Annotated in this window: 53 protein-coding genes and 1 pseudogene (2 of these 54 running past the window's edge); 24 read left to right on the forward strand and 30 right to left on the reverse strand. The window is 63.0% G+C overall.

What is annotated here, in order from left to right:
* On the reverse strand, positions 1 to 870 hold the 5' portion of the coding sequence (locus tag BSP239C_RS08670; RefSeq protein ID WP_101571913.1) for an MDR family MFS transporter. Its footprint begins 582 nt before the window's first position; only the first 870 of its 1452 coding nucleotides appear in the window; the start codon lies at positions 868 to 870; the stop codon falls past the left edge of the window.
* Positions 871 to 973: 103 nt separating this feature from the next.
* On the opposite strand from BSP239C_RS08670, the gene BSP239C_RS08675 reads away from it, so the two are divergent.
* A complete protein-coding gene (locus tag BSP239C_RS08675) occupies positions 974 to 1591 on the forward strand; it encodes a TetR/AcrR family transcriptional regulator (RefSeq protein WP_219618868.1) in 618 nt (205 codons plus the stop codon).
* A gap of 13 nt (positions 1592 to 1604) precedes the next feature.
* On the opposite strand, the gene BSP239C_RS08680 is transcribed toward BSP239C_RS08675, so the two are convergent.
* The 14 genes and pseudogenes from BSP239C_RS08680 to BSP239C_RS08740 all read right to left on the reverse strand — a co-directional run bounded on the left by BSP239C_RS08680 (position 1605) and on the right by BSP239C_RS08740 (position 16758).
* Positions 1605 to 2360: an amino acid ABC transporter ATP-binding protein gene (locus BSP239C_RS08680; RefSeq protein ID WP_308298060.1), complete on the reverse strand. Its 756-nt coding sequence runs from the start codon at positions 2358 to 2360 to the stop codon at positions 1605 to 1607.
* Positions 2357 to 3151 (reverse strand): amino acid ABC transporter permease, encoded by a 795-nt coding sequence (locus BSP239C_RS08685; RefSeq protein WP_101572059.1) that lies wholly within the window; start codon positions 3149 to 3151, stop codon positions 2357 to 2359. The genes BSP239C_RS08680 and BSP239C_RS08685 overlap by 4 nt, the downstream gene beginning before the upstream one ends.
* A gap of 291 nt (positions 3152 to 3442) precedes the next feature.
* Positions 3443 to 4699 (reverse strand): DDE-type integrase/transposase/recombinase, encoded by a 1257-nt coding sequence (locus BSP239C_RS21090; RefSeq protein WP_180958959.1) that lies wholly within the window; start codon positions 4697 to 4699, stop codon positions 3443 to 3445.
* An 85-nt stretch (positions 4700 to 4784) separates the two neighbouring features.
* On the reverse strand, positions 4785 to 5672 hold the full coding sequence (locus BSP239C_RS08695; RefSeq protein ID WP_257930138.1) for an ABC transporter substrate-binding protein: 888 nt from the start codon (positions 5670 to 5672) through the stop codon (positions 4785 to 4787).
* A 187-nt stretch (positions 5673 to 5859) separates the two neighbouring features.
* Positions 5860 to 7299, reverse strand: coding sequence for an MFS transporter (locus tag BSP239C_RS08700; protein WP_101571917.1), 1440 nt, complete (start codon positions 7297 to 7299; stop codon positions 5860 to 5862).
* 235 nt (positions 7300 to 7534) lie between these two features.
* Positions 7535 to 8737, reverse strand: a complete 1203-nt coding sequence (locus BSP239C_RS08705; protein ID WP_101571919.1) for an MFS transporter — start codon at positions 8735 to 8737, stop codon at positions 7535 to 7537.
* 186 nt (positions 8738 to 8923) lie between these two features.
* On the reverse strand, positions 8924 to 9337 hold the full coding sequence (gene pcaC, locus BSP239C_RS21095; protein ID WP_226841885.1) for a 4-carboxymuconolactone decarboxylase: 414 nt from the start codon (positions 9335 to 9337) through the stop codon (positions 8924 to 8926).
* A 96-nt stretch (positions 9338 to 9433) separates the two neighbouring features.
* Positions 9434 to 10225, reverse strand: a pseudogene (locus BSP239C_RS21100) (alpha/beta fold hydrolase); the annotation flags it as partial.
* A gap of 6 nt (positions 10226 to 10231) precedes the next feature.
* Complete coding sequence (locus BSP239C_RS08715; RefSeq protein WP_101571922.1) at positions 10232 to 11635, reverse strand: lyase family protein; 1404 nt, start codon at positions 11633 to 11635, stop codon at positions 10232 to 10234.
* A gap of 55 nt (positions 11636 to 11690) precedes the next feature.
* Positions 11691 to 12263, reverse strand: a complete 573-nt coding sequence (pcaG, locus tag BSP239C_RS08720) for a protocatechuate 3,4-dioxygenase subunit alpha (protein ID WP_101571924.1) — start codon at positions 12261 to 12263, stop codon at positions 11691 to 11693.
* Positions 12256 to 13056: a protocatechuate 3,4-dioxygenase subunit beta gene (gene pcaH / locus BSP239C_RS08725; protein ID WP_101571926.1), complete on the reverse strand. Its 801-nt coding sequence runs from the start codon at positions 13054 to 13056 to the stop codon at positions 12256 to 12258. Before pcaH ends, pcaG begins: the two co-directional genes overlap by 8 nt.
* A gap of 66 nt (positions 13057 to 13122) precedes the next feature.
* On the reverse strand, positions 13123 to 14307 hold the full coding sequence (locus BSP239C_RS08730; RefSeq protein WP_101571928.1) for a 4-hydroxybenzoate 3-monooxygenase: 1185 nt from the start codon (positions 14305 to 14307) through the stop codon (positions 13123 to 13125).
* Between the two features lie 159 nt (positions 14308 to 14466).
* The gene (locus BSP239C_RS08735) at positions 14467 to 15309 is read right to left on the reverse strand and encodes a phosphosulfolactate synthase (RefSeq protein ID WP_101571930.1); all 843 of its coding nucleotides are present in this window, start codon (positions 15307 to 15309) and stop codon (positions 14467 to 14469) included.
* 45 nt (positions 15310 to 15354) lie between these two features.
* On the reverse strand, positions 15355 to 16758 hold the full coding sequence (locus BSP239C_RS08740; RefSeq protein ID WP_101571932.1) for an MmgE/PrpD family protein: 1404 nt from the start codon (positions 16756 to 16758) through the stop codon (positions 15355 to 15357).
* Between the two features lie 196 nt (positions 16759 to 16954).
* Between BSP239C_RS08740 and BSP239C_RS08745 the strand changes: the two genes are divergently transcribed.
* The 6 genes from BSP239C_RS08745 to BSP239C_RS08770 all read left to right on the forward strand — a co-directional run bounded on the left by BSP239C_RS08745 (position 16955) and on the right by BSP239C_RS08770 (position 21724).
* A complete protein-coding gene (locus BSP239C_RS08745) occupies positions 16955 to 18010 on the forward strand; it encodes a YeeE/YedE family protein (protein WP_101571935.1) in 1056 nt (351 codons plus the stop codon).
* Positions 18007 to 18231 (forward strand): sulfurtransferase TusA family protein, encoded by a 225-nt coding sequence (locus BSP239C_RS08750; protein ID WP_101571937.1) that lies wholly within the window; start codon positions 18007 to 18009, stop codon positions 18229 to 18231. Before BSP239C_RS08745 ends, BSP239C_RS08750 begins: the two co-directional genes overlap by 4 nt.
* A 274-nt stretch (positions 18232 to 18505) precedes the next feature.
* Positions 18506 to 19111 carry a SipW-dependent-type signal peptide-containing protein gene (locus BSP239C_RS08755; protein ID WP_101571940.1) on the forward strand — a complete coding sequence of 202 codons (606 nt, stop codon included), beginning with the start codon at positions 18506 to 18508 and terminating at the stop codon, positions 19109 to 19111.
* 65 nt (positions 19112 to 19176) lie between these two features.
* Positions 19177 to 19845 (forward strand): SipW-dependent-type signal peptide-containing protein, encoded by a 669-nt coding sequence (locus BSP239C_RS08760; RefSeq protein ID WP_180958960.1) that lies wholly within the window; start codon positions 19177 to 19179, stop codon positions 19843 to 19845.
* Positions 19842 to 21212 carry a signal peptidase I gene (locus BSP239C_RS08765; RefSeq protein WP_101571944.1) on the forward strand — a complete coding sequence of 457 codons (1371 nt, stop codon included), beginning with the start codon at positions 19842 to 19844 and terminating at the stop codon, positions 21210 to 21212. The genes BSP239C_RS08760 and BSP239C_RS08765 overlap by 4 nt, the downstream gene beginning before the upstream one ends.
* A 71-nt stretch (positions 21213 to 21283) precedes the next feature.
* Positions 21284 to 21724, forward strand: coding sequence for a SipW-dependent-type signal peptide-containing protein (locus BSP239C_RS08770; RefSeq protein ID WP_180958961.1), 441 nt, complete (start codon positions 21284 to 21286; stop codon positions 21722 to 21724).
* 34 nt (positions 21725 to 21758) lie between these two features.
* On the opposite strand, the gene BSP239C_RS08775 is transcribed toward BSP239C_RS08770, so the two are convergent.
* Positions 21759 to 22637 (reverse strand): class II glutamine amidotransferase, encoded by an 879-nt coding sequence (locus BSP239C_RS08775; protein ID WP_101571948.1) that lies wholly within the window; start codon positions 22635 to 22637, stop codon positions 21759 to 21761.
* 230 nt (positions 22638 to 22867) lie between these two features.
* Here BSP239C_RS08775 and BSP239C_RS08780 point away from each other — a divergent pair, with 230 nt between their 5' ends.
* From BSP239C_RS08780 to BSP239C_RS08795, 4 genes are read left to right on the forward strand one after another with little or no spacing between them, the layout of a single operon-like run.
* Positions 22868 to 23401, forward strand: a complete 534-nt coding sequence (locus tag BSP239C_RS08780) for an O-acetyl-ADP-ribose deacetylase (protein WP_101571950.1) — start codon at positions 22868 to 22870, stop codon at positions 23399 to 23401.
* 12 nt (positions 23402 to 23413) lie between these two features.
* Positions 23414 to 23794: a VOC family protein gene (locus BSP239C_RS08785; protein ID WP_101571952.1), complete on the forward strand. Its 381-nt coding sequence runs from the start codon at positions 23414 to 23416 to the stop codon at positions 23792 to 23794.
* Between the two features lie 8 nt (positions 23795 to 23802).
* Positions 23803 to 24345 carry a thiamine pyrophosphate-binding protein gene (locus tag BSP239C_RS08790; RefSeq protein ID WP_101571954.1) on the forward strand — a complete coding sequence of 181 codons (543 nt, stop codon included), beginning with the start codon at positions 23803 to 23805 and terminating at the stop codon, positions 24343 to 24345.
* Position 24346: 1 nt separating this feature from the next.
* Positions 24347 to 24940, forward strand: a complete 594-nt coding sequence (locus tag BSP239C_RS08795; RefSeq protein WP_101572066.1) for a thiamine pyrophosphate-dependent enzyme — start codon at positions 24347 to 24349, stop codon at positions 24938 to 24940.
* Positions 24941 to 25032: 92 nt separating this feature from the next.
* On the opposite strand, the gene BSP239C_RS08800 is transcribed toward BSP239C_RS08795, so the two are convergent.
* Positions 25033 to 25821: a nucleotidyl transferase AbiEii/AbiGii toxin family protein gene (locus BSP239C_RS08800; RefSeq protein ID WP_101571956.1), complete on the reverse strand. Its 789-nt coding sequence runs from the start codon at positions 25819 to 25821 to the stop codon at positions 25033 to 25035.
* Entirely contained in the window at positions 25818 to 26537 is a 720-nt protein-coding gene (locus BSP239C_RS08805) for a type IV toxin-antitoxin system AbiEi family antitoxin (protein ID WP_180958962.1), read from the reverse strand. The genes BSP239C_RS08800 and BSP239C_RS08805 overlap by 4 nt, the downstream gene beginning before the upstream one ends.
* A 581-nt stretch (positions 26538 to 27118) precedes the next feature.
* On the opposite strand from BSP239C_RS08805, the gene BSP239C_RS08810 reads away from it, so the two are divergent.
* Positions 27119 to 27682: a dihydrofolate reductase family protein gene (locus BSP239C_RS08810; RefSeq protein WP_101571960.1), complete on the forward strand. Its 564-nt coding sequence runs from the start codon at positions 27119 to 27121 to the stop codon at positions 27680 to 27682.
* Between the two features lie 25 nt (positions 27683 to 27707).
* Here BSP239C_RS08810 and BSP239C_RS08815 read toward each other — a convergent pair whose 3' ends face one another.
* Positions 27708 to 28448 (reverse strand): GTP pyrophosphokinase family protein, encoded by a 741-nt coding sequence (locus tag BSP239C_RS08815; protein ID WP_226831248.1) that lies wholly within the window; start codon positions 28446 to 28448, stop codon positions 27708 to 27710.
* Positions 28449 to 28542: 94 nt separating this feature from the next.
* Between BSP239C_RS08815 and BSP239C_RS08820 the strand changes: the two genes are divergently transcribed.
* Complete coding sequence (locus BSP239C_RS08820) at positions 28543 to 28806, forward strand: DUF2277 domain-containing protein (RefSeq protein ID WP_101572070.1); 264 nt, start codon at positions 28543 to 28545, stop codon at positions 28804 to 28806.
* 12 nt (positions 28807 to 28818) lie between these two features.
* Here the strand turns inward: BSP239C_RS08820 and BSP239C_RS08825 are convergent, their stop codons facing one another.
* The gene (locus BSP239C_RS08825; protein ID WP_101571962.1) at positions 28819 to 29592 is read right to left on the reverse strand and encodes an IclR family transcriptional regulator; all 774 of its coding nucleotides are present in this window, start codon (positions 29590 to 29592) and stop codon (positions 28819 to 28821) included.
* Between BSP239C_RS08825 and BSP239C_RS08830 the strand changes: the two genes are divergently transcribed.
* From BSP239C_RS08830 to BSP239C_RS08845, 4 genes are read left to right on the forward strand one after another with little or no spacing between them, the layout of a single operon-like run.
* On the forward strand, positions 29591 to 29791 hold the full coding sequence (locus tag BSP239C_RS08830) for a hypothetical protein (RefSeq protein ID WP_101571964.1): 201 nt from the start codon (positions 29591 to 29593) through the stop codon (positions 29789 to 29791). The genes BSP239C_RS08825 and BSP239C_RS08830 overlap by 2 nt on opposite strands.
* 58 nt (positions 29792 to 29849) lie before the next feature.
* Positions 29850 to 31313, forward strand: coding sequence for a benzaldehyde dehydrogenase (locus tag BSP239C_RS08835; RefSeq protein WP_101571967.1), 1464 nt, complete (start codon positions 29850 to 29852; stop codon positions 31311 to 31313).
* A 56-nt stretch (positions 31314 to 31369) separates the two neighbouring features.
* On the forward strand, positions 31370 to 32650 hold the full coding sequence (locus tag BSP239C_RS08840) for an aromatic acid/H+ symport family MFS transporter (protein WP_101571969.1): 1281 nt from the start codon (positions 31370 to 31372) through the stop codon (positions 32648 to 32650).
* Positions 32647 to 33819, forward strand: coding sequence for a PrpF domain-containing protein (locus tag BSP239C_RS08845; protein ID WP_101571971.1), 1173 nt, complete (start codon positions 32647 to 32649; stop codon positions 33817 to 33819). Before BSP239C_RS08840 ends, BSP239C_RS08845 begins: the two co-directional genes overlap by 4 nt.
* Positions 33820 to 33929: 110 nt before the next feature.
* Here the strand turns inward: BSP239C_RS08845 and BSP239C_RS08850 are convergent, their stop codons facing one another.
* A complete protein-coding gene (locus BSP239C_RS08850) occupies positions 33930 to 36770 on the reverse strand; it encodes an ExeM/NucH family extracellular endonuclease (protein WP_101571972.1) in 2841 nt (946 codons plus the stop codon).
* Between the two features lie 260 nt (positions 36771 to 37030).
* On the opposite strand from BSP239C_RS08850, the gene BSP239C_RS08855 reads away from it, so the two are divergent.
* Positions 37031 to 38212 (forward strand): FAD-binding domain, encoded by a 1182-nt coding sequence (locus BSP239C_RS08855; RefSeq protein WP_101571975.1) that lies wholly within the window; start codon positions 37031 to 37033, stop codon positions 38210 to 38212.
* 59 nt (positions 38213 to 38271) lie between these two features.
* Here BSP239C_RS08855 and BSP239C_RS08860 read toward each other — a convergent pair whose 3' ends face one another.
* From BSP239C_RS08860 to BSP239C_RS08885, 6 genes are read right to left on the reverse strand one after another with little or no spacing between them, the layout of a single operon-like run.
* Complete coding sequence (locus BSP239C_RS08860; protein WP_096160317.1) at positions 38272 to 39186, reverse strand: endonuclease/exonuclease/phosphatase family protein; 915 nt, start codon at positions 39184 to 39186, stop codon at positions 38272 to 38274.
* A gap of 9 nt (positions 39187 to 39195) precedes the next feature.
* Positions 39196 to 39876: an HAD family phosphatase gene (locus BSP239C_RS08865; protein WP_101571977.1), complete on the reverse strand. Its 681-nt coding sequence runs from the start codon at positions 39874 to 39876 to the stop codon at positions 39196 to 39198.
* A complete protein-coding gene (locus BSP239C_RS08870; RefSeq protein ID WP_101571979.1) occupies positions 39873 to 40970 on the reverse strand; it encodes an ABC transporter ATP-binding protein in 1098 nt (365 codons plus the stop codon). Before BSP239C_RS08870 ends, BSP239C_RS08865 begins: the two co-directional genes overlap by 4 nt.
* The gene (locus BSP239C_RS08875; protein ID WP_096160314.1) at positions 40967 to 41887 is read right to left on the reverse strand and encodes an ABC transporter permease; all 921 of its coding nucleotides are present in this window, start codon (positions 41885 to 41887) and stop codon (positions 40967 to 40969) included. Before BSP239C_RS08875 ends, BSP239C_RS08870 begins: the two co-directional genes overlap by 4 nt.
* Complete coding sequence (locus BSP239C_RS08880; protein WP_101571981.1) at positions 41872 to 42801, reverse strand: ABC transporter permease subunit; 930 nt, start codon at positions 42799 to 42801, stop codon at positions 41872 to 41874. Before BSP239C_RS08880 ends, BSP239C_RS08875 begins: the two co-directional genes overlap by 16 nt.
* A complete protein-coding gene (locus BSP239C_RS08885) occupies positions 42798 to 43937 on the reverse strand; it encodes an ABC transporter substrate-binding protein (RefSeq protein ID WP_101571983.1) in 1140 nt (379 codons plus the stop codon). The genes BSP239C_RS08880 and BSP239C_RS08885 overlap by 4 nt, the downstream gene beginning before the upstream one ends.
* 340 nt (positions 43938 to 44277) lie before the next feature.
* On the opposite strand from BSP239C_RS08885, the gene BSP239C_RS08890 reads away from it, so the two are divergent.
* Positions 44278 to 45069, forward strand: coding sequence for a GntR family transcriptional regulator (locus BSP239C_RS08890; protein WP_145997423.1), 792 nt, complete (start codon positions 44278 to 44280; stop codon positions 45067 to 45069).
* 112 nt (positions 45070 to 45181) lie between these two features.
* Here the strand turns inward: BSP239C_RS08890 and BSP239C_RS08895 are convergent, their stop codons facing one another.
* Positions 45182 to 48616: a bifunctional proline dehydrogenase/L-glutamate gamma-semialdehyde dehydrogenase gene (locus tag BSP239C_RS08895; protein ID WP_101571988.1), complete on the reverse strand. Its 3435-nt coding sequence runs from the start codon at positions 48614 to 48616 to the stop codon at positions 45182 to 45184.
* A gap of 184 nt (positions 48617 to 48800) precedes the next feature.
* Here BSP239C_RS08895 and BSP239C_RS08900 point away from each other — a divergent pair, with 184 nt between their 5' ends.
* From BSP239C_RS08900 to BSP239C_RS08920, 5 genes are all read left to right on the forward strand, one after another.
* Positions 48801 to 50375, forward strand: coding sequence for a transposase (locus tag BSP239C_RS08900; RefSeq protein ID WP_101571990.1), 1575 nt, complete (start codon positions 48801 to 48803; stop codon positions 50373 to 50375).
* A gap of 94 nt (positions 50376 to 50469) precedes the next feature.
* Positions 50470 to 51081 (forward strand): uridine kinase, encoded by a 612-nt coding sequence (gene udk / locus BSP239C_RS08905; protein WP_257930139.1) that lies wholly within the window; start codon positions 50470 to 50472, stop codon positions 51079 to 51081.
* Between the two features lie 112 nt (positions 51082 to 51193).
* The gene (locus tag BSP239C_RS08910; RefSeq protein ID WP_101571994.1) at positions 51194 to 52879 is read left to right on the forward strand and encodes a DUF222 domain-containing protein; all 1686 of its coding nucleotides are present in this window, start codon (positions 51194 to 51196) and stop codon (positions 52877 to 52879) included.
* A 62-nt stretch (positions 52880 to 52941) separates the two neighbouring features.
* Positions 52942 to 53544, forward strand: coding sequence for a hypothetical protein (locus BSP239C_RS08915; protein ID WP_101571995.1), 603 nt, complete (start codon positions 52942 to 52944; stop codon positions 53542 to 53544).
* Positions 53541 to 54608 carry a hypothetical protein gene (locus BSP239C_RS08920; RefSeq protein WP_101571998.1) on the forward strand — a complete coding sequence of 356 codons (1068 nt, stop codon included), beginning with the start codon at positions 53541 to 53543 and terminating at the stop codon, positions 54606 to 54608. The genes BSP239C_RS08915 and BSP239C_RS08920 overlap by 4 nt, the downstream gene beginning before the upstream one ends.
* A gap of 50 nt (positions 54609 to 54658) precedes the next feature.
* Here the strand turns inward: BSP239C_RS08920 and BSP239C_RS08925 are convergent, their stop codons facing one another.
* Positions 54659 to 56605, reverse strand: a complete 1947-nt coding sequence (locus tag BSP239C_RS08925) for an FAD-binding monooxygenase (protein WP_101572001.1) — start codon at positions 56603 to 56605, stop codon at positions 54659 to 54661.
* Positions 56606 to 56684: 79 nt separating this feature from the next.
* Positions 56685 to 56942, reverse strand: partial view of an MFS transporter gene (locus BSP239C_RS08930; RefSeq protein ID WP_180958963.1) — the end only. The gene runs 1083 nt beyond the window's last position; 258 of the gene's 1341 nt are visible here — the last part of the coding sequence; its start codon lies off the right edge, out of view; it ends in the stop codon at positions 56685 to 56687.

Consider the following 56942-nt stretch of genomic DNA (forward strand, 5'->3'; position numbering starts at 1 on the left):
TGTCGACGAGGCTGTGAACATCGACCGGACCCGCATCAGCCGCACGTTCACGAGTGGGTCTGCGCTGCGGAGCGCCCAGATGATGAAGCCGACCAGCAGGAGAATTCCGGCACTGAGCGGGATGAGAACACCGGGATGGTCAAGACCTCCGTGCTGTGCGGTCTGCGAGAAGCCCAGCAGAATGCCGACCACGGCCGGGGACAGCAGGCTCAAGCCCACCCAGTCGAGTCGTGGTCGTTTCTGGTCTGCGGCGGGTGGATCCGATTGAAGATATTTCCACGCCATCACCAGGGCGACGATGACGATCGGGGCATTGACGAGGAACAGCCACCGCCAGCTGAGCCAGTTGAGAATGACGCCGCCGACGACCGGTCCCAGAATGGGGCCCAGAGCTGCGGGCATGCTGATGGTGGCGATGAGATTGGGGCTCGGCCGGTGGCCGACGGCTCTGATGGCCAGAGTCTGCATGAGTGGCATGATGAGGCCGCCGCCAAGTCCCTGCATGGCGCGGAAGGCGATGAGGCTCGCATCATTCCAGGACAGTGCGCAGAGGACTGAAGCGGTTCCGAAGATCAACAGCGCCAGCATCCATGCGCGTTTGCCTCCTATTCTCCGTTCCAGCCAGCCGGTCATGGGAACGGCCACGCCCAGTGCGAGCAGGTAGGCGGTGGTGACCCATTGGATGGTTGCAGTGGTGGAGTGCAGGTCGACGGTCAGGGTGTGGATGGCGAGAGTGACCATCGTGGAGTCGAGGATGGCGGCGATCGCGCCGATCACCAAGGTGGTGATGGCGAGTTTCGCTGCTCGGGGGAGCGGAGGCGCTGCGGCGTTCGCTTCGGCAGCGGGTGATCCGGTCTGGGAGGTGGACATGATGGGCAGGACCTTAAGTTAGAGAGGTTTTCCTATCTAAAGATAAACCCATCTAATAAGAGATGCAATCCTTCCTTGAGGATTTGTGTCGTACGATGCTGAGGTGAGCGAATCCTCGATGCCCAGCCCCGCCCGCACCCGTCGACGAGGTGCGGAGCTTGAGAGCGCATTGCTGCAGGCAGCATGGGACGAACTCTCGGACGTCGGCTATGCGGGATTCACCATGGAGTCGGTGGCGACGCGTGCCCGTACCGGTATCGCCGTGCTGTACCGACGCTGGTCGAACAAGGACGACCTGGCTCTCGCCGCATTTGAGCACTACCGAGAGGCCCACCCGATCACGGTGCCGGACAGCGGCAGTCTGCGCGGTGACCTGATCGGACTGTTGGAGAGAATGGGGCGTCAGCGCGCCGGCTTCTTCTCGATCGCCTTCGGTGGTGCATTCTCCGGCCTGCTCAATTCGACAGGACTGTCATTGACGCAGTTCCGGGACAGGATCCTGGGCGCGCAGAGAACCGAGAACCTGATCATGATCTATCAGCGTGCGCATGACCGCGGAGAGATCGATCTGAATAAGATTTCGGGCACGGTCCTGGACATGCCCGTCGACCTGGTGCGACACGACATTCTCATGGATCCGAATCCAGTGGAGAGGACACGCATCGAAGCGATCGTCGACGAAGTCCTGCTGCCGCTCGTCCTGCCGACCGGGCGTGGTTGATTCGCCGACGAATCTACCCCAGCTGTCCGGGATTGAGGACGCGAGAGAGGAAGTCCCTCGTCCGCTGCTCCTGCGGATTGCCGATGACCTCCTTGGCTGGACCAGCCTCGACGACGACTCCTCCGTCCATGAAGATGACCCGGTCGGCGACCTGCCTGGCGAACTCCATCTCGTGGGTGACGACGACCATGGTCATTCCTGCCTCGGCGAGTTTGCGCATGACCTGGAGAACGTCACCGACGGTCTCCGGGTCGAGCGCCGAGGTCGGCTCGTCGATGAGCATGACGTCGGGATCCATGCTCAGCGCTCGAGCGATCGCCACGCGCTGCTGCTGCCCGCCGGAGAGTGAGCCGGGCTTGGCCTCGATCTTCTCAGACAGTCCCACCTTGGCCAGGTTCGCCTCGGCGACCTTGTCGGCCTCGGCTTTCGGCCGCTTGAGCACCTTCGTCTGGGCGACCGTGAGGTTCTCACGCACGGTGAGGTGGGCGAAGAGGTTGAAGGATTGGAACACCATGCCGATGCGGGTGCGGGCGGCATCGATGTCGAGGTCGAGATCGGTCATGTCCATGCCGTCGACGACGATGGACCCGCCGGTCGGGGTCTCGAGCGTGTTGATGCAGCGCAGCATCGTGGACTTACCCGAGCCCGAGGGGCCGACGACGCAGACGACCTCGCCCTTGCCGACATCGAGGTTGATGTCGGTGAGAACCTGATTCGTCCCGAAGCTCTTCTTAAGGTTGCGGATCGCAATGATCGGAGAGGTCATCATTTTGCTCCTGGCTCGGCGGAACCGTATTTGCGTTCGAGGACGCGTGAGAGATAGGACAGCGGAATCGTGATGATGAGATAGCAGACCGCGATGACGATGAACGGGGTGAGGTTCGCGGTGTTGACGATCTCAGCTCGACCGAGTGCTGCAAGTTCGCGACCGTCGACAGAGGATCCGAGGATGTAGGCTAGCGAGGAGTCCTTCGTGAGCAGGATGAGTTCATTGGTCAGCGGCGGCAGGATGATGCGCATCGCCTGCGGCAGCACGATCGTGACCATTGCTCTTGAGGAGGACATGCCCAGTGAGCGGGCCGCCTCGACTTGTCCCTTCGGCACGGCTTGGATGCCGGTGCGGATGGTCTCTGCCATGTACGCCGAGGACACGAGGCCCAGGGCGATCATGATGATGACCAACTGAGGCAAGAGGAAGCCGGGGAACGCGACAGGAAGCCCGAAGCCCATGACGAGGAAGACGACGAGGGCTGGGAGCCCGCGGAAGAATTCGATGTAAATAGTCGCCAGCCAGCGGTAGACGCCGACCGAGGACAGTCGCATGAGAGCAACGACCAGAGCGATGGCCAGCCCGAGGACGAAGCCCAGAGCCGTGAAGATGACTGTGTTCTTCAGCGCACCGGTGATGACCTCAGGGAACATGCCGACGGCGATGTCGACACGTCCGAAAGTATCAATGAATGTCGGCCAGTCGGCGACGAAGGCGATGACGGCGGCGATGAGGATCAGGATTGCGTACTGGATTCCGCGGGAGAGCTTCGCCTTCTGGCGTTTGCTCATCTTGGCCTTGGGGGTGGCTGTGGCGAGAGGGACTGCGGGGCCGATGGGGCCGCTGTCTCCGTTCGCGGGTGTTGGTGACATGGGTGTCGTCCTTCAACGGTGGTGGCGTGGTGTGCCGAATCTGCTCAGGTCAACGGGCGGCCGACCCGGCCTCGAGGGCTCAGATCGACCGCCCGATCAGCGATCTCTATTTGGGAGCGTCGCCGAACCACTTCTTGTAGATCCGTAATGCCTCATGTCAATATGCCCGCGAAATGTTCTCGATGCCTCACATGGATTTGCCCGCGAAACCTACCCGACTTTAACCCGCACTCCCTTACGCACATCCGGCAGGGCTGACGGGAACGATGCCAGGTACATTTGCTCGGTCTTCTTACTCGATAGGACCAGTAGCCGGTCCTGGACCCGGGCGATCTCAGCAGCGATCTTCGCCGGGTTGAGACTGTTGCGATACGCCGTCATGTCCTTCACCTGTTTCGGCGCTAAGACACCAGAATCGAGGAGCCTATCGAAGGGAGTCCGGGGCCGATCATAGACACGTTTGCGTCGCCCATTCTTCGTCGACCCATACCCGGTCGGCTTGATCGTGGGCATCAGATAATTGACCCGATCATTGACTAAACGCCATAGCCGGTTGAGTGCCCGTCGTTCCAGGTCAGTGTCGTAGCGGTAGTAGAACCCATACCGGCGTACGACGTGGTTGTTCTTCGACTCGATCGTGGCCTGATCGTTCTTTTTATACGGCCGCGACCGGGTGAAGTAGATGCCCTTCGACCCGGCCCATTCGATGACGTATTGGTTGAGGAACTCCGACCCGTTATCGAAGTCCAAGCCAGTGATCTGAAATGGAATCTCACGAGCTGCGGTCTTCAACCCCGCCAGGATGTTCGTATGAGCGTTGTTACGCACCGTGCGCGTGAACGTCCACCCCGTGTGGAAGTCGGTGAGGTTGAGCGTGCGTGCGAATTCCCCGGACTCAACGGGTCCGCAGTGGGCGACGGTGTCTCCCTCGAAGAAGCCGGGCTCGCCTTCGACATCGTCACCGGCCCGGCGGATCGTGATCGCTGAGCGCAGCAAGGACCCGGGCTTCGTCGTCGAGATCCCGTTGATCGCGTCCCTGGCTCGCACGGGTTTGAGGTACCGGTCGATCGTGGCCGGGCTCATCGCAAGCAGTTCCTTACGCACCTTTTTGGTGTAGCGGTCCTGGCCGAGGGTGAGCTCGTTGTGGGCTTCGAGGAGGTCAAGGAGGATACGCATCGTGGTGTGGAGGTATTTGCCGCATTGACCACCCGAGATCGCCCACACGCGCTGGAGGATCTTGACCGCGTCGTAGGAGTATTTCCTGGCCCGAGGTTGACGCGAATGCGAAGCGACTTGCTTGCCGCGGCCGGGTGGATGTTTCGCGGCTTGGGTTAATCGCCGTCGTGCGTTGTCGCGGGTCCAGCCCGTGACGGCCATGACCTCGTTAAGAACAGTGCCCTTGTTCTTCTTCGAAGCCTTCTTGTATTCCCTGGCGTATTTCGTGGTGATCTCTGCTCGAGTCGCCATCGACAGTTCACTCCCCATAGCTTCCGAGGGTCCACCATTTCGCGGGCAAAAGTATATGAGGCACCGAGGGTGGCATCCGGGCTGTTTACGTGAGTCTGGTCGAGATCTTGTCGTACTCGCCGTTGCCCTTGATCTCCTTGAGGGTGTCGTCGACGGCCGTCTTCATCTTGGTGTTGCCCTTTTTCATGCTGATGCCGTAGTGCTCGTCGGTCTTGATATCGAAGCCGATGGCGAAGCCCTTGTTCTCGGTGTTGTAGTTGTAGAGTACGCCGTTGTCATTGATGACGGCGTCGACCTGCCCGGTCTTGAGTGCTTCGAGTGACAGCGGCAGGTCTTCATAGGTGACGACCTCCGAGTCTTTGAAGTGCTCGGTCGCGTATTCGAGGCCCGTGGTGCCCGCCTGTGCGCCGACCTTGAAGCCCTTCAGCGCTGCCTCGTCCTTGGCCTTCTTGTCGCCCTTGGTCAAGATCGCCTGGTTTGCATCGAAGTAGGGATCGGAGAAGTCGGCTGCTTCCTCGCGCTTCGGTTGGATCGTCGTTGCCGCTGCCGCTACGTCGCACTTCTTCTGGTTGAACTCGGCTCCCGAGGTGATCGTCTCGAAGGAGGTGTTGATGATCTCCTGTTTGACGCCGAGCTTCTTTGCCACGGCATCGACGATGTCGACGTCGAAGCCGACGACCTTGCCGTCCTTCTCGAACTGGAACGGCTGGTAGGACAGGTGGGTGCAGGTGGTCAGCTGGCCCTCTTTGACGAGAGGAACGCCGCCCTCACCGGTCGCCTCGGGTTTGGAATCGCCGCCTCCGCCGCATGCGGATAGGGCGAGCATGGCGCCGACGGCCACGGTGGCCAGGGTCAGGCGTCGTTTCGTAGTTCCTCCAGGGGTGTCGCTGACATCGATGTCAGAAAGCCGGTGTCGCTCGCACGGAAATGTCTGAGCAACGTCTGGAAGGATTCGTACAGTGTGCTGAGTCACACTTGCGACCAGCCTGACCCCGCCGAGGTGGTTGTTTCCAAATCGTAGTGTTGAGATTCCTTTATTTGGCCCGAGGTTCGCCGAGGTTTCGGAGATGAGAAAGGTGGCCGCAGACTGGAGACTTCTCTCGAGTCCACGACCACCAATCCGGTCGCGCGCAATGGGCCGTGACCGGCCACTGTCTGCTTCAGCTCAGCTGAGCCTCCATGTCGAGGTCCGAGGTGTCCTTGGCCAGGAACAGGGCGATGAGCGTGAGAATCGCCGCCCCGATGATGTAGAGGCCGCAGTAGAAGATCGTTCCGCCTTCGGCCTGCCACAGGGCGACCATGGCGAAGGGCGCCGGCCCCGCACCGATGACGCTGGACATGTTGTAGGAGATCGCCGACCCGGTGTAGCGGACGTTGGCGGGGAACAGCTCCGGCAGGTAGGCGGCCATCGGGCCGAAGGTCAGGCCCATCAGGATGAAGCCGACGATCAGAGCGATGATGACGCCGGCGGTTCCCGCGTTGAACAGGACGTTGACGACGAGGCCGTAGGCGGCGATGAGGATCGTCACTCCCATGAGCATCTTGCGCCGCCCCAGTTTCTCAGCCAGGGGACCGGAGACCACAGTGAAGATGCCGAAGAACACGACGCCGATGATGAGGTAAGTGAGGAACTCACTCTTCGTATACCCCAGCCCCGCGACGAACCCTGCGGGATCAAAGACCGTGCCCGCAGCCTCGGCGGCGGCCTTCGCCTGACCGGTCGTGGCTGGTGAGGTGCCGTAGGTGAGGGTGAACGCGGTCATGAAGTAGAAGATCACGTAGGTCGCGAACATGATGAAGGTGCCGAGGACCAGTGGCTTCCAGCTTGTCTTGAAGACAGCGGCGAGAGGGGCCTTCGAGATCTGCTGCTTCTGGGCGACCAGCTGGAATGCGGGGGTCTCCATGAGCGACATGCGGACATAGAGGCCGACCGCGACGAGAAGAGCCGAGAGCAGGAATGGGATGCGCCAGCCCCAGGCGAGGAACGCCTCGGGGGAGGTCCACCTGTTGAGTCCGATGAAGAGCAGGTTGGCAATGATGAAGCCGATAGGAGCGCCGAGCTGCGGGAACGTACCCCAGATGGCGCGTTTGCCCTTTGGTGCGTTCTCAGTTGCGAGCAGTGCCGCACCCGACCATTCGCCGCCGAGGCCGACACCCTGGCAGAAGCGCAGGAGGACGAGGAGGAGTGGTGCCAGAATGATCCAGCCCGGAGTGCTCGCGGTGGGAAGAAGCCCGATGAGGAAGGTGCCGATGCCCATGATGAGCAGCGATGCGATGAGCGTCTTCTTGCGGCCGACGCGGTCACCGAAGTGGCCGAAGATGATGGAGCCCAGAGGGCGGGCGACGAAGGCGACGCCGAAGATTGCGAAGGAGCTCAGCAGCTGCGTCGTCGAGGTCTGGTTCGGGAAGAAGAGGGCAGGGAACACCAGCGAAGATGCGGTCGCGTAGGCGTAGAAGTCGAAGAATTCGATCGTCGTGCCGACCATCGAGGCGGTGAGAACCTTGCCTCGGGTGTTGTTCTTCCGAGTCGCCGCAATGGCGTCGTCGTGCTCTGATCCAGGCTGCGCGTTCGGGGAGCCCGGCTGTGTATCGGTGGACATGTTCTTTTGTGCTCCGCTGTAATCGAAAGACGAAGGCACGGGCGGATGGTGCTCGTGTCAGATGGAAGCCGCCGGACACAGGGATGAAGGGCGACTGCTAGACACTACTCCTGTCTCAGAAAACGCGCCCCTCAAGTCTCAGACGTTGAGATTACTTGTACGTCCGAGTGATCTGTCCGACTCCGGCGTCAAGACACGGCAAGGCTCGCCAGAACGTGACAGGCCTCGGCAGGACTCAGAGCTCGACGGTCGAGCGGTTCTCGGAGCCGCCTCGGCGCAGAGCGATCGCGATTATGAGGACGATGAGTCCGAGCAGGCACAGACCGACGCCCACCCAGGCCGGGGCGCGGTAGCCCATGCCGGCGGTGATGACGATGCCGCCGAGCCAGGCGCCGAGGGCGTTGGCGAGGTTGAACGCGGCGTGGTTCATCGCCGCGGACAGGCTCGGGGCGTCGTGGGAATCGCGCAGCAGACGCATCTGCAGAGCGGTCGTGATCATCGAACCGGCGATGCCGATGAGGAAGAGCGCGACGATCGCAACGGCCGCGATGTGGGTGAAGGCACCGAATGCGGAGAGCACGATGGCGGAGAGGATCATGCCGCCGATGCCGGAGCGTTCGATGGACTTGTCGACGAGCGGACCTGCGATGAGTGAGCCGGCGGTCATTCCGAGGCCGTAGACGGCGAGGACCCAGGGGATCGCAACCTCAGGGACGCCGGCGACGTCAGTCATGGTCGGGGTGATGTAGGTGTAGACGGCGAACATGCCGCCGAAGCCGACGGAACCGGCAAGGAGAGTGAGGACGATCTGCGGACGTGCTAGTGCCTTCATCTCACCGCGAGCTGAGGGGGCTGCGCCGAGTTTCACACGGGGGACCGCGATGGCGACCATGACGACGCAGAGGATGCCGAGTCCGGCGACGAGGGCGTAGGCGCTGCGCCAGCCGAACATGTTGCCCAGTGCCGTGGCGATGGGGACACCGACGATGTTCGCGATCGTCAGACCCAGCATGACGCGTGACATTGCGCGTCCGCGACGATTCGGGGGCACGAGCGTGGAGGCGACGATCGCGCCGATGCCCAGGTAGGCCCCGTGGGGGAGTCCACTGGCGAAGCGAGCAATATTGAACAGGGCGGCGTCGGGGGCGAGCATCGAGGCGAGGTTGCCGAGGGCGAAGAGCCCCATGAGGCCCAGCAGCAGATTCTTGCGGTCCATGTGAGCGGCGATCGTGGTGATCAGCGGTGCGCCCACAACGACGCCGATCGCGTAGAACGACACGGCATGCCCGGCCTGCGGCACGGTGATGCCGAGCTCCCGGGCGATATGGGGCAGCAGGCCCATGGTGGCGAACTCGGTCACACCGATGGCAAAGGCGCCGATCGCTAAGGCGAAGACGGCGAATTTGTAGACTCGGCGTGGCACCGGAGCGTCGCTCATGGAGTCCCTTCGGACGGAGTGGGTAGGTCGAACAGACGCGATGCCCGGGGTCGGAGACCCGACCGGACGATTCACCGCAACCGAACAAGCCTATTGCTCAGCGACGGCCATCGGTAGCCCCTCCGACGCAATGTGACGATTCGAACAGCCTCGCGGGCCAGGGCCGGCTCAGCTCCAGCCAGCGCCTCAGCTCTCTTCGTCCATCTCCGCCAGTGCCTGCGAAGCCACTGAGAACGCGGTGTTCGCACTCGGCACGGAACAGTAGATGGCCGATTGGAGCAGGACTTCCTTGATCTCATCACGGCTCAGACCATTGCGGACAGCGGCCTTGACGTGCATCGCGAGTTCGGCCTCGTGACCGCCGGCGATCATTGCGGTCAGCGTGATCGCCGAACGCATGCGCTTCTCCAGGCCAGGGCGGGTCCAGATCTCGCCCCAGGCGTAGCGGGTGATGAGGTCCTGGAAGTCCGCGGTGAAGTCGTCGACCTTCGCGTTGGCCCGGTCGACGTGGGCGTCGGAGAGGACCTGACGGCGCACGGTCATCCCGGCCTCGCGGACCTCGTCCCTGCTGGCTTCGCGAGGACCGGAAGCGGTCGGCAGTTCCGCCGAGGCTGCACCTGAGTTCGCTGCGCTCGCAGCGCTTCCGCCCGTGGTGTTTCCGTCCAGAAAATCGTGGAGCAGACCGGCGACGACTGCCGGCGCCTCGGCGGGTACGAGGTGGGCCGCACCCTCGATGACCTCGAGGAGGGCACCGGAGATGCCGTTGGCGATCTCTGCGAGCTTGGTCGGCGGGGTCGGTTGGTCCTGGGCCCCGGCCACGGCGAGAACAGGCAGAGAGATGCTGGACAGACGTGAGCGGACGTCGAAGGAGGCCAGCGCATGGCAGAGCGCGGCGTAGGAGAAGCGGTCCGCGTCCTGCAGCGAATGCAGCAGTGCGGCCGAAGTCTCTGGTTCGCGGTCCATGAAGCCCTCACCGAACCAGCGCTGGGCTGAACCGATGACCTGTGTGGGAGTGCCCGAAGTGGCGACGACCTCGGCGCGTTCTTCCCAACCGCTGGCCTCGCCGATCTTCGCGCCGGTGCAGAACACCGCGGCGCGGTCGAAGCGATCGGCGTGGTCGAGGGCCAGCTGCAGGGCGATGGCTCCGCCGATCGAATCACCGGCCACGCTGATGCGGGCAGCAGCAGACCCGGCGACATCGGGAAGGATGCGATCGAGGGTAGCCAGGACCGCCTCGGCGAGGTCGCTCATCGTCAGCTTGGGAACCTCGGATGTCCCCGCGGGGACGTCGACCGGTGCCGAACGACCGTGACCGGGCAGATCGATGCCGATGACAGTCGTCTCCGGGTGCACTCCGCCGAGGTGGGTGGACGCGGACTGCCACAGTGCGCTCACCGAGGTGCCCAGTGAGGGCAGGACGATGAGGATGCGCGGGTTCGCGGTGGCGGGGGCGGTCGGTGCGGCAAGGACAGTTGCGGTCAGTTCCACGTCAGATCACTTTCTCGAGGCGAAGGGGAGGAGGCCCGGTGATACGGGCTCGGGTCCGTTGATGGTGGCGATGATGGTCTGGCGGATGTCTTCGGCATCGCCGAGGTAGTTCTCCGGTGAGAAGAAGTCGGCGAGGTCGAGTGCGTCGTCACCGGCGACCGGGTGCTGGGCGAGCGCTGCTGAGAGTGCGGCCACCGGGTCACCGTCGGGAGCGATGATGTTCTGGATCTCGGTCTTCGACAGCCTGTCGCCGAAGGCGATGTTGAGGCGTTCGGCATAGATGCCGGGGCTGGCGGTGTCCACGTTCTTCAGCATCGCGTCGGGGTTGACGCTGAGTCCCTCGACCATTGTCTGGAGCATGATGAGGGAAGACACCGCCAGGCTCATGAGTTCGGACAGGGCAGGCCATTCGGCGTGCCAGGCTCCGTCGGAGCGTTCCTCGATCGCTTCGGCGGCGGTCGAGGTCAGTGTGGCCATGGCACCGGGGGCGCGCATTCCGTTGCGGTGGAGCAAGACCGCCGAGGTGGGGTTGAGTTTCTGCGGCATCGCCGAGGATCCGCCGGTCGAGGCCAGGCTCAGTTCGCCGACCTCCGGGCGGGTTCCGATGAGTACGTCACGAGCGATCGAAGCTCCGACGGTCACACACTGTGTGAGGTGGGAGGCCCAGTTGAGGACCCGGACGCGGTCGGTGTGCCAAGGCACGGGAATGCTGGTGAGCGCGGCGTCGGGTCCGCGCAGCTGCACATGGAATTCGCGCAGCAGTGCCTCGGTCTGGGTCCCGGCGAACTCGCGGATCGCGGCTCGGGTGCCGGCCGCACCTCCGACCTGCACATAGTCGATGCGGGGGGTGAGACTCTGGACCTCCTGGACTTCCGAGGCCCAGGCCGCAGCCTTGAGTCCGAAGGTCGTCGGCAGGGCCGGTTGGGTCAGGGTGCGGGCCAGGCACACGGTCGAGGCATGGGCGTCGGAGAGGCCGACGAGCGCCTCGGCGATGACGTCGAGGCGCGCATGAGTCTGGCGGGCGACGCGGGCCATGAGCAGCCCGAGCGCCGAGTCCATGACGTCCTGACTGGTCAGGCCCTTGTGCAAGGCCCGGGACGCATCCTGGCCGAGCTGTGAGCGGACGGCCTTGAGGAATGGGATGACCGGATTGCCACCGGATTCGGAGTCCGCGGCTAAGGCCTCGAGCGCAGAGGCTTCTGAGAGCAGGGACCGGGTGGTGGCTTCGATGCCCGCCACCGCCTCGGCGCGGGCGTCAGCGGAGATCAGTCCGGCATGTGCCTGAGCATTGATCCACGCCGATTCGACGTCGCCGAGTGCAGACACGAGGGCGACATCGTCGATGGCTTCGGCGCCTCGCAGATCGCCTGGGGCGAACAGGAGGCGCGTATGGGCAACGCTGTCAGTCATTGTGTGTCCTCTCCAGCCGCTGCAGTCGCGGTTGAGTAGCCTGATGCGACTCTGCTCAGTCTTCGTGACTGGGGAACCGCAGGAACGGTGTCTCGTTCTCACCCTGCAACCGTATGTCGAAACGAAGCGATCCGTCAGCCTCACGGGTGGCAATCAGTCGATCTCCTTCGTCTGACTCCAGGGAGGACAGCAGCGGATCAGCGGCCAGGGCTGCGGCGTCTTCGGGAAGATAGATCCTGGTGAAGAGTCTGTTGAGCAGTCCACGGGCGAAGATGACGACGCTGATGAACGGCGCCTTGCCGGGCTCCGTGGCACCTGGGTTGAGAGTGGAGAAGACGAAGCGGCCTTGTGGGTCGACCTCGTTGCGGCCGAATCCGGTGAACGTGAATCCGTCACGGCGCAGCGATCCCGAATTGCTCGAGACTTCGCCGTTCTCATCGGGCTGCCAGATCTCGAGGATCGCATCGGGGATGGGGTCACCTGCCCCGTCGTAGACGTAGCCGTGGAGTTGGACTGCCCCGTCCTTGGCTGGGGGGACGAGTTCGTTATCGCCGGGCCAGGGCATGGCGTACCCGTAGAATGGTCCGACGGTCTGGCCGGGTGTTGCGGTGAGCTTCGTCTCAGTCATCGTCCTCTTCTTCCATCCAGGTGCGGTTGCCTCCGGTGAGCACGATGTCCCAGTTGTAGCCCATGAGGAATTCGTGCTCGGTGATGTTGTGATCGTAGGTGGCGACGAGGCGATCGCGGGCCTTCTGATCCGTGATCGACTGGTAGATCGGGTCGAGAGCGAACAGCGGGTCACTCGGGAAATACATCTGAGTGATCATGCGCTGCGTGAACTCGGAGCCGAAGAGTGAGAAGTGGATGTGGGCCGGCCGCCACGCATTGTGGTGGTTCTTCCATGGATAGGGGCCCGGTTTGATCGTCGTAAACGAATATGAGCCGTCGTCTCCGGTCAGGGTGCGACCGACGCCGGTGAAGTTCGGGTCGATCGGGGCCGGATGCTGATCGCGTTTGTGGATGTAGCGTCCGGCGGAGTTGGCCTGCCAGATCTCGACGAGCTGGTTGCGCACGGGTCGTCCGTCGCCGTCGAGGACGCGGCCAGTGACCTTGATGCGTTCGCCGATCGGTTCCCCGCCGGCCTGGATAGTGAGGTCGGATTCGAGGTTCGCCAAGTCGCGGTGACCGAAGGCGGGGGAGAAGAGTTCGATCGTCTCCGGATCGGTGTGCCGGGGGTCCTTCGTCGGATGCCGCAGAATCGAGGACCGGTATGGCCGGTAGTCCAGGCGCGGCTGTGTCTCGGCCGGTGTGCCGGCGGCGACTGCGTTCTTGTGTTCGGCCTCGATCGCCTCGATCTCGGCAGACAGGGTCTGCTGTGACTCGGCCGCATCATCTGGGCCGGAGAGCTTCTGTGCACCCATGGTCGAACCTTTCTTCTCGGTGTCGCAAATTCGTGGTGGTTCTGCTGTTTCGTTGACTGAGCAGGCTCAGCCCTTCGGCCAACCCGTGTAGCACTCGGCGAGGTAGCGCCGGCCGTGCTCGGATTCGAGGATCGAATTCAACTCGCCGAGGCTGCGCTTCGTTTCGAAGGCATCCTGGCTGGAGTCGGAGTGGAGCATCCGGGTCATCTGGTAGGAGAAGTTCTGCGCCTTCCACACGCGTTTCGTCGCGGTCTGCGAGTACCCGGCCAGCGCCTCGGCTTCGGAGTTCTTCAGCGCCGAGATCAGGGCCGGGGCGAGCACGGACACGTCGGCGAACGCGAGGTTGAGGCCCTTGGCTCCGGTCGGGGGAACGGTGTGGGCGCTGTCGCCGGCGAGGAACAGGGAACCGTGCTGCATCGGCTCGGTCACCGCCGAGCGGAAGGGCAGGATGTTCTTGTCGATGATCGCACCCGTCTTCAGTTGGAAGCCGTCTGGTCCCTCGACCCTGGCCTGCAGTTCTGACCAGATGCGGTCGTCGGACCAATCGCCCACCTCGGTGTCGGTCGACGTTTGGAAGTACATGCGCTGTACGTTCTCGCTGCGCTGGGAGATCAGCGCGAAGCCGCGTTCGGAGCGGGAGTAGATGAGGACCTCGTGGCTGGCCGGTGCCTCGCAGAGGATGCCGAACCAGGCGAAGGGGTATTCGTGGAAGAAGCGCTGCTTCGTGTCCGCTGGGATCATGGCCCGGCAGGGGCCGCGGGAGCCGTCGGAGCCGACGACGTAGCGGGCATTGATGCGCAGTTCCTCGCCGTCCTCGGTCGTGGCAGTTACCCAGGGGTGTTCGGTTTCGATATCGCCGATCGCGGTGTCGGTGACCGAGTAGAAGGTGGGGCGGCCGGTGCGTTCGCGGGCGGCGGAGAGGTCGACGAAGATCTCGTTCTGCGGGTAGAGCCAGACGGATTCGCCGATGAGATCAGGGAAGTCGAAGGAGTGGCTGACGCCGTTGACGCGGATGTCGATGCCGTCGTGACGGTGGCCGGCGGTGTGCACGCGGGATTCGATGCCTTCGGCCTCGAGCATGCGCACCGATCCTGCTTCGAGGATTCCTGCACGGTGAGTGTGGGCGATGTCGTCGCGGCTGCGGTTGTCGATGACGACGGAGTCGATCCCCGCATTGTGCAGCGTATGGGCGAGCAGGAGCCCGGCCGGACCTGCTCCGACGATCGCAACGTCGGTTTGAAATTCTGGCACCTGGGCCTCCTTGCCGTAATCGTCCTCTCAGTGTGCGCCCGGTCACTGACACAAGGCGAGGCTGTTATCAATGAATGAGAAAAAGCGCGGCGGGGGCGACGCCGGAAACTAGGTGCCCCCGCCGCGCGGACCGCAGGGTGCGGTCGCCCAGTCGTTGCCTTACTTGACCGGAGCCGGGTTGATCACCCGTCCCCAGGTGGACTTGTTGCCCCAGATGTTCTGGCGCAGTCCCTCCAGTTGGAGGATCTGGGAGTGGTCGACGAACAGGTTGCATTCGTTTCCATAGTTCTTGATATACCACTCGAAGACAGGTCCATCGGCGGCTTCGAACATGACGTTCTCCAGGCCGAGGCCGTTGATGATGGAAGCCGCCGCAGCGGTGTTCCGCTCATCGACGTTCTCCGTGATGCCTTCGGATTCGATCATGATGATCGAGGCACCGGCGTCCAGTGCCCGCTTCCCGCGGTCGACGAGGTCGCCGATGTCCTTCGCGGATTCGGCGGCCAGCTCGGCCTCACCGGAGTCGCCTCCGGAGCCGATCTGGATGCCCAGTTCGGGCTTGGCCTTGAGTCCGGCTTTGACGACCTTCTCGACGAGTCGTTCCAGACCCGAGGTCGGCAGCATGATGAAGCCGGTCGAGATCTCGATGACATCGAAGCCGACCTCCTTGGCCTCCTTGAGGTACTGGTCGACCGCGTCGTCGCCGTAGCGCAGCACGGTCTCGATCCAGCCTCCCGAGGAGACATAGGAGCCGTTGTCGTGGGCGATGTCGCTCATCGCCTTGACCTGTTCGGCGGGGACGAGGGAGAAAGACCCTCCGGCCCACTTGATGCCGTCGACCCACTGACCGGCGACGTCGAAGACGTCCTGCAGGTGGCGGGTGCCGAAGGTTGAGTAGTACGGGGCGCGGATTTCGGTCATCCCGATGGTGCGGGGCTTGGCCGGGCGCCAGGCGCGGGGGACGAAGTTCATGGACACATCGAAATCAATGGCATTCGACATTGTGTTTCCTTTCTTCGGTGTCGGCGGTGTGCCGACGGGGAGTGATCAGCTGCGGGCGAGGGGAACCTGCGCGAGAACCGCGGTGAGCTCCTTGATCCGGTGATTCTCGAGGTCGTGGACGAGGTCGGCGATCTCGTTTCGCAGTCCCACCTCGGCGAATGGGGAGGTCAGTGCGTCGAACTTCCTCCGTGCGCCCGCCCAGTCGAGCGGGTGCGTGGTGAAGCCCTCGTAATCATCCGTGCTGGCCCGGAACTGCGTGCCATCGCCGAGCGTGACGACGAGGTCGGCGCACATGTGCTCGGGGAAGCGGTCGCTGAACTCCTTGGAGGGAGTGATCGTCACCTTGCGCATGAGGTCCTGCACATCGTCGTCGACGATGCGCTCGGACTCGTACTGAGCTGGGTTGAGCTCCCCGTCGAGTAGGACAACGGCGACCATCCAAGGCAGTGAGTGGTCGGCCTCTTCCTTGGTGCGGATCGAGCGCTTGTCGCCCTCCTCGCCGCCGCCGATGATCGAATACGCGACGTCGAAGGTCGTCAGCTCGACGCTGGCGATGGCATCGGTGCGGAACCCCTCCTGGCTGCGGATGTCCTGGGCTGCATCGAGTGCGGACTGGGAGTGGATCTCGGCGTTGTGCTTCTTGATGATCGTGCCGGTGACCTTCTCCAGATCCTCGGCCGACCAGTCGAGATCGAAGTCCCCAGCCAGGGCCTTGAAACCCTTGTTGCCCTCGAAGACTTGGGCGGGTCCGGTGATCCCGTGTGCGGCGAGAAGGGCGTCGAAGACTCCCTCCTTCGACACGTGCGGGTAGGCCAGGCCCTTCCAATGGCTGAGATCACCGGTGCGCGTCACCCGCAGGGCGACGTTCGCGGTTCCGGCCATGGCGGCCGCGTGGGCGATCTGCTCGGCGTTCAGACCCAGTGCCTTCGCCGAGGCGGCGCCAGCAGCGAACGCGCCCTGTGTCGTGTGGTCGAAGCCAAGGTCACGGACCGGAGCGACGTCCGAGAGGCGCGCGTGGATCTGATAGGCCACGGCGAAGGCCGTGAGGAAGTCCGCCCCCGAAGCGTCTGCGTGCTCGGCTGCGGCGAGGACCGCGCCCATATTGTCCGACGGGTGGTTGGTCTCATCCTTGGCGAGGTAGGCATCCATGAAGTCGAGATACCTGCTCAGGGCCGAGTTAAAGAAGGCGGCGTGGTCCGTGCTGGTGTGGCCGCCGCCGATGAGGGTGGCTCCCTGCCCGGCATCGAGATCTTCGATCAGTGCGCGGATCTCCTGCAGCGGCTCGGCATCGAGGGCGCCGATGGCGACGCCGATCGTGTCGAGGACGCGGATCTTGAGCTGCTCGAGGGCCTGCTCGCTGAGCATGTCCAGCGAGGCCTTGTCGACGAATTCGGCGAGTGCCTGCACATTGGTGAGTGTCTGTGTGGCTGTTGTCTGACTGTTTGTCATTTTGACCTCTCCTAGTTAGGTTAGGTATTCCTAACTATTTCACCAAAAGTATCTTGATGTCAAGGTACTTTTGGTGAATCTGGATCACAGTGAGGCAATTGTTGTGATTGGTCTGACGTTGACGTGAGATTGATTGTTGAGCAGAATGGGCGGTTGTTGTGACCCCCGCCGTACTGCCGCCAGAGAAAGCAGATTCATGATCATCACCGGACTCATCGTCGGCCTGGTACTCGGATTCGTCCTCCAGCGAGGGCGATTCTGTGTGACCGGAGCCTTTCGCGATCTCACGCTGACCGGAAACACTCGGTGGTTCTCAGCACTCATCCTCCTCATCGCCGTTCATTCGATCGGGCTGTTCCTGCTCAACAGTCTGGGGGTGATCACACTCGAAGCATCGCCCTTCCCGTGGTTGGCCTCCATCGTCGGCGGGCTGATCTTCGGGTTCGCCATGGTCCTCGCCGGCGGTTGTGCCACGGGCACCTACTATCGGGCGGGCGAAGGTCTGGTAGGCAGCTGGTTCGCGCTGATCTTCTACGCGCTGGTCTCGTCCGTGATGAAGAACGGTCCGCTCGCCTCGGTGACGGAAGGGCTGCGCTCGATCACGATCGAGAGCGGCACGCTCCAGGCGTCGACCGGGCTGAGCCCGTGGGTCTTCGTCGCGATCATCTCAGCCATCGCCATCGCGGTCACCGTGCACCACAACAAGAAGACCGCCACGCCCGTCGCGACCCTGCCGCCGCTGAAGAAGGGGCTGGCGCACATCCTCACGGAGAAGCGCTGGAACCCCTTCGTCACTGCTGTCGTCATCGGCATCATCGCAACGATCGCCTGGCCGCTCTCGGCCGCGACCGGGCGCAACTCCGGTCTGGGTATCACGACGCCTTCGGCGAATCTCACCACCTTCCTGGGCACGGGAGACTCATCCCTTGTCGACTGGGGCGTCATGCTCGTCATCGGTATTCTTGTGGGCTCGTTCATCGCGGCGAAGGCCTCGGGTGAGTTCCGGATCCGTGTGCCTGACCAAGGGACAGTGGTCAAGTCCATCCTCGGTGGAATCGGCATGGGTGTCGGTGCCGCGATCGCCGGCGGATGCACGGTCGGCAATGCGATGGTCTCGACCGCACAGTTCGAATACCAGGGCTGGGTCGCAACCTTCTTCATGATCGTCGGCGCAGGAGTCGCCGCGAAGTTCACCATCAAGTCGGGGGCGCGGACAGGTGTCGCGCAGCCCGCAGAAAGCAGGAGTGTATGAAACAGGTACTAGAGACAAAAGGACTGGTCTGCCCGTTCCCTCTGGTTGAGGCCAAAGACGCAATCGGCGGAATGGACAACGGCGATGAGCTCGTCATCAACTTCGACTGCACCCAAGCCACCGAGGCGATCCCCCAGTGGGCGGCCGAGAACGGCTACCCCGTGACCCACTTCGATCGCACCGGTGACGCCAGTTGGACGATCACGGTTCAGAAAGCCTGACCGGCAACAGGCTGCCGCTCGGCTGGCATCTCGGCCGTTTTCTCGACCGCCCGAGCGTCCCTGGCTCTGAAGTGGCCCTGCAGGTCGGCAGGGCCACTTTCGTTACCGCGTAGTTCCAGTGGTGTGCATTGTTCTGGAATCGCTTGAAGAATCACCTCTGTGCCGAAAAGCACAGGTGTGATAAATGGCGTTAGTCAAAAAGTAATTGTACGATAATGAACGAATCACTACCGATGGTGATCTGTGCACATACGTGCTTTTCCAAGGAGTCAGAATGACGCAGTCCCCGACGCGCTCTCGTAAGTTCAAGGCTATCCTCGCAGGTGGCATCGTGCTCGGCGTCGGAGCTGCAGTGACGCTGGCCGCCTGGACAGACAACGAATGGGCCGAGGGAACCTTCGGTGCCGGTTCGTTCAACGTTCAGGGCAGCACCAATGGAACCGACTTCACCGATCACGAGAGCTCGGGTGACGCAGCGTCGTTGAGTTTCGACCTCGATGGCGGCAAAAACCTGTCTCCAGGTGACACCGTGGCAGCGCCCTTCGTCCTCCGTCTCGATGATGCGACTACATACGACGCAAGCGTGGTCCTCGAATCCGCCGCAGGCAGCGGTGCCAACGAAGCGAACCTGAGCTACGGAATCGTCACCGTCGACGATGCCGCGTCGTGCGGCGAAGGTGCAACGGGCACAACCGTCGTTCCGGCCGGTACGGCTTTGGATGCGACCACAGGTGCTCAGGGGTTTGACCTGACCGCAGGCGCGGGCAGCGCAGCAGGTGCTCCTGTCACCCTGTGCTTCCAGGTCACCGCCAGTGACGATCTGACGGAGGGCGATGCCGCGAAGGCTCAGTGGCAGTTCACCGCGACCTCCGCTGAATAATTCCAGCGGACTCCGTGCAGTTTCCAACGGATGCCTCTGGCGATCCGACCCTGTCTGAGCAGGTCTTGAACGAGACCCGCTCAGACAGTCGACTCCGGAAACGGCAGCGTGAGCAGAATCGGCGACGCCTGCGCAATCGCCGAATCAAGGCGATCCTCGCCGGAGGATTGGTCTTCGGCATCGGTGCGGCGGCGACGTCGGCGGCGTGGACCGACACAGAACAGGCCACTGGTTCGTTCAAAGCGGGTACGTTCAACATTGATCTCTCAGTCGACGGCACCAACTGGAACAACACGTCGACGATGACTTTCAACGCCACTGGGATGTACCCGGGATCGAAGGTCTACGCTCCGGTGTTCATTCGGACTACGCCGGACACCTCGATTGATGGTGAGCTGAAAGTGTCGAGCGGAGGGACAGGCGGCACAAGCGGCATCGCCGGGTCGCTGGTCTACAAAGCGGTGACGGCCTCATACTCGTCCGGCGGTTTCACGTGTAATGCCTCGGCGTTCAACTCAGGTGCGGACTACGTCTACGGCGGTGCTTCAACTACGACGAATCTCTCGGATAAGGACCACTCAGGCGCCGGTTCGCGGTTGGTCGGCCAAGCCGGCAGGTCGGTTCGAGCCTACTGCTTCGAAGTCACTCTTCCGACGACCACCCCGAGCTCAGCACAGGGCACGTCCGCGTCGAACACTTGGACATTCACTGCCACGAACAAGGCACCGTCGTGACAAGTTCTCACGACGCCGCCCCTAGAAAGCGCCCCACATCGTGGCTCGGCGCGGCCCTGCTCAACATCCTCGCTGTATTGGGCGTCGTGTGCATCGTCCTCGTCATCCTCAGCTTCGTCTTCAACATCTCGATCATGATGTTCAAAACAGGCTCGATGACCCCGACGATCACCGCCGGTTCGATCGCCTTCGTCCACGAGATCCCTGCACAGGAGATGAACGTCGGCGATATCGTCACCGCCGACCGTGGCGAGAAGGTCCTGCCCGTGACGCACCGCGTGACCTCGATCCTCGATGCGGATGCTCAATCCGGCGAGGTCACCTTCGAGATGAAGGGCGACGCAAACGAGGCGAAGGATCCCGAGCCCTACTCCGCCGAGACCGTTCGCAGGGTCCTGTTCTCCATTCCCGGTATCGCCCCGATCATCCAGCAGCTGCGAAACCCGTTCGCACTCGGCGGCATCACGATCGCGGCCTCGCTGCTCGTCGTCTGGGCGTTCTGGCCTCGACGCGAGGACGACGATGCCGACCGCGATGACGTCGTCGAGGCACCCGCAAGCTCGGCCACGCACTCCGAACCGCAGCCAGCCGTAACCCGATCACCCAAGCACGCCGTGGCGCTTCCCGCCGTCGCTGCCATCGTCGCCGCCGGAACAGGAATGTTCGGGCCCTTACCGCAGGAACTCGCCGCTATCCCAGCAGCTGAGCCGGCAGCGGCTGCTTCCGGTGCGGAGACCACTACCCCCGCCGAGGTGCACGGACAGTACCTGCGAATGCGGGCAACCGGAGACGAATCGACAATGCTCAGCCTCAGTCCCGGTGCTTCGGCTGACTGGACAGTCGACGTGTGGGCCGACGCTCCCGACCCTGGAAAAGTGGAACTGGAGATCGGCTCGGGCCAGTTGTCGGAGGCCCTCGCGTCACAACTACTCGTTGACGTTCGCACTTGTTCCCAGATCGTGCCGATGGATGAGTGCCCTGGCGGTGCGGCAGAGCCGGTCAATGATGTGGCGCTCACCGACCTCGGTGCGTCACCCGACAGTGACCGACGGCTGCTCGAAATGCCCAGTGATGAGAAGCGCCGAGTTCAGGTGACAGTCACCATGAACAAGAACGCCGACGCCGAGGCGGTGGCAGGTCACCGCAGTGGAGTCCGCCTGACCGCCATCGGCCAAGGAGAAGAAGTCTCGCTCGGCCCCGGTGACCCAGGTGAACCCGGCGCACCAGGTCCTGAAAATCCAGACGTCCCCGGTGATCTGCCACGAACCGGTGTGGAAGGTTTGCTGTGGATCCTCCTGGCCGCCGCAGTGCTCATCGCGACTGGGTCGGCCGTCGTGGCCAGAACGCGTAGTCGGAGGAAGCCATGACTCAGCCTCGTTGGCATCAGTTGATTCGGGGTCGTCGAGTCCGTGCTCTGATCGCAGGGTTCGCGCTCGTCATGCTCGTCCTCGGCCTATCTGGCGTTCGCTCGACGACGGCCGCGTGGACCGACAAGGATGAGGCAACAGGATCGTTCTCGGCTGGATCGCTGAAGATCAGGGATCTTACTTGCACGGACAACAGCGGATTGCTCGGTCTAGGCGGCGACCAGTTAAAGCTGGATTGGAAGAGGCCGCAGATATCAGACTCTGTGCAACTCGCATACACAGTCACGGTTATCAGGACTCCGCTGCTCAGCTCCCCCAGCACGACAACCTACACCACTGAGGAAACGACACTGACATATCGGGACACGAAGCTGTCGCTGTTGTCCATTCCTACTTACACGCTCACTGTTCAGGCAAAGCCGATCGGTGAATGGAGCGGAAGCGCAGCGACGGTGAAAGGGCATGGAATCAATCTCGCGACTCTCGGGTTGGTCTTGCGCTGCAATTCTTGATGGGCAGGACCCATCTTTCGTGGCCACGCACCCCTCAAACCCTCACCACAGTCTCCGCCCCATCAGCCACAGTCAACCGCATCGCAGTGTTCTGCTCAACGAGACGCCAGCCCTCGTGCTCGATGCCTGATGACGACACGATCATCGCTCCATCGTCGAAGCGCCGCCAGCTCATCCGATAGTAGTGATCCTTGTGGTCAGGCGGCAGCTCGCCGCCGGTGCCCGAAGTGTCGAAGTTCTTATACGGAATCGGTGTTCCCGCGGTGGCATGGACGACGATCATATCCTCCGCTCTGAGGATTAGCAGATTGATCCCCGGATGATCGAAGTCTGCGCGCAGCATCCGCACGGTCGCGATGGTGGCATCGAAGAGGCTCTCCCCTTCGGCCACACGTCGCAGCAGGAGAGCGAAGAGGATCGCAGTGTCCGTGGTTCCACCGATGCGTTCAACCTCGGCACTCGGGACGTATTTACGGAGGCGTTCTATCGGGTGGATGGACCCGTTGTGCGCCAGGGCAATGTTGTCGGCGAGGAACGGGTGCGAATTCTCGGTGAGGTCGACCGCTCCGTGCGTGGCCATGCGCAGGTGAGCGATCCGCGCGACCGTCGGGCGGGCGGTGAGGACTTCCGTGAGATGAGGGTCATCGGCTCCCTCGTGCGGGGTGCGATACCTTTCTAGACGTCCTCCCCGAGACACGGTGTCCTGCACATCGGGTTCCATGTCGAAGGTGCCCGAGGTGGTTCCCTGCGGGCGGGCTGATTCGGCTGAATCAGCTTCCGGTCGGATCCAGGCGGTGCCCCAGCCGTCGGCATGGAGGCGGCCCAGGTTCTGCCACTGTCGACATTCCTCGGCGCCGATGAGGTCCGCCGCGCTCGCCGGGACGGGGGAGATATAGCCGAGAAGTCTGCACATGGTTCGTCGTTTCCTTCCGCAGAAGACCGTCTGCCTAGTCGAGGCGGCTACGTCATTCCAGCGTACGCCTGACCCTTCCCAAGCAGTTCGATCAGATCGTCTGTCTTATTAACACTTAGGCGGCGAAGTGTTAATAAGAAGTGCCGGTGCACACAGGTAGGAGGAGAAGACACTTCCATTATCAACGTCATCCCCTGTTGCAGTCCTCGCCGGCTCACTAGACTCGGACCATGAAGATCACGGTACTCGAGGGAGATATCACCGAGGCTGCCGTGGACGCGATCGTCAATGCCGCCAACTCAAGTCTGTTGGGTGGCGGCGGCGTCGATGGAGCCATCCACAAGGCGGCCGGACCCGAACTGCTCGAAGCCTGTCGTGAGGTCCGCCAGACCAGCTACCCGCGCGGACTTCCCGCAGGTCAGGCCGTCGCCACGACCGCTGGCGCGCTCAAGGCCAAGTGGGTCATCCACACCGTCGGCCCGAATCGTCACCAGGGCGAGGCCGATCCCGAGGTGCTTGAGTCCTGTTTCGAATCCAGCCTCAACGCAGCCGAGGACCTCGGCGCCACCTCGGTGGCTGTCCCCGCCATCGGCGGGGGAGTCTACGGCTGGTCGGCCCGAGATGTCGCCGAGGCGGCCCATTCCGTCATCGTCGACGGTCGGGAGCGCAGGCGCTGGGAGCAGATCGCCGAGGTGGTCTTCGTCCTCTTCAGCGATTCGATGACGAGCGTGTTCTGCCAGGTCTTCGACCACGATCAATGGTGAAAGGTAGAGACGATGAAGGTCCACGACGTCATCCCCGACATTCTGGTCTCCGACATCGACGCGGCCCGAGGTTTCTACGAAGATTTCCTCGGCCTGGGTACCGAGGAGTTCAACCTGGGCTGGGTGGCCCGCTTCACCTCGGCGGAGACTGGAGCGCATGTCCAGCTCGTCACCGAGGACGCGACCGCTCCAGTCACCCCGGTGCTCTCGCTCAAGGTCGATGACATCGATGCCGCCCACGCCGAGGCGGTTGATCGCGGCTTGGACATCGTCCATCCGCTCGTCACCGAGGAATGGGGCGTGACGCGATTCTTCGTCCGCGACCCCGACGGCAACATCATCAACATCACCGCGCACAGAGTCCCCGAGGACGTCACCGAAGACAGGGAATGAGGAAATCCGTGACAACGAAGTCATATACGCAAGCCGTCGCCGATGGGATCTGGGGTGCAGGCGCCGATCTCATCGGCTACATCCCCTCGGTCACCATCGCGCCCGTCATCGACCATCTGGTCACTGCCGATGGAGGGAGAGCCGGAATCTCGGAGCGAGTGAAGCCGCTCTCGCGTGAAGAGGAAGCAATCGGCGTGCTCGGGGCTCTGCCGTTGGCGGGGAAGTTCGGGGCCGTCGTCATGCAGGACAACGGCTTCGGCAACAGCCTCACGGCCCTGACGACGTTCTCGATGTCCTACCACCTGCCGCTGCTCATCTTCGCCAACACCCGTGGCGGCCCGGGAGAGTACAACTCGATGATCCACTCGATCAGCCAGCCAATGCCGACGGTGCTACGCACGGTAGGACTCCAAGTCCTCGAACTCGACCGCCGATCCTCGTCCGAGGATTGGGAGCAGACTGTCGCCGAGGCGGGTGTCCACGCCCGTATGACCTACCGTCCGGTCGTCGTGCTCGGTTCCTTCTGGAACACCGATGGGAGGGTGGCCTGAGATGAAGCGCATCGAAGCACTCGAAGTCCTCAACGAACTGACCGCCGAATTGCCCGTCGTCGTGACATGTGCCGCGACCAGCCGTGAGCTGGCGTCCTTGGAGAACCGGGACAACCACTTCTACGTCCTCGACTCGATGGGCCTCGTCGGCTCCATCACCACAGGCCTCGCGCTGGCGGCGAAGGACTCAGATCTGCCCAAGGTCATCGGGATCGAGGGTGATGGGTCCCTGCTGATGAACCCGAATGTTCTGCCCACAGGGGGATTCTTAGGTCCCGAGAAGCTGCTCCTCATCGTCCTCGACAATCAGGTCTACGGTTCCACCGCAGGCCTGCCGACGTATTCTTCACGCGTCGACCTCGGTGCCATCGCCGAAGCCGCAGGCTGGACCGTCGGCCGAGCCGCGGATGAATTACAGCTGCGCACCGAATTCGACCGCCTACTGACAACGAGTGGTCCGACGTTGCTGCATGCGAGCATCGAGGCAGGTAATGCCGCCGACATCCCCAAACTCCTCGTCGACTCGGTCGTCCTCGCCCACCGCTTCCAAGGATGGCTGAGACCCAGACTGGCACGGGGCAGTGGGACCAGGTGAAGATCAGACCGTGGTGTAACCGCCGTCAATGAGTTCGGTGCGATTCTGATCATCCTGCCAGATCGGACGAACAGGAGACAGCTGGTATGTCGTCAATGGCCGAGGCCGGCTTCGAAACCTCGGCTATAGGCGGCAAGGAGTTCACCGGCAAGCGAGTTCCGCATGTGACGGATCAGCATCTGTCTCTGTGCCGGATCGCGGATGATGTCGAGCACGGCCATCCCGTCATGCTGGGAGAAGGGCCGGGCCGCGATGTGGGCGTAGTGGTAACTGGCCGCTGTGATGATGTCGGCATCGGTAGCGTCAAGTGCTTCGTCGTCGTCCCAGACCTCGTCATCGAATGGACTTTCAGAGAGCGCATTGAGGATTACGGCGAGGTCCAGTCCGTCCTTGGGGTTGTCAGTGTGGCGATCATGCCAGGCGAGAATCTTGAGTGCAGTCAGAGCGGCAGGGGATGCAACTTGCACTTCGGTTCCTTGCGGCATGCGCACCGAGACGGAGGTCGAGTGCGCTTCTTGAAGCCCAGTGACATCGAGAAGGTTGCCGTCTGTGAATGTCACAGTGCGATCGGCTTCATCGCCGCCGAACGGAACGATGTCGACCTCGACTCCGAGAACTTTGAGCTTGTGAGGTGCTTTGCCCCTGCGAGCAACGGTTCCGGCGAGTTCGAGAAACTGTTCGTCGGTGCGGACCGCAACAGCGATATCGACGTCATCTGTGGCGCGTATGGGCTCTGTCTGCTGCTGAGAGTGGATGACGAGATCGCGAGCGGCTGCGCCGATGACGAGCATTTCGACGTTAGACTCCTTGCAGGCAACGCCAAGTTCGGCGAGGACCTCTTCGGGCACCGGGACGTCGTTGTGTCCGAAGAGATCGATCAACGGTCGTCACCAAAGAACTGAGTTCTGATCTCGTCGACACGAGGATCGTCTTCAAGGAGCAGATCGGCGCGAACAAGGAGGCGAGGGGACGTCTGATCGAGCGATGGCACCGGTGGGTGGCTCCAGATAGCTGGCCGGATTCGGATCATCCCGCGCTCGTCTTTGCGGAGCCTCCCCTGTCGGATCAGCTCTCGCCGGTCGCTGGCGTTACCGCCGAGGTGGATGAGTACGGATGCCGGCCGGATCGGTGCACCGAGGCGGGCGGCGGCGATTTCCGAGCCGAACAGCGCAGCCGGTGGAAGAGATACGTCGAGCAGATCTGAAGACTTCTTCCAGATGTCGCTGGTAAAACGTTCTTCGGGCCAGACAGTGTGCTGCATCGCCGAGTACGCCGAGATCCATTCGTGTTCCAGAGCAGATCTTCTCAACAGCTCATTGCGTTTTCCCTCCAGCACGGGTGGGGTGCGCTCGCGCAGTGCCTTGATCACACGGTTGACCGTTCCCAAGGAAGCTCCAGAACTGTCAGCCAGGGCTCGCTGAGTGGGCGTGCTGCCGAAATGCTCGTGGGCGGCAAGAAGTGAGAACGTCACAGGTAGCCCCGCGCGGGTGAAAGGCGCTGTAGTCGCGGCCTGCTGAGCCGAATCACCATTGCGTTGGCCCGCGATCTCGATGACCAAGCCCTCTCCGCGCAGTGAAGCATTTCCCGAGGAGTCCACGTAACCTCCCCACCCCCGATCTTTGAGCTGCTGCGCACGTGCTTGCGTGACTCGCTCTGAAATCAAGACCGTATCTCGATCATGAGGGAACATAGCGACGTCTGCTTTTGAGTTCGATGGGCTCGCAATTGCTGAGAACTTGTGAGGTCGTCCTCCGTTTTGGACTGTCAGTGTTCCTGAAACGGCCTGCCCGTATTCGTCCGCATGACCGGACCAGCCGACGCGCATGCCCAACGCAGCGAGATGACTGACAGCCCGTTCGATGAACGCGGGGGCATCTTGACTCCTATGTTCAATCGGATCCATATGTTCAGGATACTTGAACATGTGGAAAAATTGAACATCCTGCGGAGAAGCGATCTGCACGATCATCTTGAGGGGTTCGATATCCCACCTGACCAGAAGGAGTTCCAAATCTGATCGACCTTGCTCTTCACATCACCTGTAATCACAGGTACGAACACAGCCATTGGGATGGACGTGAGTTCAATTGGGAACCGAGCCGCAAATTTCGACATGAGCCGTAGCAGTGCGGCTCAATGACCGTCATACTGATTGCATCGACGACTCAAAGGGGAGTGATGGGAAAAGTCACGTGGGGTTTCACGAGTTCACTCGACGGGTTCATCACCGGGCCGAACCACGACATGTCCTGGATGTCCGGTCTCGGCTCACTGGCTGAAGACACCGTTGAGGACCTTGCGTCCCAGGTGGCTGTCATCATTTCCGGGCGCCGTGGCTATGACGCTGCGAAGGCTCAGGCGGATGAACGCGACGAACTGACCTCCGAGGCTTACGGCGGGGCCTGGGAAGGCACAGAGTTCATCCTCACCCACCGACCCGAGGAATTGGCAGACAACTCGGCCGTCACCGCCCTGAATTGTTCCATCGCCGAGGCGATCGACCGTGCCCAGCTCATCGCGGGTGATCGTGACATACAGATAATCAGCGCCGACATCGGCCGCCAGGCGCTCGAAGGCGACCTGATCGACGAGATGCAGATGTTCGTCGCGCCGGTGTTCCTCGGCGATGGCACGAGAATCTTCGACGTTCCCGGTGGCAGACGCGTCTACTGGGAACTCGTCGCAGAGGATGAGGCCAACAACGATGCCTGGTTTCGCACATTTCGTCCGAAGCGTCGGTAGTGTTCTGCTGCCGCATCGGGTGAGCTCACTCTTGTCGTGAACTCAGCTCCCACAGGATACGCAGGGCTTCCTCGTCGAAATCCTCATCGGTGCTGCCCGGTTCGCTGTCGTGGACCTCGGCGTGCAGCTGCTCCATCTTGCGATCGAGCTGGCCGGCCACCTCGGCAGCCTGTGTGAGTTCCTCGACGAGCCGATCGGGAACTTCGCCGGCGAACTTGTAGTGGATCTTATGTTCCAGGCTGGCCCAGAAGTCCATGGCGATCGTGCGGATCTGAACCTCGCAGATCACCGGGGTCGGACCTGAGCTGAGGAACACGGGCACCTCGAGTATCGCGTGCAGGCTCTTGTAGCCGTTGGGCTTCGGGTGGGTGATGTAGTCCTTGATCTGGACGACCCGGACATCGTTCTGCGAGGTCAGCATCTTCAGCACGTGGTAGGTGTCGGCGATGAAGCTGCAGGTGATGCGGATACCGGCTATGTCGGTGATCTTCGTGCGAATCACATCGAAGTCGAGGGGAAGCTCGCGGCGATTGACCTTCTCCAGCAGACTCCGCGGCGACTTCACCCTCGATGTGATGTGCTCGATCGGGTTGTAGCTGTGCGTGTGGGAGGTCTCTTCGCTGAGGATCGAGATCTTGGTCAGAAGCTCGTCGATGACGAAGCGGTGTTCCATGAGCAGGCGGGAGAAGTCGTGTCGCAGAGCTCGCACGCTCGCCACTTGGCCAGGAGTCACCGCCGTGTTCGGGGGAGGGAGTTGGTCGGTCATCATTCTCCAAGACTGGGTTGTTGCGGGGACGCTTCGCCAGTCTATCGGCGGCAGAGACCTATCTCGTGTCAGTCCCGCGGCGTACCGTTGGGCCATGTGCAGGAACATCAGAACCCTTCATAATTTCGAACCCCACGCCACCTCGGACGAAGTGCATGCCGCGGCACTGCAGTACGTGCGCAAGATCGTGGGTACGACGAAGCCCTCCCAGGCCAACGCCGAGGCTTTCGACCGGGCCGTCGAGGAGGTTGCCCATACCACTCAGCACCTCCTCGATGCGCTGGTGACCAACGCCCCGGCGAAGAACAGAGAAGTCGAGGCCGAGAAGCGACGAGCCAGATACGAAGCCCGCGCGTGACGAGCCGGGAGATCAGTCCATCACAGTCTTGCCCGCAGCCTCGAGATCCTTCGTGATCCCCGCCGAGGCGGTGCGCAGGGCCTGCATGATCGCCGGCCCGCCGACGTGGTGCTCGGAATCGACGACGACGCCGAGGCCGGCGATCGTCAGCCCATTGCCGTCGAACACGGGCACCGCGATTCCAGTGGTGCCGTCATCGATATGACCGACCAGTTCTGCGAAGTGATAGGTCCGGATCGAGGCCAGCATCTTCCGCAGCACGCTCGGATCGGTCGTCGTCTTCTCGGTGATCGCAGCCAGAGGGCCCCGCAGGTACGCTTCGCGCACATGCTTCGGTGCGTGCGCCAACAGTACCAGTCCGCATGACGAGGCATGGGCGGGAAGCCTCCCGGCAGTCTTCGAGCGGTGGATGACGGCAGTCGGCTTCGACATTCGCTCGATGATGAGGACCTCACGCTCGCGCAGAATCCCCAGCTGAGTGTTTTCGCCGACGAAATCGTGGACGGCCATCATATGCGGTCTGGCCACGGAGGCCAGGTCGACGGCGTCGGAGGCGCGATTCGACAGCTCCCACATTCCCACGCCGATTCGCAGCCGCCCGTTGGGGTCACGCTGCAGCAGGTTGTGTCGCATCATGTCGTTGATCAGCCGGTAGGCCGTGGACTTCGGCAAGGCTGCTCGTGCGGAGAGCTCGTCGGTGCTCAGGCTCTGATGATCGGGGTCGAAAGAGCCGAGGACCCGGACCAGCCGATCGATCATGGAATCGCCCGATTGAGAGTTCGCCATGGCCGCAATCGTAGCCGGAGAACTGGCGTATTCTCAATCAATGGATCACCGATGGCTCCGCGTGGTCCGCATCACTATTGTGGCGATAGGTGTGGCAGCCACGCGCATCAGCTGTGCCCGAAAGGCCGACCTCGAAGGAGCGGCAGCCCAGCACCCGATCGCCGAGGCGGCCGATCGTTCCCGTGGGCACGGGGGCTGACCTACATTGAAGTCATCACAGTCACAACCCGAGCAGAGCAGAAACAGGGGAGAACGTCATGAGCGAGAACAGTTTCCTAGGCACCCAGTGGCACGGCAAGATCTTCACCGGCGCGTGGACGAACGGCGCAGACGAGTCCTATGACGTCATCGAACCCGCCACAGGCCAGACCTTGGGGCGCTTGAGCGCTGCGAACGCCGACGACGTGAATGCAGCCGCCACTCGTGCGGCCGCGGCCCAGAAGGAATGGGCGAAGACACCACCTGCCGAACGTGCAGCCGTCCTCCGCCGAGCCGGTGCGCTGTGGGCCGAACATGCCGAGGAGCTCGCCGACTGGATCGTCCGCGAATCCGGTGGAATCCCAGCCAAGGCAGGTCTGGAAGTAAGCTCTGCTGAGCAGATCTGCTACGAATCCTCCGCCCTGCCCAGCCATCCCAAGGGGCAGGTCCTGACCTCGAACGAACCCCGCTGGTCGTTCTCCCGCCGGGTGCCCGCCGGAGTCGTCTCCGTCATCGCACCATTCAACTTCCCACTCATCCTCTCGATCCGCTCGGTTGCCCCGGCACTCGCCCTGGGAAATGCGGTCCTGCTCAAGCCGGACCCACGTACCGCAGTCTGCGGAGGAGTGAGCCTGGCCCGCATCTTCGCCGAGGCGGGTCTTCCCGAGGGTCTCCTGCAGGTTCTGCCCGGAGGCCGGGAAGCCGGCGAAGCCGTGGTCTCTGCTCCCGAGGTCTCTGTCATCTCCTTTACCGGATCCACCGCAGCCGGGCGCAAGGTCGGCGAGTCCGCCGGGCGCCTCCTCAAGCGCTGCCACCTGGAACTGGGTGGAAACAATGCACTCGTCGTCCTTCCCGGAGCAGAGGTCGGTCCGGCCACCTCGGCAGGGGCCTTCGGTTCCTGGATGCACCAGGGACAGATCTGCATGACCACCGGCCGCCACCTCGTCCACGATTCCATCTACGACGAATACGTCGAACAGCTGGCCGAGCGCGCCAGGAACCTGCCCGTGGGCAATCCCGCCACCGAGGAGGTCGCACTGGGGCCGATCATCGACGATCACCAGCGGACGAACATCCGCGACATCATCGACAAGTCCCAGGCCGACGGTGCACGACTCGTTGCCGGTGGCACCGGTGAAGGCGCCTTCGTGCCACCGACGGTGCTCGCGGACCTGAGCCCCTCGAACCCAGCTTGGACGCAGGAGATCTTCGGACCTGTGGCGCCCGTGAGTCGATTCTCGACGCTTGAAGAGGCCGCGGAACTCGTCAATGCCAGCGAATATGGTCTGTCCGTGGGCATCCTCGGCGATGTGGGCATGGCCATCGAACTGGCCGATCTCGTCGACTCCGGCAAAGTCCACATCAACGAGCAGACCGTCTCCGATGAGGCGAATGTGCCCTTCGGCGGCACCAAGGATTCCGGCAATGGATCCCGCTTCGGTGGGGCCGATGCCAATATCGAGGCCTTCACCGAAACGCAGTGGGTCACGATGCGCTCGCAGATCGCACCGTACCCCTTCTGACCTGATGATTTATCGACAAACGTACTGCTCGAACCCCTGAACGACCGGAGACATCGATGTCCACACCTGCTTCACCCACTGGCGCTGCCACCACAGCTCGCGCGACCGATACCCGTTGGCCGGCGATCCTGTGCTGGCTGGCCGTCGCCCTCGAAGGCTTCGACCTCGTCGTGCTCGGGGCCGTGATCCCTGAGCTTCTGGCGACCAACGCCATCGGCTTCACCGCGGAGGCCGCGACCCTCGTCGCGACCCTGAGCTTGGTGGGTGTGGGCCTCGGTGCTGCGGCGGTGGGGCCGATCGCCGACCGCGTCGGACGCCGCTACACGATCCTCGTCTGCGTCCTCGTCTTCTCCATCTTCACGATTCTCGTCGCGTTCTCCCCGAACGTCGCACTGTTCACAACCTTCCGGTTCATTGCCGGACTCGCCCTGGGCGCCGTGATGCCCGGTTGCCTCGCCTACATCAGCGAGCACAACAAATCGGGCAAGACCGGCAAAGCGACGACGCTGACGATGACCGGCTACCACGCCGGCGCCGTGGCGATCTCTCTGCTCGCCGTCTTCTACTCCCACAACTGGCACCTGCTCTTCATCGCCGGCGGTGTCGCCGGACTCGTCCTCGTCCCGTTGCTGTGGTGGAAGCTGCCCGAATCCCAGGAATTCGTCGACGCCCAGGCCGCGAAGTCACGTCCAGCCGAAGCCACGGCCGCAACCGCAGACGCGACTGTCCTCGCGCCGAAGACTGGAATGGCGGGACTGTTCGTGGGCCGCTTCAAATTGGTCACGATCGGCGTCTGGGCCGCCAGTTTCATGGGTCTGCTGCTGGTCTACGGACTCAACACCTGGTTGCCGAAGATCATGGCCGACGCCGGCTACGAAGTCTCAGACTCCCTGGTCATGCTGCTCGTACTCAACCTCGGCGCCGTCGTCGGTCTCGTCATGGCCGGCTGGCTGGCAGACAAGCACGGCACCAAGCCGATCGTGCTGATGTGGTTCATCTTGGCGGCAGTCTTCCTCGCCGTGCTCAGCATTCCCATGACGAGCCAGATCCTGCTCAACATCGCCGTCTTCATCACCGGAGTCTTCGTATTCTCCGCCCAGGTCCTCGTCTACGCATTCGTCTCCGCGATCTACCCACCCACCGCACGCGGAACGGCGTTGGGCATGGCCTCGGCCGTCGGCCGCCTCGGCGCCATCGTCGGCCCGTTCATCACCGGCACCCTCGTCACCGCTGGCATCGCCTACCCGTGGGGCTTCTACCTCTTCGCGGTCGTCGCTGTCCTCGGCTTCGTGGCCATGGTCATCGTGCCCAAGACCGTGGACCCCGCGGGCCGATGACACACTGGATCGATGCCGCGTTCGTTCGCGGAGGTACGAGCAAGGGGCTCTACTTCCGCGCCGATGCACTGCCGACGCTGGACTCGGTGCCGGGACCGGGACCGGGGCCCGATGGGACCACCTCGGCGTGGGATGCGATCTTCTGCTCCGCGCTGGGCTCCCCGGATGCCTTTGGTCGTCAGCTCGACGGGATGGGCGGCGGGATTTCGTCGCTGTCGAAGGTGATGGTGGTATCCGCCTCGGACCGTGAGGGTGTGGATCTCGACTACACCTTCGGTCAGGTCGATGTCGCCGAGGCGGCCGTGGACTATTCCGGCAACTGCGGAAATCTGTCATCGGGTGTCGTGCCCTTCGCTCTCATCGCCGAGATCATCTCGGCCGCCGACGGGTGGCATGTGTTCCGTCTGTTCAATACGAATACCGGCAAGCTCGTCGACGTCGGTCTCACCGTCGTCGATGGCCAGGCCTCCGTTGCGGGCGATTTCGAACTCACCGGTGTCAGCGGCACCGGAGCGCCGATCGAACTCATCTACCCGGATCCTGCCGGCAGCCGCACTTCGGGGCTCCTGCCAACCGGAGTGTCCTCTGAATCGATCGACGTCGACGGAGCCATGTTCGACGTTTCCATGGTCGATGCGTCGCTGCCGGTGGTCATCGTGCCCGCGGCGGCAATCGGTCTCAACGGTGATGAGTCTCCGGAGTCCATCGACGCCAACCGTCATTCGACCCTGATGATCGAGGAGCTGCGGCGCAAGGCGGCGGTGCGGATGGGCTTGTGCGAGTCGCCGGAGACAGCTCCACAGGTCGTACCGAAGGTCGCGGTCGTCACCTCGCCGGAGCCGACGACCCTGCTCGACGGCACCACCTTGGCTGCGGCCGATTCCGATGTCGTCGTGCGCATGATCTCGATGGGCCAGACCCACAAAGCGGTACCGGGTACTGGAGCAATGTGTTTGGCAGCTGCCGCGCAGATCTCCGGAACAATCGTTTACGGAATAATCCACAGATCCGAGCATTCTGTGCCTGGCCCGGAGGTGCGTCTCGGCACACCATCGGGCGTGGTCACCGCCTCCGCGGTCTGGGACGAAGCGCAGAAGACCGTGACGGCGGCCTCCCTGTTCCGCACTGCCCGCGTGCTCATGCGCGGCCAGGTTGCAGTAGAGAGCTGAAGGTGAGGGAGAAGAACCTTGATTTCTGATCGTAGAATCAAGGTCATTCTCCCTCACAATTGCTGGTCCGGCTCACGGCCGGCTGGGTGCGCGGCGCCCAGCGCCGTGGGCTAGCTGCGCTCGCCCAGCTTCCGCCTGCGCACGATGTGCACAATGCTTGCGCCGATGATGATAAGCCCGGCCGCAATCGACATGATCAGCGTTGGATCAGTACCGGTGCGCGGCAGATCGCCGCCGGCATGACTGCCAGCATCGCTTGCCGCCGCGTCCGAGGAGCCGCTCGCACCAGAACCAGTGGAACCGTCTGCCGCGGCCGTCGATGAGCCACTCGAGTCGCTGGCGGAATTCGCACTTGCAGAAGCATCAGAGTCAGCGCCGTTGGCACCTGCATCAGCCCCGTCGTCGGAGGCGGCACCCACATCAGCCTCACCCGAGGCCGCTGCACCGTCGCTTCCATCTTCGTCCTCGGGTTCGAAGAGCCCGACGATGACAGGGTCGTGATCGGAGGCACGGAACTGATCCGGAGCGTAGAAGTCGCCCGCGTTGTAGTTGAAGCGGCTGTATTCGAGTGCCAGAGCTTCGACCGAGTTGATGTTCCAGACATCGGCACCGGTGATTGCATCGAAAGCGCTCGACGGCACATCCGCCTGAGCCTCGGACCTCGACTTCGACTGAGCCCCCGAGCCTGAAGCGTCCAATGCCAGCACGTGGTCGAGACTGCCGGTGCGGGACTTGAACACATAGGTGGATTTGTCTGTCTTCTCGGCTGCGACGTCCTTGAACCCTGCCTCGTAGAAGACCTGCATCGGGTCCTCTTGAGTGTAGGAATTGAAGTCGCCGAGCATGTAGACGAAGTCGCTGTCGGCGGCCTCCTGCTGCTTGCCTGCGAACTTGACCAGCGAAGTCGCCTGCTTCACCCGATCAGCGTTCGACGCTCCTTGTCCGTCACCACTGTCCTCGTTGCCTTCGCCTGAGCCCGAACCTTTGGACTTGAAGTGGTTCGAAATCGTCACGAAGGTCTTGTCGGTCTCAAGCTCACCGGACTCGTCCTTGGGTGCGAACGCCTGCGAGAGGGGCTCGCGGGCGTTGGAGAACGCATCCTGGTCGTCAAGGATCGTGGAATCGTTCTGCGTGGCCACCTCGGCGGGCTGATAGATCAAAGCCGTGCGGATGACATCCTCATCTTCCGGCACCGTGGCGGGGGAAGGTACGAAGTCCCACTTGTCTTCTCCGGCAGACTCGTTGAGGCGCTGCACAAGAGTCTCAAGTGCATCATCGCGATCATCGCCGAACGCCGCGGAATTCTCGATCTCCATGAGAGAGACGACTGAAGCATCGAGCTTGCTGATGGCCGTGACGATCTTCGTCTCCTGGCGTTTGAGGCTTTCCGCGTTGGCAGCACCACGGGCATCGCAGCCGCCGCGAACGGTGATCGGGTTGCCCTCGCGGTCGTCATAGTAGTCACAGCCGGAGAGCTGATCGCCGGTCGTGGTGAAATAGTTGAGGACGTTGAAGCTGGCCAGACTGACCTGTCCGCCGATGTCCTCTGGTGCATCGGTGCGGGTGTCGGTGAAGCTGGCAGGCTGGATCGCCTCGGCGTTGTCGCCGGTCAGGCGGGTGGTGGGCTGGAAGCGCCACTTCTCGTGATCGAAGCCGAGCACCACCGGCGAGGTCATCGTTACCTGAGCGCCGACGCGCATCGGTTCGTCGTTCGAGACATACGGGACGACAGTGTCCTTGTCGTTTTCGAGGTAGTTGACGCTCGCACCGTCATCGAGGATGACCTCACGTTTGAGGTTCTCGGCTTCGACGGCCTTGGCCTCTGCACTTCCCGGTCGGGCGACTTCGGTGGGCTGGGGGAGGGCTCCGTCGCCGGTGGCCAACACCACTTCGCCGTAGGCGTTCGTGTTGTAATTGTCGGCCACGGTCAGCTCACCGGTGGGCTGCAGCAGCATGCCTTCGAGGGCTTCACGGGCGGAAGCGTCGTCAGGGAACGCGTCTTCGATGGGCTTGACCGCCTCGGCGGGCTCATCCAGGACCGTCATTCCCTTGTTGCTGACGGAGATCTGAGTCTGCCCGTAGTGTTCAGAGACCGAGCCGGTCAGTTCAAGATGGTCGCCGAGGCTGACATCAGCGACTGTGTCAGGGGAGTAGACGAAGACGCCGTCCGAGGCGCCCGGAGTCTCATCCTCGGCACCGCCTGTGCCCGGCGTCTGCACGTAGTATCCGTTCAGCCCGCCGCTCGGGTACGACGCTGTGACGATGCCGCGGGTCCTGACGGTCTCGCCTTGCAGGGGGCTTGCATCGCCGGTGCCCTGAATATCGGCGATCGGGGTGACATCCTCTGGCACAGGGGAGTTGCCGCCGTCTTCACCATCATCACCGGGCAGCGCGTCCGGAGTCGGCGCCGCGGAGGACCAGGTGCCGTCGATGAGTTGGATGGATTGTCCGCCCGCGGCGGTGGCTCCCGTGGGAGAGGCCTCTTCGCCGACGACGGCGTCGGGGGTGTTCTTGTTCGACTTACCCGTCACACCCTTGCCGTCGGTCACGCCGCCGACCTGTTCGAAGTCCACGAGCATGCCGTCGTCATCGATGGCGAAGGCCGAGGAGCCGTAGCTGCCGTCGGCGGCATTCCCGGACTTCACGGAGTTCGTGATCGGCACCTCGACCGCCAGCGCGCCGGCCTCGCCTACGGTGGTGCCGGCAGGAACGGTGGTGATGTTCTCCGCCGCTTGGACACTGCCGCCGCGAGTGACGGAACCGACCGTCCATCCCGAGACGTCGGTGCCGGGCTCGGCTGCGATCTCGATGAAGTCAGTGTCGAGCGTGTAGCCGATTTCGCTGATGTGCGGATCTTCGGCAGCGGTTGCCGGTGCTGGGGGAAGCGTGAGGCCGATTGCCGCGACGAGGCTGAGCGCCGCGCACGATGAAGCCGTCTTGGAGACTGTCATAGGAGCCTTTCGGATTCTCAAGCGTCGCGAGAGATCACGGCGCAGACACAAGCACCGTATCGCTGTCCACGCTGACGTCTATGGCAGACATGTGAACGAAGTGTGAACTCTGCAAGAGAACGCTGGGTGCTCTGGTGTGATCGAGACTACTACATATGAGACCCTGCCAACACGAACGTCGGCTTGGACACAGCCAGTCCGCGCTGGCTCCGGGAGATCTAAACTGGTGATCTGATCATCAGTCTGCAGGGAGGCAGAAGATGCGTGTGCTCGTCGTCGGCGCCGGGATCGCTGGTTCCACGGTGGCCCATTGGCTGCAGAAAGCGGGGCATCAGCCCACGCTCCTCGAGCGATCACACGGGCTGCGTCGAGGTGGTTATCTCATCGATTTCTGGGGTACTGGATTCGATGTGGCAGAGCGGATGGACCTTGTGCCTCGACTGCGACGCGAGGGCTACCCGCTCGCAGAGGCTCGCGATGTCGCCCTAGATGGGCACCGGATTGCGTCGCTCGACCCCCAGCAGTTCGTTGCGGGAACAAGTGGCCGATACGTCAGCATTCTGCGTTCAGACCTCGCCGCTGCAATCCATGACAGCCTCGAAGGAGACGTCGAGACGATCTTCGGGGACACCGTTGCCCGACTCACCGAGGGGGAGCGAGGCGTCCATATCGAGTTCCTGCATGCTGCCCCACGGGAATTCGACCTCGTGGTCGGTGCGGACGGGTTGCACTCACGCGTCCGTGAACTGATCTTCGGTGAGGAGTCGCGGTTCGAGCGAGACCTCGGGATCGCCGTCGCCGCGTTCGATGTCGACGGCTACCGCCCACGAGATGAACTCGTCGCCGTCTTGCATGCTGAAGTCGGGTTCCAGGCGATCCGTGTCGCGCTGCGTGATGACCTGACGATGTTCATGCTGACCTTCCGGCATCAGGGCCCGGTTCCCACTGATGATCTCGATGCACAACGGGACCTCCTTCGTTCCAGCCTGGCAGAGGCAGGATGGGAGATCCCGGCGATTCTTCACGAGCTGCCGCGGGCACGAACGCTCTACCTAGATCGGGCGAATCAGATCCGGATGCCCTCATGGACCAGCGGCAGAGTCGCACTGATCGGCGACGCCGCGGCGAGTCCGTCATTGTTGGCCGGTCAGGGATCGGCGTTGGCGATGGTCGAAGCCTATGTGCTGGCGGCCGAATTGGCTGCCACACCGGGGGACCATCGCCGAGCCTTCGACGCATACGAACGTCGGCTGATGCCGATGATAGCCAGCAAGCAGGACGCGGCCCATGGGCTCGGAATCGTCTTCGCTCCAGCGAATCGCCGCGACCTGCTGCTGCGCTCGGTCGGAATGAAACTCATGAACATCCGACCGCTGGCCGGTTTGATGCTGGGGCGCAGTCTGCGGGACCAGGCCGGCCTTCCCACGTGGCCGGGCCGCTGAGGCTTCAGCGTATGTACACGATCGACGGAGTGGCACGCGCCGATCGCGCAGGGAACCGCTCAGGCCGGGAAAGTGAACCGTGTTTCGACGAGCTGATGATCGGACGGGAAACGGTTCTGCCGCTGGTTCGGGATGAGTTCGCAGCGTCCGCCGACATCGACGAAGCCGTCTTCGATCAGACCTTCGGCGCTGCAGCCACGCATCACACTGTCGACGACGTCGAGGCCGCGCGAGAAGATGAAGTCGATCCGATCACGGGGCTCGGCACCGTCGGCGCGGCCCGGTTCGGGCTTCTCTTGATGACCCGCGTGGGTGAGCGGCTCGATCGGAGACCATGTATCGGCCGGAGAGGCGACAGGGTCAGAGTGCACCGCGCGGAAGGTGTCGGTGAACCCGGCCGCCAGCAGTGCGTCGGGCGAGCGCCACGCGATATCGGGTCGATCAGTGCGCGCCGACCAGTCCCCGGTGGACGGGGTATTGAAATCACCGCAGATGACGACGGGCAGATCGGCCTGACCGTCCTGGCCGCAGATACGGTCGGTCTCGGACAGGATCTCTTCGATCTGCTCGAGGCGTGGTGCCTCCTCGGCATCGGCGACGTCCTGTCCTTCCCCCTGCAGAGCTCGGTAGACCGCATAGGGGTACGGCGCGAGGTGGACGGACCAGACGAGTATCTGCGGCGAGTCCGGCAGCGGACGCACGAGTGCTGCCTGGGCATAGGGCAGCGTGCTGGTTTCCACCACCGTCAGCTGTCCGGAGCTGAGCACAGCCGTGTCCCATCCCCGCTGCGCATGGTCTGCGAGGATCTTCGGTGCCAGGTTCTCTGCGGCGCTGCCCCAGCATTCCTGCAGCGCCAGAACGTCTGCTGGGAACTGCGCAGCGATCGCGTACTGCTTCTCTTGGCCGAAGTCGACTTCGCGGCCGCCGTACCAGACGTTCCACGTCTGCAGGGTGAATGTGGTCGAAGTGGGCATGGCATCTCCTCAATGCTCGATGTCGATGAGCAGCGAACGGGTTCGGGGATCGAAACGCAGCTGCGCGAAGTGGCGCAGTCGCACCTCGCCTGCCAGCTCGATGCTGGGATCGTTGTTGACTCCGATCACCGTGCATCCGGCCGTGTGCGCTGCCTGTGACCCGACCGGTGAGTCCTCGAAGGCGACCACCGTCGAGGCGGAGAGCCCGAGCCGTCGAGCAGCCAGAAGGTAGGGGTCCGGTGCCGGTTTGCCCTGGTCGACGTCGTCGATCGTGATGATGGCGTCGAAGAAGTCGAGCATTCCGGCACGTTCGAGGAGTCCGCGGACGTCCTCGCCTCGGCCGTTGCTGGCCACAGCTATCGGAATGGTCCCTGACAATGAGGCCACGAGTTCGGGAGCGCCGGGCATGGGAGCGGCGACGTGCTCGAGGGCGGCGCTGTAGGCGCGGTCGACCTCGGCTGCCGTCGGCGGCTGGACATCGCTGGGCGAGCCGAGTGCCTCGTGAATGCGCTGAAGTCGGGCCACAGCCTCGTCCGCGGTGAGTCCGCGCAGGTCCTCGGGCGAGAGGCCACTGGCGGACATCGATGTCAGGTAACCGGCCATGAGGTCGATCCAGGGGGCTTCGGAGTCGACGAGGATGCCGTCGCAGTCGAAGACGGCACCGGAGAATCCGGTGATGGAGTCGCTCATGCGGGGACTCCTTCGGCGTCGTTCCGGTCCAGGCGCAGCGCGGGTTCAGCGGTGACCGAGGCATCGATGCGCATGCCGGGTCGCAAGTCATCGGCGTCGACCGAGGCCAGGGAGGCCGCCCACCGCGCCTTGTGGTCTCCGGGCAGCCCGAGGTGGACCATTGTGCGCTCGCCGGTGTAGGTGCTGTGCTTGACCTCGAGGAAGCCGTCCGCGGCAGAAGTGATCGACAGGTTCTCGGGACGGACGAAGACGGTGTGATCCGGTGCGGGCTCGATGGGAAGACGGTCGCGAATCGTCCAGTCTTGGCCCACGGCGAATTCGTTGATCGAGCCGACGAACCGGGCGACGAAGGCAGTGGCCGGAGACGAATACACCTCGTGCGGGGCGGAGTACTGCTCGATCCTGCCGTCGTTCATCACCGCCACGCGGTCGGCGATCGCCAGAGCCTCTCCCTGGTCATGGGTGATGAAGACCGTCGTCGTGCCCAGCGCCTGCTGCACTCGACGAATCTCATCACGCAGCGAGGAGCGGACCGAAGCGTCGAGTGCGGATAGCGGCTCGTCGAGCAGCAGGACCTTCGGCTGAGTGGCCAGCGCGCGGGCCAGAGCGACACGCTGCTGCTGCCCGCCAGAGAGCTGATGCGGGAAGCGGGCGCCCATTCCGGTCAGGCCGCAGATCTCGAGGAGCTCCTCGGTGCGTCGACGGCGTGCTCCGGCGTCGACCTTGCGGATCCGCAGGCCGTATTCGATGTTGTCGCTGACCCCGAGATTGGGGAACAGGCTGTAGCTCTGGAACACCATGCCCATGTCGCGGCTGTTGGGTGGCAGCTTGAGGACGGATTCGCCGCCGACGAGGACATCTCCTCCGTTGACCGGTTCGAAACCGGCGAGGATGCGCAAGGTCGTCGTCTTGCCGCAGCCGGACGGTCCGAGGAAACTGACCATGCTGCCCGCTTCGATGTCGATGTTGAAGTCGTTGAGCACCTCGGTGCCGCCGTAGGACTTGTTGACGTGTTCGAAGCGCACGGCTTCGGGCTCATCTGTGTGTTCGATGCCCGATCGTGATGGGCGAGGGCGGTTATCCGCAGTGGTCATGGGGTCTCATCGTCCTTTCGAAAAGCACCGGCGGCCTGGGAGACGGCCGGTTCATCGGCTTCGGGCTCATCGTGCTCGCTGACAGCGCTCGGTCGATGGCCGAAGCGCGAGGCGCTCACGGTGGCGGCAGCCAGCAGCAGCCATGTGGTGAGGTTGAGCAGCACGGACAGGGTGATCGAACCGCGGAAGTTCGTGCTTGAGAGTGTATTGAGGAAGACCGGCAGGGTGTTGATCGACAGAGTCGCGGCCACCGTGTACTCCGCAATGGACAGGGCGAAGGTGAAGAAGACCGAGAACATCACCGGTCCTCGGATGTTGGGAATGATGACCCGCCGCAGTGTGGTCCCGAGCCCGGCGCCGAGGATCGATGAGGACTCGAAGAGCGTGCGCAGCGGCAGGGTGGACAGCCCCGCGTCGATCGATCGGAATGTGAAGGGCAGGCATAGGATGACGTAGGTGCCGACGAGCACGAGCGGCAGATCCTGCGACTGCAACATCGTATTCAGCTGCATGCCGAGGCTGCCCCGGCCCTGAGCCGCCAGGCTGCGCAGCACTGCTGAGAGTCCGGCGACGATCGCGATGGCCGGCACGACCAGAGGCAGGGTGCACAGGATGCTGAGCACCGACCGCAGCCGAGGCGCCCAGAGGTGGACGGCGACGACTGCAGGAACCAGCGTGACCACGAGGATGACGGCGGCGAGCACGGACACGACGAGGCTGCGCATGAGCGGGGCCACGATCTTTCCGGAGTCGGCCAGGCCGGTGAGCCCGGACGTGGTGAAGCTGCCGTCGGCGCGGAAGAACGAATATATCAGCGAGCTCAGCAGCGGAGTGAGGATGAAGATCGCCAGCGCCGCGAGCGGCAGCCACGCCAAGAATCTCTTCATCCGCGGGGAGCTGTTCAGGTGTTCAGCCACTTGGCGCTCCTCTTCATCAATGCGTTGTAGGCGATGAGGACGATCACGGCGATCGCTCCCGTCGTCACGCCCAGGGCCATCGCCACTCCTTCTCCGCCGGTGGCTGCAGAACCGGCGAGCTGTCCGGCGATCTCGAGCGGGATGAGGGGGAAGCCTCCCGTGCCGATGAGCACTGCTGCCGAGGCGTGGGTGCCGAAGGCGGAACCGAACATGAGCAGCCAGGCACCCAGCAGGGCGGGAGTGATCACAGGCAGTCCGACACGGCGCCAGAAGGTCAGGCTGGTGCCGCCCAACGACGTGTTGGCCTCACGCCACTGCTGTCTGAGCGAGACGAAGCTGGGAAGCGTGAGAAGGATCATCGTGGGGATGAGGAAGTACTGGTACATGAGGATCAGACCCTTGACGCTGTAGAGCGTGAAGGTCGAATCGACCGCCGTGATCAGCGCGGTGAAGTATCCGGTGTTGCCGACGGCGACGATGAAGGAGAACGCCAGAGGAACGCCTCCGTCGTTGGCCAGCACGCTGGAGATGACGGCGGTGATGGAGTCGACGATCTTCGACTTCACGGTCGAGATCGCCCAGGCGCAGAGACCGCCGAAGATCGCGGCCACGGTGGCGGCGGTGAACGACAGGAGGAGGCTGTTGCCCAGGGCCATCGAACGCGATCCCGAGCCCAGCGCGGTGAAGTTGTCGAGGCCGAAGGTCTTCGTGCCGGGTTCGCTGCCGGGAACGAGGAGCGAGGTCGCCACCATTCCGCCGATCGGGATCACGAAGAACAGCACGATGATGACCGCGATCGGTGCCAGGGCCGTCCAGGCCGGTGAGAGGGCTCGCCTGCGCCGTGGGCCGGCCGGAGCGGAACCTGCTCCGGCCGGCCCAGCGGTGCGGGGCGATGACTGTGGAACTGAGGTCATCCGATAGCTTTCGCCCAGTTGTCAGCGAGGACCTTCTGCTGCGAATCCCGCTGTTCCTGAGTCGGCTGCGGCGCCGTCTGGTCGACCGCATCATCGAGCAGCTTCGACAGTGCATCGTCGTCGACCGTGTCGGCTTCGACCATGGCGTCGAGGCGACCGGGCAGGACGTAGCCTTCGAGCAGCAGGTTCTGTCCCTCGTCGCTGAAGACGAATTCCTGCCACAGGCGTGCAACCGCTGGGTGTGGTGCATCATCGTTGATCGATGCCGCGTAGTAGGAGGCGACGGTGCCGTCGGACGGGATGGAGATCGACATGTCCACCCCACCGTCAGCAAGGTCGTCCGCCCACTGCAGGAGCAGGTAGTCCCAGTTGACGGCGATCGGCGTCTCACCGGTCTCGAACGTTCCGGCCTCAGCCTCTGTCGGTACGAGGTTGCCCTTGTCCGAGAGCTCGGCGAAGTAGTCGATGCCCGGCTGAATGTCGTCGAGCGAGCCGTCGTTGGCCAGGGACGCGGCGACGACGGCCATGAAGCCGGCTTCGCCCGTCGTCGGGTTGCCGCGCATGGCGACCTTGCCCTTGTACTCGGGCTCGAGCAGCTCGGCGAAGCTCTTCGGGCACTTCTTCACGGTCTCGGAGTCACAGCCGATGGCCATGGTCCCGCCGAGGTGGTTGAACCAGGTGCCGTCCGGTGCCTTCATATTCTCGGGGATGTCATCGGCGGTCTCGGGATAGTATTCGGCGAGCAGGCCCTCCTCTGCGGCGTCGACGGCGAAGGATTCGCCGGTGTCGAGGTAGTCGAGAGAGGTTTCCTGCCCCTGCCTGTTCTTGACCGCGTTGATGAGGTCCTGGCTCGCGCCGGTCGAGGTGTCGTTGTCGATCTCGATGTCGTACTTCTCCGAGAACGCGTCGAGCAGCCCGCCGTAGTTGGCCCAGTCGGGGTAGAGGCCCATGACATTGAGTGATCCCTCCGCCTGAGCAGCCTCGACGAGAGCGTCCATGCCCCCGCCGTCTTCGACCGACGTCGCCGATCGCCAATTGGCCGATTCCTCGGACTCGGCGCTGTCACCGCAGCCGGACAGGGCGGCCAGAGCGCCCACTGCGAGGGCAGCCGTGAGCTTTCGTGTGTGTTTGAGCATCGTCGTACTCGCCTTTCGGACTTGTGCGCAAGCGCATTGTGTTCTCATTCGAAGTGCTTCGATCCATCCCCACGATAGGGAACAGATGGAAGATAGACAACCCAGATCACTAGTGAGGTTCTAAGAGTAGAATAATCCTCACCAGTGAGGTTGGCCGAGAAAATGCCGTGCGCATGAACTCTGCCGGGCTGCTCACAGCGTCGAGACAAGGTGACGGTGACGCTCCAGTGCGTGCGGTCGTCGCCAGCTCGGGGGCTTGCGGTAGCGTAGGTGCACGGCACTGACAGCAGTGCTGAGCGTGCTGGCTGTATTGGGAACACATCATGGGAGGACTGAAGGCGTGACCGAGTCGCAACTGCAGCCGTCTGGATCCGGCGGTGCGCGGTACGAGCAGATCGCGGAGCAGATACGCGAATCGATTCGCACCGGGGCACGGCAGGTGGGGCAGAGCCTCGAATCCGAAGCAGCTCTGGCCTCCGAGTACGAAGTCGCACCGGGCACGGTGCGCGAAGCGCTGCGACTGCTGGTCAGTGAGGGAACCGTGGGAGGTCGGCGCGGAGCTCGGAAGATGGTGCTGCGCAGGCCTCGGCCGGCGGCAGTGGCTGAGGAGTTCCGCAGCTTCGCTCAGTGGGCCAGCGCGCACGGGCGGACCCCGGGCGGCCAGGTCATCGAGCAGCGCTGGCGCATTGCGGGGGATGAGACGGCCGCGGCACTCAAAGTCGATCCTCGTGCCCGTGTGCTGCGGGTTCTTCGTGTGCGTCTACTCGACGGCGAGAAGGTCATGGTCGAACGGACGAGCTACCCCGAAGATCTCGGCGACTTGGTCGAGAAGGTTCCCAGCGATGCAGCCTCGGTCAGCCGCAGCCTCGCCCAGCAGCACGGGATCGTCTTCGCCGGTGCTGATCACGTCTTCTCGGCGACCGTCTGCGGTCAGCAGGATGCAGACCTGCTGGGGGTTGCACGCGGACGACCGCTGCTGCGCCACCTGCGTCGCAGCCGCGACAGTGCGGGGCGGCCGTTGGAGATATCCGAGGACCGCTATCTGGCCAACATCCTGTCCGTGGCGATGTCGAACGGTCGCAATGTCAACCCGATCAGCTGGCTGACTGCCGACGAACCGAACTGGTTCTGATTTCGTCGCCGACACCCGAACAGCAGACAGCGGCTCGGACACCTCGATCCGAGGTATCAGAGCCGCCGTCCGCCAACCGTTCGGCTGGGTCAGAGCCAGCAGGTCGGCTGGGTCATGCCTTGAGTCCGGCCGCCAGTTCGTGGAAGTCACGGCTGGGATTGCCGAAGCGGTGCAGTGTCATGGACACGGCCTGCTCCTGCACGTAGTAGCGCATCTCCACCCGCGCCGAGGAGGTCACCGGTTCATCGATGACCGCAACCTCTGGACGTGGTGCGGTGGCCGCCAACAGCTCGGGTTCCTGCGGCCCGAGCACGCGGATGCGGGCGCCGACGGAATCATCGTAGCGACCCTGACCGACCATGTCGGCGAACGTCGCTGCGGACTCGGTCCGAGCCGGGACGCCAGCGTTGGTGACGGCGATCTTCACCTCGGAAGCCACATCCTCGGCGACGGACAGCTGCACTGTGGACCCGACGCACTTCGCTGCTTGCAGGGACCTCTCCAGGTCGAACAGTGACGACTTCGAGGTCACCCGCAGTGTGACCGGGCGAGGCCGGTAGCGGAAGATATTGGCTTCGGACTGGAGACCTGTATGGTCCTTCGCTGCCCCGAACTCGCGGGCCAGCCAACGTTCGTCATCGGCCTTGGCCAGTTCCAGGTTCTGGCTCGCGTCAGTGGCACCTGGCAGAGTGGACGGATCGTCGGTGTAGTGGCCGAAGAGCATGAGGTAGTTCGGGCCACCGGCCTTCGAACCGAGTCCGACGGAGGACTGTTTCCAACCGCCGAAGGACTGGCGCCGAACTATCGCGCCGGTGATGCCGCGGTTGACGTAGGCGTTGCCGACCTGGACCTGGTCGAGCCACGTGCGCACTTCCTCGGGATCGAGGGAGTGGATGCCGCCGGTGAGACCGAAGTCCACATCGTTCTGGAACTCGATGGCCTCGTCGAGGTCCTTCGCGTGCATGAGGCCGAGCACAGGACCGAACACCTCGGTGAGGTGGAAGAAGGATCCCGGCTTGACGCCGTCCTTGACGCCCGGGCTCCACAGTCGGCCCGTGTCATCGAGCTGTTTGGGTTCGAGCAGCCAGGACTCGCCCGGCTCGAGGGAGGTCAGGGCGCGTTTGAGTTTGTCGGAGGGATCCTCGGTCAGCGGTCCCATCGTCGCCGACATGTTTGCCGGCCAGTCGACGACCATCGACGCGGCTGCGTCGATGAGCTGTTTGCGGTAGCGCTCGGAGTCGTAGGTCGACCCGACCATGATGCCCAACGAAGCGGCCGAGCACTTCTGCCCGGCATGGCCGAAGGCCGAATACACGAGATCGGCTACAGCCAGATCGCGGTCAGCCGCCGGGGTGATGACCAGGGCGTTCTTGCCGGAGGTCTCCGCATTGACGTGCAGGTCAGGACGGAAGGACTTGAACAGGGCGGCCGTCTCGGAGGCACCTGTGAGGATGACACGGTCGACATCCGGGTGAGCAACGAGGTGACGGCTGAGGTCCCGGTCCGAAGGCGTGCACAGCTGCAGCACGTCTTTGGGCACTCCCGCTTCCCACAGACAGTCGATGATGAGTGCCGAGCAGTGTGGGGTGGGCTTCGAGGGTTTGTGGATGACGGCCGAACCGGCCGCCAGCGCAGCCACGGTGCCACCGGTGGGGATGGCGATCGGGAAGTTCCACGGCGGGGTGACGACGACCAACTTATCGGGGACGAAGTTCGCTCCTTCGAGGTTCTCCAGCTCCGCGGCGTTGAGCGCGTAGTAGCGGATGAAGTCGATGGCCTCGGAGATCTCCGGATCGGACTGGGACGGCATCTTCCCGACCTCGGCGGCCTCGACGGCGATGAACTCACCGCGGCGGGCGGCGACAACCTCGGCGGCACGGTGGAGAATCTCTCCACGACCGGCAGCACCCAGCTCGCGCCAGGCCTGCGCAGCCCTGCGGCCATCGGCGATCATCTCATCGAGTTTCGCAGCCGAGTCGACCTTCGGGGTCTTGGGCCGGTCATCGAGATATCCGGGAGCAGTCGCCTCGGCGATGATCTCCTTGGCCCACTTCTGGTTCGCCGGCAGCGAAGGGTCGGTGTCTGGTTCGTTATAGAACTCGGTCGGGACGGGGCTGGAGACATCGCGTTCGGTCGAACGGTCCTGCTTGCGGTTCGGTGCCGGGGCAACCTCACCGTCTTCGGCCAGGATGTCCTCGAGCTGCTTGACGGAGGCCTGGAAACGATCTGCCTCGCGGACGAAAACCTCATTGCCGTTGGCAAGGTCGAAGATGCCGGACATGAAGTTCTCGTGAGAGGAGTTCTCTTCGAGCCTGCGCACAAGGTAGGAGATTGCGACGTCGAATTCCTTCGGGTGCACGGCGGGGACGTAGAGGAGGAGATCTCCGACGTCCTCGGTCACCGCGGCGGCCTGCTCCGAGGCCATGCCCTGCAGCATCTCGAATTCCACGCGGCTGGTGACATCGCGGTCGACGGACAGGTGGTGGGCGAAGGCGATGTCGAAGAGGTTGTGCCCAGCCACGCCGATGCGCAGCCCCTTCATCCGCTCCGGAGTGAAGAGCCAATGGAGGACGTGCTTGTAGTTCGCGTCGGTGGACTGCTTCGAATCGCACGTGGTCGCGGGCCAGCCGGCAATCTCCGCGTGGACGGTCTCCATCGCCAGATTTGCGCCCTTGACGAGGCGAACCTTGATTCCGACTCCACCGTTGGCGATGCGTTCATTGGCGAATTCGCTCAGGCGCTGCACGGCACCCAGTGCGTCGGGCTGGTAGCCCTGGATCACGATGCCGGCCTCGAGGTTCTTGAACTCAGGTTCGGCAAGGAGGCGGGTGAAGACCGCGATGGTCAGTTCGAGGTCGCGGTACTCCTCCATATCGAGGTTGACGAACTTGGAGCCGGTCGGTGCCTTCGCTGCCTGCTGGTAGAGCGGGCGCAGGCGTTCAACCACGTAGTCGACGGTCTCGTCGAAGGCCCACATGGAGATCTGGGACGCGACAGAGGAGACCTTGACGGAGACGTAGTCGACGTCCTCGCGGGCCAGCAGCCGGTGGGTTTCCTCGAGGTGGTGGTCGGCTTCGCCATCACCGAGGACAGCCTCACCGAGGAGGTTGATGTTGAGTCGGTGACCGTCGGCTGTCAGTGCTGCTACAGCCTTGCCGAACTGTTTGTCGCGAGCGTCGACGACCATGTGCCCGACCATCTGACGCAGGCGGGTGCGAGCCGCCGGCACGACGACCTGGGGCAGTGCCCGGGCCAGGGCGGCACCGGTCTTGATCTGGGCGCGGTCGAGGGCCGACATCGTCTCGGGAGCCAGCTTGCCGACCTCCGCCAAAGCATCCGCGGCGGCGTGCACATCATCGGTGCGCACGACCCGATCGACGAATCCGACGGTGAAGTCGAGGCCGTTGGGATCGGAGAGCACTGCCGAGAGGCGTTCGGCGGCAGGATTCTTCGCCGTGGTCTTGCTCGTTGCCACGCGCAGCCATTTGCGAACGGTGTCGATGGAGCGACTGGTGAGCTGATCGAGATCGGAGTCTGTATGCAACAACTGCTCGTTCCTTTTCTGTTGGACGAACTCTGGATGAGTCTGGCTGGGGTCGTGCCAGCTGTTCCCGCGTCGCCGTTGACTGTTGACGGGATCGTTGAGACCAGTATGCGCCGCAGAGAATTCGCGGTGAAGGGCTTGCAGCCAATCGCAGACATAGTTGAGTCAGAAGTAATAGAATGGGGCGATGTATTCCTCAGAGATGCGTCGCGCCGCTGTTGCCAAGACGGCTTCGTCCTCCATCGCCGAGGTGGCAGCCGAGTTGGGTATCTCGCCATCGAGTCTGCGTCGGTGGACGCTGCGATCCGACCTTGACGACCGCCCGCGCAGCGGCCGTCCGCAGATTCAGAGTACGGCAGATCAGGTCGTGGAAGCCCTGGTGAGCACGGCAGGGGCGAGGATCTCGGGGAAGGACTATTCGACGAGGGCTCTCGCCGAGGCGACCGGGCTGAGCCAGAGCATCGTGTCCCGTGCGATGAGAGGGATGACGGTGCACCGCGACCAGCTGCGCGGAAGCGCTGAGATCACGGTTGTCGCAGGCGGATTCCCGCTCGTTGTCATCGGCATCCGACTTGGTGACGAGCACGGTGTGGGTGAAGCCTTTGATGGGGGTGCCGGCCGCGATGGTGGTGCGAGCGCAGTATCGGCACGACGGGTCCAACGCCGCATCGCTGGCATCGTGGCGGCTCTGCGTTCGGCAGGTGTTCAGCGTTGGCCGCAGCGTTTTGACAGCGAGCATCGCCAGACAGATGCTCAGGACCTGCTCGATCTGCTTCGGGACGGGGGCGAGCGCGAGCGCTTCATCGTCTTCGATCCCTTCGGTGAGACGGACGATTTGGACGTGCAGGTCCCGATTGCGAACGCCGGCATCGTGGTCCACAGGGAGTTCGATGCGTTTATCGACGATGTCAAAGCTGGACTCGCTCTCTGCCGCGATGTTCCCGGTTCCCTGCTCGACACCCTCTCCGGCCGTGTGCGTCACGGTTTCGAAGGCGTCATGTGGCGGCAATCGAGCCAAACTGATGCTCGTAGAAGTTCCATTTCTTCTGACTCAATGGAGATCTCTTCGTGGTTGCCGAAGGGGACTCGGTCCATCACAGAACACCTGGCGATCGCCCTGCGTGAGGAGATCATCGATTCGGGATATCAACCTGGGGACAGAATCAATCCGCGCCTTCTGTCGGGGCGGATGCAGGTGCCCCGCTCCTCGGTGGATGCCGCTCTGCGGCGCATGGTCGATGACAAGCTGCTCGACGGTTCACGGGGCGGTTCGAGGATTCCTCTGATCACCACCCTTGACGTCCTCGACCTCTATGCCGGACGCATGTCGGTGGGGGAAGTTCTCCTGCGCTCGCTGGCGCTGCGACCGAAGCGCTACTTCGTGCCCGTGCAGCTGGCACTGCGGCAGGTGGAGGCCTCGGCGGCGACGAAGAGCGGCATCGACGTCGAGGATGCCGATCTCCACTTCCAGCAGGAACTGGCACGGGCCTCCGGTCTGCGACAGAGCGCCCGAGCCTTCGAGGCACTGACCCTGCGCCTGCGCCTGTTCATCTCTGTTCTGCAGCTTGACTACTCACCCGCCAGCGATCGCATCCTCATCGATGACCGCGCTATCTTCAGGGCACTGTCCCTCGGTGACGCCGATACCGCAGTGGTGGCATGGCGAGGCAAAGTCGACAACGCGGTCAGGCACATGGCCGGACTGTTCGCTCAGCGTCGGTTCGACCAAGACCTCTGGGCCCAGCTCACCCGTCGAGTATGAACGGACCCGCCGGCCAACCTCGGCGAGGGTGACTGGTATAAATTTGGGGAAAGTCAAAGCTTGAATCTGCAGAGCCGAATGGGATAGTTGAACCGTGGAGACCTTGATTGTAGGCGTGGCCGGGGGCACCGGCAGTGGAAAGACAACCCTGACCCAGGCGCTGCTGGACAAGTGCGCGGGCCCGCCTTCGGTGTTGTTTCACGACAACTACTACCGGCGGCGAGACGAGCTGACGTACGAGGAGCGCGAGAAGGTCAACTACGACGACCTTGACGCCTTCGACAATGACCTGTTCGTCGAACATTTGAGCGCTCTGCGGGCATCGCAGTCGGTGGAGAGCCCGGTCTACGACTTCTCGATCCACAATCGCAGCGATCGCACGACGCTCGTGGAGCCATCGCCGGTGATCATCGTCGAAGGCATCCTCATCTTCGCCGAACCGCGGATCTGTGAACTGCTCGACATCAAGCTCTTCGTCGACACCGACGCCGACGTTCGGCTGCTGCGGCGGATCAAACGCGACGTCGTCGAACGAGGACGGACCCTGCAGTCTGTTGAGGACCAATATCTGGGCACCGTAAAGCCGATGCACGAGCTGTATGTGGAGCCCTCGAAGCGCAACGCAGACATCATCATCCCTGATGGCGGGCACAATATCGTGGCCATGGACATGGTGCTCAACCGAATCCAGCGGGACGTTGGGTAGAGCTCTGCCTAATCGGGTTCCAGTTCGTTGAAATCTCGTGCCAGAGGCACGAGTACCTTCGTGTCAGGCGTTCGAAAAGTCTCGTGTCAGTACCGGATTGTAGTGTGTTTGCATGGACACGGAGACCGTTCCGGATGCACCACCGGCGGACCTCGATCTCATTGCAGAGATCGACCGCTTCGCATCTATGCTGCGCGGTGAGCGGCCTGCTGTAACCGAAGCCGAGACATTGGCACGCATCACCGCGTTCGAGAGCCTGAAGGCGACCATCGTGTCCGCGCAATCCGCCGAGGCGGTGGCATTCGAGGGCTTGCGCCAACGCCGAGATGCCCTCAACCAGGTTCCCGCACGTGATTGCGGAATCCGCTCCGCTGAGGAAATCGCCCTCGCGAAGAAGGTGTCACCGGGTTCCGGTCGAAAGTTCCTGTCCACCTCGCGTGCGATCGTGTGCGAGATGCCGAATACGTTCAAAGCTCTCGCCTCCGGGGAGATCTCAGAAGACAAGGCCCGTGTCATGGCCGACGAAACGGCGACGCTGACCAGCGCTGACCGGCGCAAGGTCGACACTCGTATGAAGATGAGCATGGGACCCGCCGGGATCCGGAGCCTGCGCACCGAGGCGCGCGCCTTGGCGGAGGAGATGAACGCCGAGACGGCCGCTGAGCGAGCGGAGAGAGCGACGGCTAACCGACGTGTGACCATGACCGCGCTCGAAGATGGAATGGGACGAGTATCTGCGATCCTTCCGATCCAGCAAGCCGTTGCCGTCTATGAAGGGCTGAGAGGTGCGGCCGAATCAGTGACTGCAGCCGGAGGCGCCCAAGGGCGCAGAAACAACCAGCTGATGGTCGACACATTCGTCGAACGCCTGACTGGACAATCGAGCGCGGCAGCCATTCCCACCGAATTGCACCTCGTCGTAGAGGCGGAAACATTGCTCTCCGATGGAATGGTGCCCGCCTGGTTGCCAGGCTTCGGTCCTCTCCCTGCTCGGACCGCACGCAACTTCCTCGCCGCCAATGAGGCAGAAGTCTTCATCCGCCGGATGTTCACCCGCGCGACCGACGGTCAGCTGGTGGGGATGGAATCTCGCGGCCGCATATTCACTGGTCAATTACGGCAGATGGTCATCTACCGCGACGATGTGTGCCGCACTCCGTGGTGCGATGCGCGGATCAGGCACGCCGACCATGCAGATGGGTATGCCTCAGGCGGCGCGACTTCGTGGGAGAACGGCTCAGGACTGTGCGCCGCGTGCAACTATGCGAAGGAACATCCGGGTTGGAAACACGAAGCGACGGCAGAGGGTCTTAAAGTCACCACTCCCAACGGCGCTGAATACGAGGATCTGACCCCGCCCTTCGTCAGACGAATGAAATACCCGCGAGCCGTGTCCGGGTCGTTGGACCCACCCCGAACAGTTGACCCACCAGGAACCAGTGACACGTGGGAAGCCGGAAATTCGCGCTCCTCTCCACTCGACGACGATTGGCGGCTGAAGCTGTCCGGATTTCTGGAGCCTGAACGACGCAGGGAACCACAAGGCACGGAATGCCGCGAAGTGGAGATCCCGTTCCTTCCGATCACAGGAGCAGAAGCGAAGAAGTACGAGGAAAGCCAGCGAACAGCGCGTGACCAGGGCGAACCTCCGGAGCTCGAAATCGTAGAGATCGTCGAACCCGTTCTACTTCCACGAACGATTTGGCCCACATATCGTCGCAGGATTCGCAGTTTCAGCGATTCCGAGGACTGCCGTGTGGAGAGGACTTTTCGGAAGGCGCTGCTCGAAGCGAGCTGACGTGGTGATTCTGCAACAAATCCGACACTGTCCACACAGCGTCAGATTGCATGATTTTGAGTATGAATGCGGACGACAACAACGCTCCAGGACCTGATGCCGACCGCAGGGTTCAAAAATCCGAGGACGGTGGCAGCGACGAGGTCCCCGCTGCGGGTTCCCTGCGACGACGCGAGACTCGGCCCGGCCGAAGTCTGCTTCAAGCCGCTCGTCTCCTGCCGCTTGCGACAGTCGCAGTTTGGATCGCCACGATCTTCGTGCCCATTCTCGACAGTGGAGCTACTGAGGGCTTAGGAATCACGATCACATCCTTAGGGGAAGCTCCGCTCGGCACAAGGGGCACCGACCCTGGCTTAGTCGCCATCTGGATACTCATTGTGATCATCGCGCTTCTGCCTTGGCTATTTGGATACTCACACTGGTGGTCGGCAGCCGCGATCCTGATCGGTGATGTCATTCTCTTCGGCCTCGTAGCCGTGGCGATCACCCCGCCTTCCCTGATTTGGGACGGACAGACCGCCGAAGGAGTGCCGACAGGGGGTATGGAAATTGCTCGCCCCGACTTCGGGTTCGTGCTGTGGATCATCGGGAGTCTAGCGCTCATCGTCGCCGGCATCTGCGGATGGATCGGGGTACAGCGGCTAAAGAGCGGGGGATCGAAATGACTGCGGGAGGGCGTGAGCGATCCCGTATCGCGGCCAAGGTACTCCCGATCCTTGCGATGACCGCGTGGGTCGCGACGATCTGGGTGCCGGTCTTTGACAGCACTTCCAACAGTTTGCATTCCAACGAGTCCATGGTGCTTATCGTCACCTCACTCGGACGTAGGCCGATCACCCTGAGCGAAATCGACGTCGAGCTTGTCGTGATCGGGGCTTGCCTGCTCACCTGCGTAATCTCCGGGTGGCTCGTCAATGGTCTGCGGCTGTGGGCATGGGCCGCTGCAGTCCTCGGAATCGTGGTCATGTCGCATCTAGGAGCCATGGTGGAGGACCCGCCGACAATCATGTGGGACGGCAAAGACGGAGACGGCATGTGGATCGGCGGTATGGAGGTGGCCTCTCCCTCAGTTGGTGCTGCATTTTGGGCGTTCAGCGGCGTCGTACTGGTTACGGCTGGAATCTGCGGACTCATTTCCGAACGGCATCGCTCGAACGTGCGGATCCGCCGCTGGTTCGCAACCGATCACCGTACGTCTGGCCGGCCTGGCCGAGCGACCAATCATCAGCACATCTCCGCGGTCGACCGCGCGGCCTGCCTGTTTCCACTTCTTGCCCTGGCTTCGTGGATAGTGATGATCTGGGTGCCGATAATGGATAATACAGCGTCGGACGAAGACGATGTCACGTTCACGTCTCTTGGCCGACAGACGGCCGACCTTGTCGATTTCGAGCCCAGTGTGGTGATCGCATGGTTGATAGTCCTCATCTGCGCAGTTGTCGGCTTGGCTAACGACCTTCCGCGCTGGTGGCCTGCGATTGTGCTGGGACTCGGTGTCGTGCTGTATGCGCTGTTGGTAGAGCGATTGGCTCATCCGCCGATTGTCCGGTGGGCGGGTGAGACAACAGATGGGCAGTCGATCAGCGCGAGCATTGTCGGCTATCCGGCCGCTGGAGTGAGCTACTGGGCACTGGGAAGCGCCGCTCTGGTCTCGGCTGGAATCTGCGGACTCATCGGTCAGAGGCGGCAACACCCCATAAACGCAAAACGTCGGCACCTCATCAGCTGAAGCATCTCGCGGCTGATGAGGCGCCGGCGTCACCGGGCGAAGCAAGTCACTTACTGGGGCAAGAACACTCCGTCGAAGAACTCACCGATCTCGTCGTGAGCATCCAGAGGGAAGATGCCCGAGACGTACTGATCGGGGCGGACGACGACTACGGCGCCGTCACGGCTGATGCCGCGTTCGTCGTAGATGTCTTCCTCGGGCAATGCTGCGAAGATCTTCTCCACGTATTCGAGGCCGAACTTGCCCACGTGTGGGCGGAACGCCGTCGGAACATCGGGGAACGAGAACGCGGTGTGATCCTGCTGGTAGACGACGTTGAGATCGATGAGTGCATCGAGGTCAGCGCCCCCACGTCGGAACCTGACCAGAGGTGAAGCTGGATCAAATTCGAGCCAGTCAGCCAACTGAGTGGTCTTGGACTCCGCCGCGTCGTCGCCGAGCGCCGGGGGTGGAGCGTCAGCGAAGACGTAGACGCGCCAGCGGCCATCTGCGCGTGCTCGGTGGCCAAGATGGATGAAGTTGGCGTCACAGTTGCGCTGTACCCGAGCGGACTTGAACCTCTTGCCCACCGGGAAGCCGGTCGCCAATTCCTGATGCTTGGGCGAAGCGGTGATCATCGATTCCGTGTATTCGGTCATGAAGCCGGCAGGGAACTCGGCAGTCTTGACGTAGAAGTCCTGTAGATAGGTCTCGTCCGGAAGCTCCTCCTGCGGAGTCGCCATCAGCGTCGACCATTCCTTGTCGAAGTCGATGAGGTTCTTCGCAGTCACCTGGCGCTCGGAGGAATAGGTCCGCAGCAGTTCGTACGAGGACCGTCCGGAGAGCACCTGGCCGAGTTTCCACGAAATGTTGAACCCGTCCTGCATCGAGACATTCATGCCCTGGCCCGCCTTGGCCGAGTGGGTGTGGCAGGCATCGCCGGTGATGAACACGCGTGGACACGGCGAGCCGACAGACGTGTCATCTGTGTCATCGAAGGCATCGGTGAGGCGGTGTCCGACCTCGTAGACGCTGTGCCAGGCCACGTCCTTCACGTCGAGGCTGTACGGGCTGATGATGGCGTTCGCCCGGTCGATGATCTCGTCGACGCTCGTCTGTCGCACTTTGCGTGCGTCGTCTTCGGGGACTTCGCCCAGGTCGACGTACATGCGGAACAGATGCCCGCCCTCCCGGGGGATGTGGAGGATGTTTCCGTGTTTCGAGGAGATTGCGCATTTGGTGCGGATATCGGGGAAGTCCGAGTTCGCGAGCACGTCCATCACACCCCAGGCGTGGTTGGCCTGGTCGCCGGCCATCTTGCGGCCGATGGACCTGCGCACGCCCGAACGGGCCCCGTCGCAGCCGATCACATAGCCGGCGCGGATGGTGCGCTCTTCTCCTGCGCGGTCACCCGCGGTGTAGCGAACGGCAACCGTCACTGGGTGATCGGACGCGGCGGCTTCGGAGCTGGATGGGTCGGCCGAGCCTGCGGTGGCAGCATCGTTGACCTTGAGATCGACGAATTCGATGCCGTAGTCGGGCTCGATGCGGCCGGGGGACTGTTTGGCGAACTGCGCGAAGTAGTCGAGGACTCGCGCCTGGTTGACGATGAGGTGCGGGAACTCGCTGATTCCGGATTCGTCATCCTTGGGTCGTCCGGTGCGGATGATGTGTTCGGGGTTCTCCGGATCCGGATTCCAGAAGGACATGTCGACGATGTGGTAGCCCTCGCGGATGATCTCTTCGGCGAATCCGAACGCCTGGAAGGTCTCGACCGAGCGGGCTTGAATGCCGTCTGCCTGCCCGATGACCAGTCTCGAGTCGCGCTTCTCGATAATCCGGGTGTTGACTTCGGGGTATTGAGACAGCTGTGCTGCCGCGATCATGCCAGCCGGGCCGCTGCCGACGATGAGGACATCGACCTCGTCGGGCAGATCCTCTGGACGATCGATTCCGTAACCTGCTGCAGCTTCGATCCGCGGGTCTGCGGACACATAGCCGTGCTGGTGAAAATGCATGTCAACCTCCGGTTCATCACACGTCTTCGTGACTTTCCAATATTAGCAGTTCATATACGATCTTGTGTTGCTCAGGTCATCATGAGCGGATACCTATGATCGGGCTCACGGACTGCTCCTCCTCGTGGGCCGGTCCCAGGGGGATGCCCGAGCGGTCCCGCAGGAGCAGCGTGGCCACCAGCGCGATCACGGTCATACCACCAAGATAGATAGCCACCGAGGTGGTTGTTCCGGTGGCGGAGACCAATGCCTTTGCGATCGTGGGTGCGAAGGCCCCGCCGAGGATCGACCCGATCGCATAGGACACGGAGACACCGGAGAAGCGCACGCTGGAGGG

It is taken from the genome of Brevibacterium sp. 239c (assembly GCF_900169365.1).
GTDB lineage: Bacteria > Actinomycetota > Actinomycetes > Actinomycetales > Brevibacteriaceae > Brevibacterium.

What these genes read in the sequence shown, in the direction of transcription:
- BSP239C_RS08680 (WP_308298060.1), bottom strand. Translation starts at nt 2,360, where the DNA reads ATGATGACCTCTCCGATCATTGCGATCCGCAACCTTAAGAAGAGCTTC.
- BSP239C_RS08685 (WP_101572059.1), bottom strand. Translation starts at nt 3,151, where the DNA reads ATGAGCAAACGCCAGAAGGCGAAGCTCTCCCGCGGAATCCAGTACGCA.
- BSP239C_RS21090 (WP_180958959.1), bottom strand. Translation starts at nt 4,699, where the DNA reads ATGGCGACTCGAGCAGAGATCACCACGAAATACGCCAGGGAATACAAG.
- BSP239C_RS08700 (WP_101571917.1), bottom strand. Translation starts at nt 7,299, where the DNA reads ATGTCCACCGATACACAGCCGGGCTCCCCGAACGCGCAGCCTGGATCA.
- BSP239C_RS08705 (WP_101571919.1), bottom strand. Translation starts at nt 8,737, where the DNA reads ATGAGCGACGCTCCGGTGCCACGCCGAGTCTACAAATTCGCCGTCTTC.
- BSP239C_RS08715 (WP_101571922.1), bottom strand. Translation starts at nt 11,635, where the DNA reads ATGACTGACAGCGTTGCCCATACGCGCCTCCTGTTCGCCCCAGGCGAT.
- pcaG (WP_101571924.1), bottom strand. Translation starts at nt 12,263, where the DNA reads ATGACTGAGACGAAGCTCACCGCAACACCCGGCCAGACCGTCGGACCA.
- pcaH (WP_101571926.1), bottom strand. Translation starts at nt 13,056, where the DNA reads ATGGGTGCACAGAAGCTCTCCGGCCCAGATGATGCGGCCGAGTCACAG.
- BSP239C_RS08735 (WP_101571930.1), bottom strand. Translation starts at nt 15,309, where the DNA reads ATGTCGAATGCCATTGATTTCGATGTGTCCATGAACTTCGTCCCCCGC.
- BSP239C_RS08740 (WP_101571932.1), bottom strand. Translation starts at nt 16,758, where the DNA reads ATGACAAACAGTCAGACAACAGCCACACAGACACTCACCAATGTGCAG.
- BSP239C_RS08745 (WP_101571935.1), top strand. Translation starts at nt 16,955, where the DNA reads ATGATCATCACCGGACTCATCGTCGGCCTGGTACTCGGATTCGTCCTC.
- BSP239C_RS08750 (WP_101571937.1), top strand. Translation starts at nt 18,007, where the DNA reads ATGAAACAGGTACTAGAGACAAAAGGACTGGTCTGCCCGTTCCCTCTG.
- BSP239C_RS08755 (WP_101571940.1), top strand. Translation starts at nt 18,506, where the DNA reads ATGACGCAGTCCCCGACGCGCTCTCGTAAGTTCAAGGCTATCCTCGCA.
- BSP239C_RS08770 (WP_180958961.1), top strand. Translation starts at nt 21,284, where the DNA reads ATGCTCGTCCTCGGCCTATCTGGCGTTCGCTCGACGACGGCCGCGTGG.
- BSP239C_RS08775 (WP_101571948.1), bottom strand. Translation starts at nt 22,637, where the DNA reads ATGTGCAGACTTCTCGGCTATATCTCCCCCGTCCCGGCGAGCGCGGCG.
- BSP239C_RS08780 (WP_101571950.1), top strand. Translation starts at nt 22,868, where the DNA reads ATGAAGATCACGGTACTCGAGGGAGATATCACCGAGGCTGCCGTGGAC.
- BSP239C_RS08785 (WP_101571952.1), top strand. Translation starts at nt 23,414, where the DNA reads ATGAAGGTCCACGACGTCATCCCCGACATTCTGGTCTCCGACATCGAC.
- BSP239C_RS08795 (WP_101572066.1), top strand. Translation starts at nt 24,347, where the DNA reads ATGAAGCGCATCGAAGCACTCGAAGTCCTCAACGAACTGACCGCCGAA.
- BSP239C_RS08810 (WP_101571960.1), top strand. Translation starts at nt 27,119, where the DNA reads ATGGGAAAAGTCACGTGGGGTTTCACGAGTTCACTCGACGGGTTCATC.
- BSP239C_RS08815 (WP_226831248.1), bottom strand. Translation starts at nt 28,448, where the DNA reads ATGACCGACCAACTCCCTCCCCCGAACACGGCGGTGACTCCTGGCCAA.
- BSP239C_RS08820 (WP_101572070.1), top strand. Translation starts at nt 28,543, where the DNA reads ATGTGCAGGAACATCAGAACCCTTCATAATTTCGAACCCCACGCCACC.
- BSP239C_RS08830 (WP_101571964.1), top strand. Translation starts at nt 29,591, where the DNA reads ATGGCCGCAATCGTAGCCGGAGAACTGGCGTATTCTCAATCAATGGAT.
- BSP239C_RS08825 (WP_101571962.1), bottom strand. Translation starts at nt 29,592, where the DNA reads ATGGCGAACTCTCAATCGGGCGATTCCATGATCGATCGGCTGGTCCGG.
- BSP239C_RS08835 (WP_101571967.1), top strand. Translation starts at nt 29,850, where the DNA reads ATGAGCGAGAACAGTTTCCTAGGCACCCAGTGGCACGGCAAGATCTTC.
- BSP239C_RS08840 (WP_101571969.1), top strand. Translation starts at nt 31,370, where the DNA reads ATGTCCACACCTGCTTCACCCACTGGCGCTGCCACCACAGCTCGCGCG.
- BSP239C_RS08845 (WP_101571971.1), top strand. Translation starts at nt 32,647, where the DNA reads ATGACACACTGGATCGATGCCGCGTTCGTTCGCGGAGGTACGAGCAAG.
- BSP239C_RS08850 (WP_101571972.1), bottom strand. Translation starts at nt 36,770, where the DNA reads ATGACAGTCTCCAAGACGGCTTCATCGTGCGCGGCGCTCAGCCTCGTC.
- BSP239C_RS08855 (WP_101571975.1), top strand. Translation starts at nt 37,031, where the DNA reads ATGCGTGTGCTCGTCGTCGGCGCCGGGATCGCTGGTTCCACGGTGGCC.
- BSP239C_RS08860 (WP_096160317.1), bottom strand. Translation starts at nt 39,186, where the DNA reads ATGCCCACTTCGACCACATTCACCCTGCAGACGTGGAACGTCTGGTAC.
- BSP239C_RS08865 (WP_101571977.1), bottom strand. Translation starts at nt 39,876, where the DNA reads ATGAGCGACTCCATCACCGGATTCTCCGGTGCCGTCTTCGACTGCGAC.
- BSP239C_RS08870 (WP_101571979.1), bottom strand. Translation starts at nt 40,970, where the DNA reads ATGACCACTGCGGATAACCGCCCTCGCCCATCACGATCGGGCATCGAA.
- BSP239C_RS08880 (WP_101571981.1), bottom strand. Translation starts at nt 42,801, where the DNA reads ATGACCTCAGTTCCACAGTCATCGCCCCGCACCGCTGGGCCGGCCGGA.
- BSP239C_RS08885 (WP_101571983.1), bottom strand. Translation starts at nt 43,937, where the DNA reads ATGCTCAAACACACACGAAAGCTCACGGCTGCCCTCGCAGTGGGCGCT.
- BSP239C_RS08900 (WP_101571990.1), top strand. Translation starts at nt 48,801, where the DNA reads ATGTATTCCTCAGAGATGCGTCGCGCCGCTGTTGCCAAGACGGCTTCG.
- BSP239C_RS08910 (WP_101571994.1), top strand. Translation starts at nt 51,194, where the DNA reads ATGGACACGGAGACCGTTCCGGATGCACCACCGGCGGACCTCGATCTC.
- BSP239C_RS08915 (WP_101571995.1), top strand. Translation starts at nt 52,942, where the DNA reads ATGAATGCGGACGACAACAACGCTCCAGGACCTGATGCCGACCGCAGG.
- BSP239C_RS08920 (WP_101571998.1), top strand. Translation starts at nt 53,541, where the DNA reads ATGACTGCGGGAGGGCGTGAGCGATCCCGTATCGCGGCCAAGGTACTC.
- BSP239C_RS08925 (WP_101572001.1), bottom strand. Translation starts at nt 56,605, where the DNA reads ATGCATTTTCACCAGCACGGCTATGTGTCCGCAGACCCGCGGATCGAA.